This is a genomic window from Mycobacterium sp. E2733 (assembly GCF_001667585.1).
In the GTDB taxonomy this organism is placed as follows: domain Bacteria; phylum Actinomycetota; class Actinomycetes; order Mycobacteriales; family Mycobacteriaceae; genus Mycobacterium.
The window spans coordinates 1-56909 of sequence record NZ_LZJZ01000083.1 but is presented as its reverse complement, the minus strand read 5'-3'; the positions used below and the strand labels follow the sequence as shown (position 1 = coordinate 56909).

Below are 56909 nucleotides of genomic sequence, written 5' to 3'. Positions count from 1 at the left end.
CCGCGGTCCCGGCGCCTTCCACGCCGCGCTCAACACCGTCAACGTCTGCAAGTACAACCTGGGCTGGGGCGCGGTCGGCATGTGCACCCACGCCATGTACGAGGCGGTCACCCACGCCTCCAACCGCGTCCTGTACGGCACTGTCGTCACCGACTTCAGCCACGTGCGGCGGCTGCTTACCGACGCGTACCTACGGCTGGTCGCGATGCGGCTGGTCGCCACCCGTGCCTGCGACTACATGCGCAGCGCGTCGGCGGATGACCGGCGCTACCTGCTCTACAGCCCGCTCACCAAGGCGAAGATCACCAGCGAAGGGGAGCGGGTCGTCATCGCCCTGTGGGACGTCATCGCCGCCAAGGGCGTGGAGAAGGACACCTTCTTCGAGGCCGTCACGCGCGAGATCGGTTTGCTGCCAAGGCTCGAGGGCACCGTGCACATCAACATCGGGCTGCTCGCCAAGTTCATGCCGAACTTCCTGTTCGCCCCCAACGGCGATCTGCCGATCATCGGCCGCCGCGACGACGCGGCCGACGACACGTTCCTGTTCGCGCAGGGACCGACCGGGGGCCTGGGCAAGGTGCGCTTCCACGACTGGCGCGCACCGTTCGACGGGTTCGGGCACCTGCCCAACGTGGCGTTGCTGCGCAAGCAGATCGACGTGCTCGCCGACATGCTCGCCAGCGCGACCCCCGACGCCGCGCAGCAGAGGGACATCGACTTCGCGTTCGCCGTAGGCCAGTTGTTCGCGACGGTGCCCTATGCGCAGCTAGTCCTCGAGGAGGCCGCGCTGTCGGACGTGGACGAGACGTTGATCGACGAGATCTTCGCCGTGCTGGTCCGCGACTTCAACGGCTACGCCGTCGAGCTGAGCGACAAGCCCGCGACCACCGACGAGCAGGCTCGCTTCGCCACGCGGATGATCCGCCGCCCGGTCCACGACCCCTCGCGCTACGCGCAGATCTGGAAGGAGCACATCCTTCCCCTCAACGGCGCGTACCAGATGCGGCCCTAGCGCGAGCGTCACGCCAGCGTGGCATTCGCTGTCGACCGTCGCGCCAGCGTGACGCTCGGCGGCAAAGCAGCCAGCCAGACCCCTTGACTGTGACGTAGCTCACCGTAATATGACCAGTGGTCATCGATGCTAGGAGGCGGTATTGCCAACGGTGACTTGGGGGCGGGTCGACTCCGCTCGTCGCGCGGCCATCATCGAGGCCGCGGAACAGGAGTTCGGGGCGCACGGGTTCTCCCGGGGCAGCCTCAACGTCATCGCGCGGCGGGCCGGCGTCGCGAAGGGCAGCCTGTTCCAGTACTTCGCGGACAAGCGTGACCTCTACGCGTTCATCGCCGACATCGGCAGCCAGCGGGTGCGTGCCTACATGGAGGACCGCATCCGCGAGCTGGACCCGAGCCGGCCGTTCTTCGACTTTCTGACGGACTGGCTCGACGCGTGGGTGGCCTACTTCGCCGACCATCCGCACGAGCGCGCGCTGCACGCCGCGGCGACTCTCGAGGTCGACACCGAAGCCCGCGTCAGCGTGCAGAACGTCATCCACCGTCACTACCTGGAAGTGATGCGGCCGCTGGTCCGCGACGCGAAGTTGCGCGGCGACCTGCGGGCCGATTCGGATACCGACGCGCTGTTGTCGTTGCTGCTCTTGATCTTTCCGCACCTGGCGCTGGCGCCTTACATGCGTGGTCTGGATCCGATCCTCGGGCTCGACGAACCCACCCCGGAGCAGCCGGCGCTGGCGGTGCGCCGCCTCGTGGCGGTGCTGGCGGCCGCCTTCTCGGCGTCACCGCGCCCGCCCGTCCACCCAGCCCCACAACAATCCGAGGAGGTCTCATGACACGCACACGTACGAATTCGATGGTTCGCGGAGGACTCAACTGGGACAGCTTGCCGCTGCGGCTGTTCGCCGGCGGCAACGCGAAGTTCTGGGACCCGGCCGACATCGACTTCTCCCGCGACTGCGCCGACTGGGAGCAGCTCTCGGACGACGAACGTCACTACGCCATCCGGCTGTGCGCGGAGTTCATCGCCGGCGAGGAGGCGGTGACGGAAGACATTCAGCCGTTCATGTCCGCGATGCGGGTCGAGGGCCGGCTGGGCGACGAGATGTACCTGACGCAGTTCGCGTTCGAGGAAGCCAAGCACGTCCAGGTGTTCCGCATGTGGCTCGACGCCGTCGGCGTCACCGACGACCTGCACGAGTACCTCGACGACATCCCCACCTACCGGACGATCTTCTACGAGGAATTGCCGGACTGCCTCAACGCGTTGTCGGTCGACCCGTCGCCGGCGGCCCAGGTGCGGGCGTCGGTCACCTACAACCACATGGTCGAAGGCATGCTGGCGCTCACGGGGTACTTCGGCTGGCACAAGATCTGCGTGGAGCGCGGCATCCTGCCGGGCATGCAGGAATTGGTCCGGCGCATCGGCGACGACGAGCGCCGCCACATGGCGTGGGGCACGTTCACCTGCCGCCGCCACGTCGCCGCCGACGACGCCAACTGGGGCGTCTTCGAAACGCGGATGAACGAGCTCATGCCGTTGGGGCTGCGCCTCATCGAGGAGGGCTTCGCCCTGTACGACCCGATGCCGTTCGGCCTGTCCGTGGACGAGTTCATGGCCTACGCGTCCGACAAGGGCATGCGCCGCTTCGGCACGATCTCTAGCGCCCGCGGGCGGCCGCTCGAGGAGATCGACCTCGACTACTCGCCGCTGCATTTGGAGGACACCTTCGCCGACGAGGACGAGAAGGCCCTGGCCGCCGCGTCGGCCTGAGCCGCTACTCGACCTTGCTGCTGCCGGGCGCCGAGCCGCTTTCGCCGGCCCCGATGGTGGTGACCCGTCCCCCGCAAGCGGGCGGCGCCCCCAGCGCCCGGCTATGCCGCGCTTGCGATCGCCACTACCCGATCCATACGGTCTTGGCGTTGCAGAACTCGCGGATCCCGTGGCCCGCGAGTTCGCGGCCGTAGCCGGACCGCTTGACGCCTCCGAAGCCCAGCTCCGGGTAGGACACCGTCATTCCGTTGATGAACACCTGGCCGGCCTCGATGTCGTCGATGAAGCGCTGCTGCTCCGCCTCGTCGCGGGTCCAGGCGTTGGAGCCCAACCCGAAGGTGGTGCCGTTGGCGATCTCGATGGCCTCGTCGATGGTCTCGGCACGGTACATCGACGCGACCGGGCCGAAGACCTCCTCGGTGTAGAGCGACATTTCCTTGGTGATGTCGGTGATTACCGTCGGGGGGTAAAACCAGCCCGGCCCGTCGAGCGGCTTGCCGCCGGTGCGGAGCTTCGCGCCGGCCGCCACGGCGTCGTCGACCTGCTTGGTGATGTCGTCGCGCCCCGACTCGGTGGCAAGCGGGCCGACGTCGGTGTCGGGGTCCGTCGGGTCGCCGACCTTGAGCGCCTGCATCCGCTCGACGAACTTGCCGACGAACGCGTCGTAGACGTCGGTGTGGATGATGAATCGCTTTGCGGCGATGCAGGACTGACCGTTGTTCTGCACCCGGGCGGTGACCGCGGTCTTGACGGCCTCGTCGAGGTCCGCCGACGGCATCACGATGAACGGGTCGCTGCCGCCGAGCTCGAGCACGGTGGGTTTGATCTCGTCGCCGGCGATGGCGGCGACCGACTGGCCGGCCGGCTCGCTGCCGGTCAGGGTGGCCGCGGCGACGCGGGGGTCACGCAGGATGCGCTCGACGGCGCTGGACGAGACGAGCAGCGTCTGGAAGCAGTCGTCCGGGAAGCCGGCCCGCGCGATGACGTCGGCGAGGTAGAGCGCGGTCTGCGGCACGTTCGAGGCGTGCTTGAGGATGCCGACGTTGCCGGCCATCAGCGCCGGCGCGGCGAACCGCACCGCCTGCCAAAGCGGGAAGTTCCACGGCATCACGGCCAGCACGACGCCCAGCGGCTGGTAGCGGATGTAGGCCTTGGAGGCGCCGACCTTGACCGCGTCGGCCGGCTCGTCGGCAAGCAGCTTCTCGGCGTTCTCGGCGTAGTAGCGAAAGCCCTTGGCGCACTTGAGTACTTCGGCCTTGGCTGACTTCAAGGTCTTGCCCATTTCCAGGGTCATCATCGCGGCGACGTCGTCGGCCTCTTTTTCCAAGAGGTCGGCGGTGGCGTTTGCCCACCCCGCGCGCTGGGCAAAGGTGGTGTTATGGCGGTAGTCCTGGAACCGGGCGTACGCGCGGGCGATGGCCGCGTCGACTTCTTCGTCGGTTGCCGGGGTGAAGGTTTTCACTGTCTCGCCGGTAGCCGGGTTGATGGTCGCGATGGGCACGCTGACATCCTTCGCTTCGGGGTTGGTAAGAGGTCCAACACCCAGCCTGCCACTATCGTTCCCCCAAGGGAGGTGCCGGATGAGTAAAGCCGCCGAACTGATGGTCAAGTGCCTGGAAAACGAGGGTGTTTCCGTGGTCTTCGGCCTGCCGGGGGAGGAGAACATCCGCTTCGTGCAGGCGCTGGCGTCGTCGAGCATCCGCTATGTGCTCACCCGGCACGAGCAGGGCGCGGCCTTCATGGCTGAGATGTACGGGCGGGTGACCGGCCGCGCGGCGGTGGTGTCGAGCACCTTGGGGCCGGGCGCGATCAACATGCAGCTCGGCGTGGCCGACGCCACCACCAACAGCACCCCGTTGGTTGCGATCTCCGCGCAGGTGGGCCACGACCGGGAATTCAAAGAGTCCCACCAGTACGTCGACCTGGTGTCGATGTTCGCGCCGATCACGCGATGGGCGGCCGGGGTGCCAACCGCGCGCGCCATCCCCGAGATGTTCCGCAAGGCCTTCAAGGTCGCCGAGACCGAACGCCCGGCGGCGGTCTATTTGGCCGTCCCCGAGCACATCGATGCCGACGAGACCGATTACGACCTGACGCCGTTGCCGCGCAACGTCGTTCGTCCGGATGCCCCCGCACCCGGTCAGGTGGAGCGCGCGGTCGACATCCTGCGCAAGGCGAAGCGGCCGGTGGTGCTGGCCGGGCACGGCGCCGCCCGCGGCAACGCCACCGCGGCCCTGGTCCGGTTCTCCGAGGAATTCGGCATCCCGGTGGCCAACACCTTCCACGGCAAGGGCGTGATGCCCGATGACCATCCCAACAGCATCGGGACCCTCGGGTTCATGCGGCACGACTACGTCAACTTCGGCTTCGACAACGCCGACGTGGTCATCGCGGTCGGGTACGAGCTGCAGGAGTTCGACCCGGTCCGGATCAACCCGCAGGCCGACAAGAAGATCATCCACATTCACCGGTTCCCGGCCGAGGTCGACGCGCACTATTCGGTGGGCGTCGGGATCATCGGCGACATCAGCGCCTCCTTGGACGCATTGACGGACGCGCTCGACGGTCACGCTTACGAGGCCGACCCCGAGGTGCCCGGCCACGGCCTGCTTGCCGAGGAATTCGCTCGTGGGCAAGAGGATTCGCGATATCCGCTCGCTCCGGCGCGGGTGGTGGCCGACACCCGCGCCGCGCTGAGCCGCAGCGACGTCGTCCTGGTCGACACCGGCGCCACCAAGATGTGGATGGCGCGGCTCTACCCGACGTACGAGTGCAACACCTGCCTGGTGTCAAACGGCTTGTCCACCATGGGGTTTGCGCTGCCCGGCGCGCTCGGTGTCAAGCTGGCGAGGCCCGACTCGAAGGTGTTGGCCGTCGTCGGGGACGGCGCCTTCCTGATGAACTCGCAGGAAATCGAGACCGCCGTCCGCGAGCGGATACCGCTGGTGGTGCTGATTTGGGACGACGGCGGTTACGGCCTCATCGAGTGGAAAATGGACCTCGAGCTCGGCGCGCACTACTACGTGAAGTTCAGCAACCCGGACGTGGTGACCTACGCGGAAAGCTTCGGCGCCAAGGGGTATCGCGTCAACAGCGCCGAGGAACTGTTGCCGACGCTGCGGGCCGCACTCGACGACGCCGGGGTGTCGGTGATCTCCTGCCCGGTCGACTACTCGGATAATCTGCGGCTGACCGACCGGCTCGGCGAGCTGGACGAGACGCTGTAATCCAAGGTCGGCCGGGCACCACACCTGTCTGCAGATATGTGCGGTGTAAAGCCCGGCTGGTCCCTCGGGCGGGGCACACTCGGGCGGCTGGTTACCGCCGTTCTTCGTGGCGCAGACGGCGTGCGCGGTACCTGAACTGAATACCAACCGGGGTCTGCTGCACATGGTCAACCAGCAGCCCAACCGTCAAGCAAAGCCGGTTGCGCGACATGGCCGTTAATGGTGACCATGGTGTAAAGACGAAGGGAACGCCCATGAGGAAGTACGTAATCGCCCCCATCGCCTGCTGTGCGGTCGCCATTTGCGTACCTGGCCACGCAAGCGCATCACCAAACGATGACAGCTTCCTCGTCGCCCTCCGTGGCAGCGACATCGTGGTGCCCGAGTCTGTAGACCCGATTCAGGCTGCGGGAGCCGTTTGCACGGACCGGAAGAATGGACAGCCGGCCGAAGCGATCGCCCGCACAGACCGGTTCGCGCGTTTCCCCAGCCCCGCTGCGTTCGTGGACCTGGCAATCGAGTACTACTGCCCGCAGTACGTCGCATGACGAAACTCCCGCGCGACGGCGAGGGTTACGCGGCATAGGTCAGCCGTGCTGTGACGTCGCTGCCGGCAGCGTCATCGGCCGGACGTACCCGCCGACCAGTGTCCGATGCCACCAGGCCCGCTCGCGGCGCAGCTCGGCGGGCGTCGTGAAGCGATACTCGTAGAGCCGCGCGCGCACATAACGCGGTGGCGAATCCGGAAATGGATTGTGCCGCAACAGGCGCAGCGTGTGCCGGTCGTTGCGCAGCAGCCGCTGCAGAAACGGTGTCAGCCATGGCTGCGCGTAGCCGGGCGAGATCGCGGCGAACCACATCAGCCAATCCAGCCGCAGATGGTAGGGCGCCCACTGCCGCGGAAGCCGACCCACGGCGCCGGGCTTCCCCTTGAATTCGTACTCTTTCCACACCGTCTGGTCGCTCAGGCGTGCGTCCTCGGTGCCTTCGATCACCACCTCGCGGCGGACACGCCCGATGCTGCCGAATGCGCCGTACGTGTTGACGAGGTGAAAAGAGTTGAACGACATGTTCATTCGCTGACGCGAAGACAGCATGTTGCGCACCGGCCAGTAACTCATGAACAACACCGCCGCCGCGAACGCGATCACCAACGCTGCGAACCACAGCGGCGGCCCCGGCAGAGCGGCGCGGGCATGCGGGCCGAACACCACGGAAACCGACGACTCGTCAATTGCGCTGCACGCCAGCAGGATCGTCACCCAATTGAGCCAGGCGAAGTTGCCCGACACCACCAGCCACAGCTGAGTGACGACGATGATCGCCGCGGCGATGCTCGCCACCGGTTGTGGCGCGAACAATCCGAACGGCACGACCAGTTGGGCGAAATGATTGCCCGCCACCTCGATTCGATGCAGCGGCTTGGGCAGGTGGTGGAAGAACCAGCTCAACGGCCCAGGCATGGGCTGCGTTTCGTGGTGGTAGTACAGACACGTCAGGTCGCGCCAGCATGGATCGCCCCGCATTTTGATCAACCCGGCACCGAATTCCACTCGGAACAACAGCAACCGGGCCATCCATAACGTCAGCACGGGCGGCGCCACCTGGTCGTTGCCCAGGAAGATCAGCACAAAGCCGGTCTCCAGCAACAGCGATTCCCACCCGAACGCATACCAGCTCTGCCCGACGTTGACGATCGAAAGGTAGAGCGCCCACAGCGTCAGCCACATGAGCATGGCCGCCCAGAGCGGCACCGCGTCGGCAGCGCCAACGACGATCGCCGCCGACAGTGCCGCGCCGAACCAGGAGACCGCCGAGAACAAGCGATCGGAGTAGCGCAGATGAAACAGACTGGGCGTCCGCCAAAACGATTGCCCGGCCAAGAACCGCGGAATCGGCTGCAGCCCGTGCTCCCCGATGAGCGCCCGGAACTGGGCCGCGGCTGCGACGAACGCGAGCAGGTAGACCACCGCGGCGCCCCGCTCGAGCACCAGTCTGCCGAGCCAATATTCGGGAGCGGAAAACCAGCCCATGGCCGTAACTCCTTGGACGGTGGCGGTCGTAGGGACCCGCATATCCAGTCAACCAGTCGGTAAACCGCCAGCCAATACCCTGGGGCGGCTATTCGTCGCGGGACCGGCGCGCCGTCACCACCGACGTCAATGGCGCGGTTCGCCCCCTCGCCGCTCCGCGGCTGGGGGTGCCCCCACCTCGGTCCGATCCTCGGACCGCATCGTCACCGCGCAAGCGGCAACCACCGCGAGCGAAATCAGCGCCAGCAGCTGAACATTCGCGGAATGACCCGCGTAGCCGTCGACCGACCGCCAGGGATGCCGTGACAACACCGCCCCGGCCAGGATGAGCCCGCCGGCGCTCAGGACAATCGCGGCACCGTCCAACCGGCGGCGGCGCAGCGCGTACCGCAAGCCCAGGCCGCCGCCGACCACGACCACCCCGACCACCCCGGCGATCACCGCCCCGCAGCCCAGCACCGCGATTCCCGCCCATGTCCCCGGCTGCCACGGTTGGGCGGGCGCGTCGTCGGACCGCCCGCCTCGGGTGCGCCACAGCGCGAGCATTGCCAGCAGCGGCAGCAAGGCCAGCCCCAGCCCCAGGCCCGCGCGGTAGGGCGCGTTGGACGGGAAGGTCAGCGTGATGGTGCCGGGGTCTCCGGGCGGCACCACCCAGCCCTGCTGCCAGCCGTTGACGGCGACCGGATTCAGCCGGGTCCCGTTGCCGGTGCGCGCCACCCAACCGGGGTTGATGCTCTCGGGGATCACCAGCACCCGCGACGTTGTCGACGGCTGAGCCTGCACCTCGCGACGGTCCGGACCCCACGCCCGCCACACGGGAACTCTGACGGGGCCGGGCGTGGCGGCGGCCACGTCCGGCGGCGACAGCTCAACGCCGTCGACGACGAACTGGGCGCCCGGGCTGACCAGCAGCTCCTGCTGACCCGCCGGCAGCGCGATCGGGTCGCGGTCGCACGCCCGTGCCGCAACGGGCTCGTCGTCGAGCAGTGCGCCGACGGTGGCGCGGATCGAGGTGTGCACGAACCGGCCCGCGACCGCGACCACCGGGCCGTGGTCGCAGTCGACGGTGATCTCGCGCGCGCGGTCACGAGCGGCGTTCGCGGGGGCGATCGGTTTGCCGTCGGCACCAAGCACCGCCAGCTCCGCCAGCCCGGGCGGCTTGAGCTGGTCGAAACCCAGCGCGTTGCGGTCGATGACGTCTTCCCAGTCCAGCAGGCTGACGGTGACGCTGTCGGTCACCCGGGGATGCAGCGGGAGGGTTTGCTGTTCGCCGCGCTTCAACGCACGCACCTGCGGGCCGTCGCCCAGGTTGACCGCCACCACCGTCGGATGGGCGGGTAACGCCGACCGGCTCGGCGTCAGCCGCAGCCCGGTGACTTCGCTGGGCCGCGGCAGGGTGAGCGTCAACGTTGGGGGCGCCTTGTGTTGCACCACCCGCTGCGATGCCGTCCACGCGGTGGCCGGATCGCCGTCGGTCGCCGCATACGCCGAGCCGAGGACGTCGACCAGATCGGAGTCGCCCCGCGCCCGGGTGGTGTTCGGCTCGGCGATCAGGTCGGCCAGCTTGGGTCCCTGCCGTGGCCGCACCCACACCAGCGGGGTCACCGACATCGGCGCCGGGACGGTCAGCGTCCGGCTGAGATTCACCGGCTCCTCGGGCGCCAGCGCCATGGACGGCGCGCAGCGCACGCCGTCCGGCGTCGACGCGCAGCCCGGCCTGCCGAGCAGTTCTGAACCCAGGTCCCAGCCCGCGACCGCCGAGCCGGGCGGCGGCCCGGGGACCCGCACGGTGTGCCGCAGGTCGAGCTGGTGGGCGAATCCGGACGCGTCGTACTGGGTGATCGACAGGTCGGTGATGCCGAATTGCACGCCGGGCGACCCGTCGTCGGTGCCCGCGGCGGTGATCCGCACCCACGGCGTCTCGCCGTAGGGCAATGCGGCGGCGAGTGGCTTGCCTGGCTCGTCGAACCGCAGCGTCGTGCTGCCGGTCGCGGTTTCGATCAGGATGCGGCGCACCTGCGCGCCGACGGCCGTCGCGCTGGGGGTCAGGGTGATCGCCGCGTTGGTCACCGGGTGGTCGAAATCGACCTGCAGCCACTGGCCGACGGCCGATTGCAGGGAGTTGGACACCCAGGCGGTCGCCGGATCCCCGTCGATGGCGGCGATGGGGGAGGTCGCCGGCGCGACGTCGGGCATCGCGGTGGAGTCCGACGACGAGCTCGACACGGTGATCCGCCCGCCGGTCCAGGCGCCGAGCACCGGGTCGGCCCCCGGGACGGGGTAGTCGGGCACTCGGTTGTAGGTATGCCGGGCGTCGCCCGCGGCCCGGATGGCCGACGAATGGTGGTCCACCCGCCCGTAATCGGTCTCGCGCGCCACGGGGGTGTCGGTGACGGTCGCCACCGGCACCGGCAAACCGGCGCCGCGCGCGTCGGCGGTCATCAGCACCGGGCCCAGCGGCGCCCCGCCTTGCAGCCGGCGCCGTTCGTCGAGGCGCAGCAGCACCTCCGGCCCGCCGGCCACCCGGGGCAACCGGTCGACGTCGGCGAAGTACGGCGCGCCCGGATCGCCGGCGACCCCCACCCGGTAAATCTCTATGGCCGGGTATCGCGGGCGCAGCCCGCTGTCGGCGACGAAGCCCGCCAGGTTGCCGGGCCCCACCGGATCGCCGAACTGCGCCACCTTCTGCAGGCCAGGCGACCCGTCGATGGCCCGGTGCACCAGGATGGGGCGCGCCGAGCGCGACGTGTCGGGGTCCAGATCGTTGCGCAGCACCACATACGAAATGCCTTGGCGGGCCAGGGTATCGGCGAGGCCGGCCGAGGGGCGCCCGGCGGCGAACAGGCGTTGCACCGAGTCCAGCGCCCGGATGGTTTGCGGCGGGGTCAACGGGATGGAGTCGCGCACGCCCCACGGGCTGCCGCCGAGCACCTGCAGCGGTTCGTCATGGCTGGTGCCCCACACCTGCGTGGCGAACGGTGCCCCCGGAGCCACCAGCACCCGGCCGGGGACCGGCGTCCCCGTATTGTGCCGGTCGAGCCAGTCGGCGGTCTCCTGCCAGTAGCGGGGGATCGCGCTGAAAGTTCCGGGCGGTGTCAGCCGGCCGGTCCAGGCCAGCGAGGTGCTCACCATCAGCGCCGTCAGCACCACGATCGCGACCGCCACCCGGCGGTCGCGTTCCGGGTGGGCGAACGCGTGCAGCCACGCCGAGACGGGCCCCCGACCGGGCAGCGGTATGCGGCCCAACACCTGTGCGATGCCCAGCGCGATCGGGATCCGAATCACCGACCCCAGCTTGTGCACGTTGCGCAGCGGCGCCCCGCCAGCGTCCAGGAATGCCTGCACGGCGTGCGCCACCGGCGAGCCCAGCCCACCGCTGTAACCGGCGGCCATCAGCACCACGCCGGCCAGCAGCATCGCCACCAACCGTCCACGCGCCGGCATTCGCGGACTGGCCAGCCCGGCCAGCCCGGCCGCCGCGACCAGGCAGGTGGCCAGGACGGCCGCCGAGCCGGTCACCAGCGGCGCGCCCGCGGTGGCGGTCGGCGCCACGTACGGGGTCCAGCTGTCGGTGCCGCGCAGTATCTCGGTCAGCGACGACCATTGCGTTGTCACACCGGAGGATTCGATGAAGTCCAGGAAGGGCGGGCTGATGGCGCGCAGCATCACCAGCGCCACCACCCACCACAGCGTCGCCAAAAACAGCGCCATGAGCCACCACCCGGTGTAGCGCCACCACAGCCGGTTCGGGCGGTGGCACGCCCACCAGATCACCGCGGGCAGGCAGCCGGCCAACGTGGCGATCGCGTTGACCGCGCCCATCAACGCGACGGCCAGACCGGCCCGCGCGGCGAGCGCTCGCACCGACCGGTTGGCGGAGCCCCGCAGGGCCATGATCGTGGGCAGCAACACCCACGGCGCCAACATCATCGGCAGGGTTTCCGACGAGATGGACCCCAGGGTGGTCAGCACCCGCGGCGACAGCGCGAACGCGGCGGCGCCGATCATCCGCGACGCAGGGCTGCCGATGCCCAGCGCCTCCGCGACGCGCAACAGGCCCCAGAAGCCGATGGTGAGCAGCAGCGCCCACCACAGCCGTTGGGCGATCCACCCGGGCACGGAGAGCAGATGGCCGATCGCGAAAAAGGTGCCGTGCGGGAACAGATAGCCGTAGGCCTGGTTCTGCGCCTGCCCGAATGGGAGTTCGCTGTTCCACAGGTTGGTGGCCCGTGCCAGGAAGCGCAGCGGGTTGGCGGTGAGGTCGAGTTTGGTGTCGGGGGAGACCCGCCCGGGGGACTGGCCGAACGTCAGCACGCAGGCGAGCGCACCGACCAGCCACAGCCATCGGCGCGAAACGGGCGCGGCCGGAAAGCCAGGGGCCGGCGGGCCGGCCGCCGCTACGGCCGCTGAGTCCGCAGGCGGCGACCCAGTGTGCCCGGCTTCGCCGCTAGCTACGGTTGCCGTACTCGACCCGGTTGAGCACTGACGACTGCGGATCGCCCCCGGGGAGTGGCGGTTTCGTGTCCTGCTGCACCATCAAGGTGATCCCGAAGATCGCTGCCGCGCCGAGCAACAGACCGACCACCACGCTCGCGGCGGCGGGCGCAATGATCCGGTTCATCAACGGCTCCTTAACAGCATCGGGAAAACGTAGTCGGCCTAGCGCCAACCTAGCAGAAGCGGGTCGGCGCCCCGGAGCGCTCGTCAGGGCAGACAGTGTCCGTGAAAGCACCGGTCGCCGTACTGGACCTGATGGGGCCCGAGCGGGCTGAGCGGAGCCGGATGGCCCCGCACCGGCGCCATCCCGTGGTCGGCAACGGACAGCGTCACGCCGACCGTCGTCGCGACACCCACCGACAGACCCACCGCGATGCTGGCCGCCGCGGCCAGAGTGAAACCGGTCAACGCTGGCATCTTGCCCCCTAGCCCCGCTGGCACCAGCCCAGGAGTGCCCCCGCAGCCGAAGAAGAAAACCCCCGACGAAAACCTCGTCGCTCCCCAGATCCGGAGGCCCGGATAGCGCCATGAAAGCATGGCCCGATGTCATTTTCGCGCACCTTGGCCGTGCTCGTCTCCGTGTCGGCGTTGCTGGCAGGCTGCGCCCACCACGCCGGCCGGCCACCCGGCCCGTCGACCTCGGCCGGCAAGCCGGCGGCCGCACCAGCGCCACCGGCGTGCGGCGACGTCACCGCGCTGCCGGTCCGCGACAAGCTGGCCCAGCTGCTGATGGTGGGTGTGAAGAACGCCGATGACGCCCGATCGGTGGTCAACGGCTACCACGTCGGCGGCATCTTCATCGGCAGCTGGACGGACCTGTCCATCTTCAAGGGCCCGCTGGCCGACATCGCGGCCAAGGCGGGACCGCTGCCGTTGGCGGTCAGCGTCGACGAGGAGGGCGGCCGGGTCTCCCGGTTGCGGTCGCTGATCGGCGCGGCACCGTCGCCCCGGGAGCTGGCCCAGACCCAGACCGCCGCCCAGGTCCACGACCTGGCGGCCGAGCGCGGCAAGAAGATGCGCGACCTCGGCATCACCATCGACTTCGCCCCCGTCGTCGACGTCACCGACGCCACCAGCGGCGTGATCGGGGACCGCTCGTTCGGGGGTGATCCCAACACGGTCATCGCCTACGCCGGGGCGTACGCCCAAGGCCTGCGGGACGCGGGACTGCTGCCGGTCCTCAAGCACTTCCCCGGACACGGGCACGGCTCGGGCGACTCGCACACCGGCGGCGTGGTGACGCCGCCGCTGAGTGACCTGCAGAACCTCGACCTGGTGCCGTACCGGACGCTCATCACCGCCGCCCCGGTCGCGGTGATGCTGGGCCACTTGCAGGTCCCCGGGTTGACCGGCGACGACCCCGCGAGCCTGAGCCCCGCGGCGGTGCAGCTGCTGCGCAACGGCGTCGGCTACGGCGCCCCGCCGTTCAACGGACCGGTGTTCACCGACGACCTGTCCAGCATGGGCGCGATCTCCGACCGGTACGGCGTCGCCGAGGCGGTCCTGCGCGCTCTGCGGGCCGGCACCGACGTCGCGCTCTGGGTCACCACCGACGAGGTGCCCGCGGTCTTGGACCGGCTGCAGAAGGCGGTGGCGGCAGGCGAGTTGCCCGCGCAGCGGGTCGACGACGCGCTGGGGCGGGTGGCGACGATGAAGGGCCGCAGCCCCGCCTGCGGCCACTAAAGCGTGTGCGGGACCCGGCGCGTTGCTTACTCTAGAGTCAGATAGACGGGCTAGAGAGGCAATCGATGGCGGGTGGTACCAAGCGGTTACCGCGTGCTGTCCGCGAGCAGCAAATGCTCGACGCCGCGGTGCAGATGTTCTCGGTCAACGGCTACCACGAGACCTCGATGGATGCCATCGCCGCCCAGGCGCAGATCTCCAAGCCGATGCTGTACCTGTACTACGGCTCCAAGGAGGATCTGTTCGGCGCCTGCCTGAACCGGGAGATGGGCCGGTTCATCGACGCGGTCCGCGCCGACATCGACTTCACGCAGAGCCCGAAAGACCTGCTGCGCAACACGATCGTGGCGTTCATGCGCTACATCGACGCCAACCGGGCGTCGTGGATCGTGATGTACACCCAGGCCACCAGCTCGCAGGCGTTCGCGCACATGGTGCGCGAGGGGCGCGAACAGATCATCGAGCTGGTCGCCGGGCTGGTGCGGGCCGGCAGTCGCACGCCGCGGACCGAGCGCGAGAACGAGATGATGGCCGTGGCGCTGGTGGGGGCGGGCGAGGCGATGGCCAACCAGCTCAGCACCGGCGATATCGACGCCGATGAAGCGGCCGCGCTGATGATCAACCTGTTCTGGCACGGGCTGCGGGGCGCGCCGGAGGAGCGTGGGGCCGCCGCGGGGCGGCGCGAGAAGGGCGGCCCCAGCGCAGCCCGGCGCTAGCCCCTACATTCATCATGTGGCTCGACCGCCCGCCCGCAATGTCGACTTCTTCTGTGCTGTAGTCATCGTCGGATTGTTGGCCGGGGTCGCCGGATTGACGACGACGTTCGTGCTGCGCTTCGTCGAGCACGTGACCTATCACTACACCTTTGGCGCGCTGCTGGTCGGCGTCGCGGGTAGCAGTCCGGTGCGCCGCGTGGTGGGCCCGATGGTCGGCGCTGCCTTGGCGGCAGTCGGGTGGTGGATCTTGCGGAGCAGGTCGCGCGTGCCGCCCATGGCAGAGACCATCGCGCGTCGCGAGCGGATACCGCGGCTTTCCTGGAGCATCGACGCGCTGCTGCAGGTGCTGCTCGTCGGGGCCGGCGCATCCCTCGGCCGAGAGGGGGCCCCGCGTCAATTCGCCGCCTCGCTAAGCGATTTCGGGACGGCCTGGCTCAAGCGGCTATCGCCCCGCGATCGTGAGGTGTTATTGGCCTGCGCGGCCGGCGCCGGGCTTGGCGCCGTGTACGCCGTCCCGCTGGCCGGTGCGCTGTTCTCGGTGCGGATCATGCTCAACACCTGGCAGCCGCGGGCGGTCGGCGCGGCGTTCATTTCCTCCAGCCTCGCGGTCGCGGTCGGTTCGGCCATCACGCGCGACGAACCCAACCTGCAATGGCCGCTCGGGGAGTCGACGTACCTGCTGACCGCGCACGGGCTGTTGCTGGCACCCGTGAGCCTCGCGGTGGGACTGGCCTTCAACCGGTTGATGGCGGCGGCGCGGCCGGCCAAGCAGATGCGGACCTGGGTGCTGATTCCCGCGCTCGCCGGCGCCGGGCTGGTGATGGGCATCTGTTCGCATTGGTGGCCCGAATTGCCCGGCAACGGCCGCAGCATCCTGACGGTCAGCTTGGCCAGCGGCATGACGCTGTTGTCGGCGCTCGCGATCCTGGCCTTGAAACCATTGCTGACCGCGTTGTTTTTGCGTGCCGGCGGGGCCGGCGGCATGCTGACTCCCTCGCTGGCCACCGGCGCGGCCGCCGGGGCCGCGCCGGTGCTGGCGATCAACTGGGCGGTCGGGACCCACCTGCACGTGCCGGCGGTGTCGCTGGCGGGCGCCGCCGGCGTGCTCGCGGTGACGCAGGGCTCACCGATCTGGGCGGCCATCTTCGTCTGGGAACTCGCCCGGCCGCCGCTGTGGCTGTTTCTGCTCTTCCTGCTGACCGCGACCAGCGCCCACGGGCTGAAAGTCATTGCCAAGGGCCGCGGCCCGGCGCACTCGGACTAGAGCGTTCGGACCGTGCCGGTCAGATACGGGTAATTCTTGGCGACGTTGCGCAGCGAGATGTCCCAGCCGTCATGGCCTTCGTCGATGTAGAGCCCGGCGGTGCCGGGCAGCACTAGCGGCTTGCCGAACCGCACCGAATACTTCACCGCGTCCGGCAGCCGCGCTTCAATGTTGGCCAATACCGCCGCGGCGCTGAACATTCCGTGCGCGATGACGGTGGGGAAGCCGAACAGCTTGGCCGCGATCGGGTTGGTGTGGATCGGATTGTGATCGCCGCTGACCGCGGCGTAGCGCCGGATCAGGCCGGGGCTGACGCGCACGACGGTGCTGGGAGGGGGCAGCTTGGGTTGCTTCTGCGGCGGTGGCTTCGGCTCGTCGGACAGGCTGGTGCGTTGCTGATGCAGGAAGGTCGTCACCTGATGCCATGCGATGTCGTTGCCGACGCTCACGTCGGTCACCAAGTCGACGAGCAAACCTTTGCGGTGCTCACGCAGGTTTTCCGCATGCACATGCACGCCGACGGTGTCGGTGACCGCGATCGGCCGGTGCTGCGTGATGTGGTTCTCCATGTGCACCGAACCCATTGCGGCGAAAGGAAAGTCGAATCCGGTCACCAGCGACATCATCGTGGGGAACGTCAGCGCGAACGGATAGGTGAGCGGCACGTTGTTGCCGTAGCGCAGGCCGGTGACCGCGGCGTACTCGGCCACGTTCGCCTGGTCGATGGGCAATTCCTCGATCGACACCGTGCGCGTGGGCAGCTGGTTGCCGCGGGACACCAGCGGCAGTGCCCCGGCCGCCGCGCGCAGCATGTTCTTCAGGCCGCTTGGCTGGTTCATTGCGTTCTCCTCATCGCAGCTATGCGCCCAGCATGGCCTGGCCGCAGACGCGGATAACGTTGCCCGTCACCGCGTTTGACGCCGGGCTGGCGAAGTAGGCGATGGTCTCTGCAACATCGACGGGTTGGCCGCCCTGCAGCAGCGAGTTCATCCGGCGACCCACCTCGCGGGTGGCCAGCGGAATGGCTGCCGTCATCTGGGTTTCGATGAATCCCGGTGCGACGGCGTTGATCGTGATGCCCTTGCCGTACAGCTCCGGAGCCAGCGCCTGGGTGAGGCCGATCATCCCGGCCTTGGTGGTGGCGTAGTTGGTCTGCCCACGGTTGCCCGCGATGCCGGCCATCGAGGACAGCCCGATCACCCGGCCTCCCTCGCCGATGCTGCCGTTGCCCACCAGTCCCTCGGTAAGCCGAAGCGGGGCAAGGAGATTGACGGCCAGCACCGCGTCCCACCGGGCGTCGTCCATGTTGGCCAGCAACTTGTCGCGGGTGATGCCGGCGTTGTTGACCAGCACATCGGCGTGCCCGCCGTGGTGCTCGCGCAGGTGCTCGGTGATCTTGTCGACGGCGTCCTCGGCGGTGACGTCGAGCCACAACGCGGTGCCCCCGACCCGGCTCGCCGTCTCGGCCAGCGTCTCGGCGGCCGACTCGACGTCGATCGCGACGACGCGGGCTCCGTCGCGGGCGAACACCTCCGCGATGGTCGCGCCGATCCCGCGGGCCGCGCCCGTCACGATCGCGACCTTGCCGTCCAGCGGCCGCTCCCAGTCGGCCGGCGGTGTGGAGTCGGCCTCGCCGATGTAGAACACCTGGCCGTCGACGTAGGCCGACTTGGCCGACAGGATGAACCGCATGGTCGATTCCAGGCCCGTGGCAGCGGGTTTGGCGTCGGGCGACACGTAGACCAGCGCCGCCGTGGTGCCGTTGCGCAGCTCCTTGCCCAGCGAGCGGGTGAACCCCTCCAGCGCGCGCTGCGCGATCCGCTCGTGCGGGCTGGCGGCGGCGTCGGGCGTGGTCCCGACCACCACGACGCGGGCCGAATGGCCCAGATTGCGCAGCAGCGGCGTGAAGAACTCGTACAGCCCCCTGAGCCCCTCCGGCGTCGTGATGCCGGTGGCGTCGAACACCAGTCCGCCGAACTGGTCGGCCCAGCGGCCACCCAGGTTGTTGCCCACCAGGTCGTAGTCCTTGGCCAGCGCGGCACGCAGCGGCTCGACCACTCGCCCCTCACCGCCGATCAGCAGGGACCCGGCCAGGGGCGGATCGCCGGGCCGGTAGCGGCGCAGTGTCTCGGGTTGCGGGACACCGAGCTGCTTGGCGAGGAACGATCCAGGACCAGAGTTGACAATCTGAGAGAACAGATCGGACGAGACCTTGGGAGCCACCGGAGCTACCTTCCATGTGCTTTCTAAGTTGGGCTGTGCCTACAGCACAACCGTATCGAGGACGAACTTACTTCAGAGTAAGAACAGTGGGTAGTATGGCCCCAGACGGGCGATCCCAAAACCAATAGACCGCAGATACACGGAGAAGACAGTGGCCCCTGCAAGTTCTGAGGCAAGCAACCAGCGCAGTTCGCAGCGGCGACGTGTCGCCGTGCTGGGCGGCAATCGCATCCCGTTCGCCCGGTCCGACGGCGCCTACGCCGAGGCGTCCAACCAGGACATGCTCACTGCCGCGCTGGGTGGGCTGGTCGACCGCTTCGGCCTGGCCGGCGAGCGACTGGGCGCGGTGATCGGCGGAGCCGTGCTCAAGCACAGCCGGGACTTCAACCTGACGCGCGAATGCGTGCTGGGCTCCGAGCTGTCGTCGTACACGCCGGCGTTCGACCTGCAACAGGCGTGCGGCACCGGCCTGCAGGCGGCCATCGCTGCGGCCGACGGCATCGCGTCCGGGCGCTACGAGGTCGCCGCCGCCGGTGGGGTGGACACCACCTCCGACCCGCCGATCGCCCTGGGCGTTAACCTGCGCCGGACCCTGCTCAAGCTGCGCCGGTCCAAGTCCAATGTTCAGCGGCTGAGGCTGGTGGGCACGCTGCCCGCGACCCTGGGGATCGAGATCCCGGTAAACAGCGAGCCCCGCACCGGGCTGTCGATGGGTGAGCACCAGGCGATCACCGCCAAGGAAATGGGCATCAAACGCGTCGACCAGGACGAGCTGGCCGCCGCAAGCCACCGCAACATGGCCGCCGCCTACGACCGGGGTTTCTTCGACGACCTGGTCACCCCCTTCCTCGGGCTGTACCGCGACGACAACCTGCGCCCTGACTCGTCGGCGGAGAAGCTGGCGAAGCTCAAGCCGGTGTTCGGCGTGAAGTCCGGCGACGCGACAATGACGGCCGGCAACTCGACCCCGCTGACCGACGGGGCTTCCGTCGCGCTGCTGGCCAGTGAGGAGTGGGCGGCCGCCCATTCGCTGACGCCGCTGGCCTTCCTGGTAGACGCGGAGACCGCGGCGGTGGACTACGTCAACGGCCGCGACGGCTTGCTGATGGCGCCCACCTACGCTGTGCCGCGGCTGCTGGCCCGGAACGGCCTGAGCTTGCAGGACTTCGACTTCTACGAGATCCACGAGGCCTTCGCCTCGGTGGTGCTGGCGCACCTGCAGGCGTTTGAGTCCGAGGACTACTGCAAGGAGCGGCTGGGCCTCGACGCCGCGCTGGGATCGATCGACCGGTCCAAGCTCAACGTCAACGGCTCGTCCCTGGCCGCAGGACACCCGTTTGCCGCCACCGGTGGGCGGATCCTTGCCCAGGCGGCCAAGCAGCTCGCCCAGAAGAGGGCCGAGCGGAAGGGTGGCGCCGGCAAGCCGCTGCGGGCCCTCGTTTCCATCTGCGCCGCCGGTGGCCAGGGGGTGGCCGCCATCCTGGAGGCCTGACCGACCGTTGACTCGGGCCTGCCCACCGTGGCGGTTCATGAAATGGGTCACAGCCGGTTAGTAAATCGGGGGGAGGGGTATCCGAATGCCCGGATGACCCCGTGTTGTGGTCTGACCCCCCGACCCCGACGGCAATACGGGGCATCCCTGAAACGGCCGCCGGTCAGCGCGGACGGGCGTGCGAAAAGGGCCGCCGCTGGAGTGAGGGGATCCAGCGGCGGCCTTTTTGTACCGGGCGTTACAAAAACCCCGCTCCCATGCGGAAGCGGGGTTTTTGTTCTTGTGCCTGTCAGAAGGCGGCTTCGTCGAGCTCCATGATGTCGTTGTCCAGCGTCTCGATCACCTCACGGGTGCTGGCGAGCAGGGGCAGGAAGTTCTTCGCGAAGAACGACGCCACCGCGACCTTGCCCTCGTAGAAGGACCGCTCGTCGCCGCTGGCGCCGGCGTCCAGCGCCTGCACGGCCACCGCGGCCTGCTGCTGCAGCAACCAGCCGATGACCAGGTCGCCGACGCTCATCAGGAAGCGCACCGATCCCAGGCCGACCTTGTAGAGGCTGGTCACGTCCTCCTGCGCCGCCATCAGGTAGCCGGTCAGCGTGGCCGCCATCGCCTGGACGTCGGCCAGGGCCTTCGCCAGCAGTTCCCGCTCGGACTTCAGCCGGCCGTTGCCGGACTCGCTGTCCACGAACTTCTGGATCTCGCCCGACACGTGGGCCAGCGCCACACCCTTGTCGCGGATGATCTTCCGGAAGAAGAAGTCCTGCGCCTGGATGGCCGTGGTGCCCTCGTAAAGGGAGTCGATCTTGGCGTCCCGGATGTACTGCTCGATCGGGTAGTCCTGCAGGAAGCCGGACCCACCGAAGGTCTGCAGGCTCTCGGTGAGCTTGGCGTAGGCCTGCTCGGAACCGACACCCTTGACCACCGGCAACATCAGGTCGTTGACCTTGACGGCCAGTTCGGCGTCCACACCGTGCACCGCCTCGGCAACCGCCGCGTCCTGGTAGGTCGCGGTGTACAGGTACAGCGCACGCAGACCCTCGGCGTAGGCCTTCTGGGTCATCAGCGACCGGCGCACGTCGGGGTGGTGCGTGATGGTCACCCGCGGAGCGGTCTTGTCGGTCATCTGCGTCATGTCGGCGCCCTGCACGCGGGACTTGGCATACTCCAGCGCGTTCAGGTAGCCGGTCGACAGGGTGGCGATCGCCTTGGTGCCCACCATCATGCGGGCCTGCTCGATGACCTCGAACATCTGCGCGATGCCGTTGTGCACCTCGCCGACCAGCCAGCCCTTGGCGGGCACGTCGTGCTGGCCGAAGGACAGCTCACAAGTGGCCGAAACCTTCAGGCCCATCTTGTGCTCGACGTTGGTCACGAAGACGCCGTTGCGCTCGCCCAGCTCGCCCGTCTCGAAGTCGAACAGGAACTTGGGCACGAAGAACAGCGACAGGCCCTTGGTGCCCGGACCCGCGCCCTCGGGGCGGGCCAGCACCAGGTGGAAGATGTTCTCGAACAGGTCGCCAGAGTCGGCCGAGGTGATGAATCGCTTCACGCCCTCGATGTGCCAGGAGCCGTCGTCCTGCTTGATGGCCTTGGTCCGTCCGGCGCCCACGTCCGAACCGGCGTCCGGCTCGGTGAGCACCATGGTTGAGCCCCAACCGCGCTCGGCGCAGATCACGGCCCACTTCTTCTGCTCCTCGGTACCGAGGTGGTAGAGGATGTTGGCGAAGCCGGCGCCGCCGCCGTACATCCACACGGCCGGGTTGGCACCCAGCAGGTGCTCGTGCAGCGCCCACACCAGCGCGCGGGGCATCGGCATGCCGCCGAGGACCTCGTCGATGCCGACCTTGTCCCAACCGGCCTCGGTGACCGCGCGGACCGACTTCTTGAACGACTCCGGCAGCGTCACCGAGTGGGTCTTGGGGTCGAAGACCGGCGGATTGCGGTCACCCTCGACGAACGACTCGGCGATGGGCCCCTCGGCCAGCCGGCTGATCTCTGACAACATTTCGCGGGCCGTGTCGACGTCCAGATCGCTGTAGTCGCCGGCGCCCAAAGCCTTGTCAACGCCCAGCACCTCGAACAGGTTGAACACCTGGTCACGGACGTTGCTCTTATAGTGGCTCACTACGGTTCCTCCTCGTTGAGAATGCCACTCGTGGTTGGGTACTAGGTCTAAGTTACCCACCAGTAACACCGTTAAAATATCGCTCCGAGTCAGTTCAACGCAAGTCAATGTGAGCTAGATTTCATCGTCTAATTAACCAACCGGTTGGGATGCTGCCGCGGTGCCTCTGACCTGCGGCGATAACGAAACGGATCGCAAACTATGGGATGCATCACCACCCTGCCCGTAGTGGATCTGCGCACGTCGGCGCCCCAATTGCGGCGGGGTTTGCGCGAGGCCGCGCACGAGGTGGGTTTCTTCTACCTGACCGGCCACGGCGTGCCAGACGGGCTTTCCAGCCGGGTGCTGGCGGCGGCCCGCCGGCTGTTCGAGCTACCGCAGGCCGAGAAGGACGCGGTCGCCATGGTGCGCAGTCCGCATTTCCGCGGTTATACGCGGATGGGCGGCGAGCTGACCCGCGGCCAGGTGGACTGGCGGGAGCAGATCGACATCGGACCGGAACTCGCCCCGGTCGGGGGGCCCGGCAAGCCCGACTATCTGTGGCTGCAGGGCCCCAACCAGTGGCCGGCCGCGCTGCCCGAACTGCCCGGGATCGTCGCCGAGTGGGCCACCGCGCTGTCCGCGGTGGCCCGCACCCTGCTTCGGCACTGGGCGGCGTCCCTGGGCAGCCCGCCGGACGTCTTCGAACCCGCCTTCGCCGAGACGCCCGCCACCCTGATCAAGATCGTGCGTTACCCGCGGAGCGCGGCCTCGCCGCAGGGTGTCGGCCCGCACAAAGACTCCGGCGTGCTCACGCTGCTGTTGGTCGAGCCGGGGAGCCGCGGCCTGCAGGTGCGCCGGTCCGGCACTCAGGAGTGGATCGACGTGCCAGCCGTCGACGGCGCCTTCGTCGTCAACATCGGCGAGCTGCTGGAGGTGGCGACGGGAGGGTACCTGCGCGCCACCGAGCACCGGGTGAACCTGGAGGGTCAGCCCGCGGACCGGATCTCGGTGCCGTACTTCTTCAACCCGCGGCTGGACGCGCGGATCCCCGTGCTGACACTGCCCCCTGACCTGCGGGCGCGCACCGGCCGGGTGACCGACCGCGCGGATCCGATCTTCCACGTCTACGGCCGCAATGCCTGGAAGAGTAGGTTGCGCGCACACCCCGATGTGGCTTCGGCGCACGGATATTCGGCAGGTAGGGTCGGGACCGAGAATCCCGTTCTCGGCTCAAGGGGCGAATGAATTCCGGTGAACTCGAACAAGAACCTGACACCGTCCACGCTGCGTGAGGCCTTCGGCCACTTCCCCTCGGGGGTGGTCGCCATCGCCGCCGAAGTCCAGGGAACCCGGGAAGGCCTGGCGGCCAGCACCTTTGTCCCCGTCTCCCTGGATCCGCCGCTCGTGTCGTTCTGCGTGCAGAACACGTCGACGACGTGGCCCAAGCTCAAAGACCTGCCCATGCTGGGCATCAGCGTGCTCGGCGAGGCCCACGACGAGGCCGCCCGCGCCCTGGCCGCCAAGACCGGGGACAGGTTCGCCGGGCTGGAGACGGAGTCCAGGGAGAGCGGTGCGGTGTTCATCAAGGGCACCGGCCTCTGGCTGGAGAGCGCTATCGAACAGCTCATCCCGGCCGGGGACCACACCATCGTGGTGCTGCGGGTCAACGAGGTGACGGTGGACTCAGAGGTCGCACCGATCGTGTTTCACCGCAGCGTGTTCCGGCGCCTTGGCGTCTGACGCGATTATGGGCGGCGGCTGAGTTCCGCCCGGAAGCCCGCTATCCGCTGCTCGATCTCGGCGGCGTCGTCGGGGCGGCCTTCCTTGCGCGCAAGATCGGCGCGCGCGGACAACTCCCGGATAGCCGTTCGAATTTCGTTGATGCTGGTGGTGTCTCGCATATCTCCCACGCTGCCTTTCGGAGTTTGGGTTGATTATGCGAGTACCCGGCGCGCCGGGTGGGCTAACGCCTGGGTCAGCGCCGGAACAGCTTGTTGCCCAGCCACACCACGGGGTCGTAGCGGCGACCGGCGACCCGCTCTTTCATCGGGATGATGGCGTTGTCGGTGATCTTGATGTTTTCCGGGCAGACCTCGGTGCAGCACTTGGTGATGTTGCAATATCCCAGGCCCGCCTCGTCCTGCGCCAGATCCCGCCGGTCCGCGGTGTCGAGCGGATGCATCTCCAGTTCGGCGAGCCGGATGAAAAGACGGGGCCCGGAGAACGCCTTCTTGTTTTCCTCGTGATCGCGGATCACGTGGCAGACGTTCTGACACAGGAAGCACTCGATGCACTTGCGGAACTCCTGCGAGCGCTCGACATCGGCCTGCGCCATCCGGTACTCGCCCGGCTGCAGGTCTTTGGGCGGCGCGAAGGCGGGCATCTCGCGCGCCTTCTCGTAGTTGAAGGAGACGTCGGTGACCAGATCGCGGATCACCGGGAACGTCCGCAGCGGCGTGACGGTCACCACCTCGTCCTCGGCGAACGTGGACATCCGCGTCATGCACATCAGCCGCGGGACCCCGTTGATCTCCGCCGAGCAGGAGCCGCACTTGCCCGCCTTACAGTTCCACCGCACGGCGAGGTCCGGCGTCTGGGTCTGCTGCAGACGATGGATGATGTCGAGCACCACCTCGCCCTCGTTGACTTCCACCGTGAAATCCTGCAGCGCGCCGCTGGCATCGTCACCGCGCCACACACGCATGGTCGCGTCGTAGGTCATCAGCCTCTCCGTCCTGGATGCTCGGCCAGCTCGTCGTCGGTGTAGTACTTCTCCAGCTCGGAGATCTCGAAGAGCTCCAGCAGATCGGGTCGCATCGGCACCTGGTCCTTGCGGGTGATGCTGATGTCCGGAATGACCTCGTCGCCGCCGGCGGCCCGGCAGACCAGCAGCACATTGCGCCACCCCGAATCCATCGACGGGTGGTCGTCGCGGGTGTGTCCGCCGCGGCTTTCGGTGCGTTCCAGAGCGGCCCTGGCGACGCACTCGCTGACCAGCAGCATGCTGCGCAGATCGATGGCCAGGTTCCAGCCCGGGTTGTACTCGCGACCGCCCTCCACGCGAATGTTCTTGAACCGCTCGCGCAGCCTGTCGAGCCGTCCGAGCGCCTCGGCGATCTCGTCGGCCTTGCGGATGATGCCGACCAGGTCGTTCATCGACTGCTGCAGCTCGAGCTGCAGCGCGTAGGGGTTCTCCGCCGGGGCGCCGTTGGTCGGCCCCTCGAAGGGGGCCAGCGCCCTCTTCGAGGCGGTCTCGACGGCCTCCGCCGAGATCGTCGGGCGGCTGCTCAGCGCCCGCACGTAGTCGGCCGCGCCCAGGCCGGCCCGGCGGCCGAACACCAGCAGATCCGAAAGCGAGTTGCCGCCCAGCCGGTTGGAGCCGTGCATGCCGCCGGAGCACTCGCCCGCGGCGAACAGGCCCGGGACCGTCGCCGCCCCGGTGTCGGCGTCCACCTCGACGCCGCCCATCACGTAGTGACAGGTGGGACCGACTTCCATCGGCTCCTTGGTGATGTCGACCCCGGCCAGCTCCTTGAACTGGTGGTACATCGACGGCAGGCGTCGCTTGATCTCCTCGGGCGTCAACCTCGACGCGATGTCGAGGAACACGCCGCCGTGTGGGCTGCCCCGGCCGGCCTTGACCTCCGAATTGATCGCGCGCGCGACCTCATCGCGGGGCAGCAGGTCGGGGGTGCGGCGGGCCGAGTCGTTGTCCTTGAGCCACTGGTCGGCCTCTTGTTCGGTCTCCGCGTACTGACCCTTGAAGACCGGCGGGATGTAGTCGAACATGAACCGCTTGTCGTCGGAGTTCTTCAGGACACCGCCGTCGCCGCGGACACCCTCGGTGACGAGGATCCCCTTCACGCTGGGCGGCCACACCATGCCGGTCGGGTGGAACTGGACAAACTCCATGTTGATCAGCGACGCGCCCGCCCGCAGCGCGAGCGCGTGCCCGTCGCCGGTGTACTCCCAGGAGTTCGAGGTGACCTTGAACGACTTGCCGATGCCGCCGGTGGCGAGCACCACCGCGGGCGCCTCGAAGAGGACGAACTGGCCCGTCTCGCGCCAGTAGCCGAACGCCCCGGCGATCGCGTCCCCGTCCTTGAGCAACTCGGTGATGGTGCACTCGGCGAACACCTTGATCCGCGCGTCGTAATCGCCGAGTTCGGCGTGATCTTCCTGCTGCAGCGAGACGATCTTCTGCTGCAACGTACGGATCAACTCCAGGCCGGTGCGGTCGCCGACGTGCGCCAGTCGCGGGTAGGTGTGCCCGCCGAAGTTGCGCTGGCTGATCTTGCCGTCCTTCGTGCGATCGAACAGCGCGCCGTACGTCTCCAGCTCCCAGACCCGGTCCGGCGCCTCCTTGGCGTGCAACTCGGCCATCCGCCAGTTGTTCAGGAACTTCCCGCCGCGCATGGTGTCGCCGAAGTGGGTCTTCCAGTTGTCCTTCGGGTTGGCATTACCCATCGAGGCCGCGGCGCCGCCCTCGGCCATCACCGTGTGGGCCTTGCCGAACAGGGACTTGCACACCACCGCGACCTTGAGGCCACGTTCCCGCGCCTCGATGACCGCCCGCAGTCCCGCGCCGCCGGCACCGATGACGACTACGTCGTAGGCATGCCGCTCGACCTCAACCATGAAAACCCTCGCTAAATTCTGGTTATCCTCAAATGGCCTGTCAGCCAACAAATCTCAAATCGGGGATGGCGCCACCGGCCACCAGCGCGATGTAGAAATCGGTGAGCATCAGGGTCCCCAGCGTTATCCACGCATACTGCTTGTGCCGGGTGTTGATGTGGCTGACCTGGGTCCAGATCCAGTACCGCACAGGGTGCTTGGAGAAGTGCTTGAGCCGCCCGCCGGTCACGTGCCGGCACGAGTGGCAGGACAGGGTGTAAATCCACAGCATGACGACGTTGCCCACCATGATCAGGTTGCCCAGGCCGAAGCCGAAGCCATGCGGGCCGGAGTCGGAGTGGAAACCGATGATCGCGTCGTAAGTGTTGATCACCGAGATGATGCCGGCGATATAGAAGAAGTACCGGTGGCTGTTCTGGATGATCAGCGGGAGCCTGGTCTCGCCGGTGTAGTGGACGCGGGGCTCGGCCACCGCGCAGGAGACGGGCGACTGCCAGACCGTGCGGTAGTAGGCGCCGCGGTAGTAATAACAGGTCAGCCGGAACAGCAACAGGAACGGCAACGTCAGCGCCGCGTACGGCAGCCACCACACGTCCGGCAGGATCTGCGGCCAGAAGTCGCCGGCCTCACCGCACGCCTTGCTCACGCACGGCGAGTAGAACGGCGTCAGGTAGTGGTACTTCGGGACGAAGAAGTAATCCTGTTGAAACGCGCGCGCCGTCGCGTAGATGAGGAACGCGGCGAAACCCAGGTCGATCCGCAGCGGCGACATCCACCACCGGTCGGTGCGTAGGGTCCGTTGCGAGATCTGGGCGCGTGTGGGTGAAAAGACACCGGACGCAGGACGGTTCGCCGTGGGTGCGCTCATCTAGTGTTCCTCTTCGAACGGGCTGTTGGTCGAAGGGTACACAGAGAGCACCCCCTCATTTCCGGGGGGCTTGGGTTGTCAGGACCTGCTGTGACCCCCGACACCCTCGTCGTCGACATCGCGCCAGAATTCGCTGTCGTACTGGGTGTCGGGAATGACGATCTTCTCGCTTGACTGCTGCACGGTGGCGCGCGTCAGGTCCAACTCGGACACGTCGGTGTCGAGCAGTTCGACGTCCGACAGGATCCGGTCGGCGTCGATGACGATGCGCCGCATCGCCGGGTTGTCACCGTAGCGACTCTTCAGGGAGCCCACGCACCGCCGCAGGCCGCCGATGAGGTCGTGCAGTTCGGCGAGTTCGGTAGTCGTGCTCAACGGATCTCCTTGCGCGGGCGGTGTTACGGATCACAGTACGCCCCCGATACTATCCACGGCACAGCCTGACGTCAGGCGACTTGCGTCCCCGCAAAACACGGAGCAAACACGCCCATGCCAGGTCAGACCGCCGCCGAACGTGCCACCACGCTGCTCGACCTGCACCGACCGGGTGACCCCGTTGTCCTGCCGACCGTGTGGGACGCCTGGTCGGCCCGGCTCGCCACCGACGCCGGGTTCGCCGCGCTCACCGTCGGCAGCCATCCGCTGGCCGACTCGATCGGCAAAGCCGACGGTGAGGGCATGTCTTTCGACGACGTGCTGGCCCGGGTCGCCCAGATCACGGCCGCGGTCGACGTTCCGGTGTCGGTGGACATCGAATCCGGCTACGGGTTGGCGGCCGAGCGCGTGATCGAGGGCCTGCTGAGCGTGGGGGCCGTCGGGCTGAACATCGAAGACACCGTGCACTCGGACGGAAAGCGGCTGCGGTCCGCCGGTGAGCACGCCGAGTTGGTGGGCGCGCTGCGGGCGGCCGGCGATGCGGCCGGGGTGCACGTCGTGATCAACGCCCGCACCGATCTGTTTCTGCGTAAGGACGGGGACGATGCGGACCGGGTCGAGCGGGCCGTGGCGCGGCTGACCGAGGCCGCGGCGGCCGGCGCCGACGTGCTCTACCCGGTGGGCCGCCACGACCCGGAGGCGTTGCGCCGCTTGGCCGCAGAGCTGCCGTTACCGGTCAACGCGATCGCGCTGCCCGATCAGGACGACCCGGCGTCGTTCGGGCCGCTGGGCGTCGCCCGCATCAGCTTCGGCCCCTTCTTCCAGGCCGCGCTGGCGGCCCGGGGCAAGGAGCTGCTTGCGCGCTGGGGCTGACCCGACGTGGAAACGCTTGCGCGGCAAACGAATCCTGCGGAGCCGGTGGCCCCGCAGGATTCGTTGTTCACCTCTTATTTGGTGATTTCGATGCGCTGCGCCTGGTTTCCCGCATAGGCGCCGGTGACCCGCACGGTCAGCAGGCCGGCGTCGTACGAGGCCGTGATGGCGTCGCCGGTGACATGGGCCGGCAGCTGGAACGACCGGCGGAAGGATCCGTAGCGGACCTCGCGCAGGGTGCGCCCCTCTTTTTCTTCGGCGTGCTCGTCGCGGCGTTCGCCGTGGATCACGAGCCGGCCGCGGTCGACCTCTACGTTGACGTCCTTCTCGACGTCAACGCCGGGGAGCTCCACCCGTACGATCGCGTCGTCGCCGTCCTTGACGATCTCGCACGCCGGATTGAAACCGCTGGTCAGCGGCTTGTACCAGTCGGAGGCGGCGGCGGGGCCGAAGAAGTCGCGCAACCACCGGTCGGTGTCCCAGGCCGGTCGCGACCACAAGGCGAGGTTACTCATGGGGATCTCCTTGTACTTCCTTGAGCTTTGTTGTGGATTTGCTGTGTCCGGCGCCCTTCCGGCCGGCTATAAGGAAAAACATGAGTCGACCACGCTTAAGTTCCACCTAGGCGTTCGCCCTGGGCGAACGAATATTCACAGGGCTCCCTGTGAGTTGTGAGATCCTCGTCATAGGACCGTCACATTGGGCGAAATCGCGGTAATTTCTGGCCGCTAGCCTCAAAGCCATGGCTGCAGACGGGATTTCGCGCGCTCAGTGTGCGGGCGGTCACATCGTCGTAGTCGGGCACGGCATGGTGGGGCACCGCCTCGTCGAGGCGCTCCGGGCGCGTGACACCGAGGGACTTTGGCGCATCACGGTTTTCGCCGAGGAGGCTGAAGCGGCTTACGACCGCGTCGGCCTGACCTCCTACACCGAGAGCTGGGATCGCAAGCTGCTGGCACTGCCGGGCAACGACTACGCGGGTGACGAACGCGTCCGATTGGTGTTGAACACCCGCGTCACCGAGATCGACCGGGAAACGAAGTCGGTTGTTACGGCCGACGGGCAACGGCACGGCTACGACACGTTGGTGTTGGCCACCGGGTCCTACGCGTTCGTTCCGCCGGTGCCCGGCCACGACCTGGCGGCGTGCCACGTGTACCGCACGCTCGACGACCTCGACGCCATCCGGGCCGACGCGCGGCGCACGGTGGAAGCCGGCCGCGCTCCGGCAGGTGTCGTTATCGGCGGTGGACTGCTGGGCCTCGAGGCCGCTAATGCCCTGCGCCAGTTCGGGTTACAGACCCACGTGGTCGAGATGATGCCGCGCCTGATGGCCCAGCAGATCGACGAGGGCGGCGGCGCCCTGCTGGCCAAGATGGTCGGCGACTTGGGCATCGCGGTGCATGTCGGCACGGGCACGGAGTCGATCGAATCGATCGATCATGGCGACGGTGTGTCGTCGGTGCGGGTGCGCCTGACCGACGGCGAGGTCATCGACGCCGGGCTGGTCATCTTCGCGGCCGGCATCAGGCCGCGTGACGAGCTGGCCAGGGCCGCGGGTCTGGAACTCGCCGAGCGCGGTGGTGTGCTGACCGACTTGGCGTGCCGCACAAGCGATCCGGACATCTACGCGGTCGGTGAGGTCGCCGCGATCGGTGGCCGGTGCTACGGCCTGGTGGGGCCGGGGTACACCTCCGCCGAGGTGGTGGCCGACCGCCTGCTGGACGGCGCCGCGGAATTCGGCGAAGCGGACCTGTCGACCAAGCTCAAGCTGCTCGGGGTCGACGTGGCCAGCTTCGGCGATGCGATGGGTCGCACCGAGAACTGCCTCGAGGTCGCCATCAACGACGCGGTCAAGAAGACCTACGCCAAGCTGGTGCTGTCCGACGACGCGAAGACCCTGCTCGGCGGCGTCCTGGTGGGTGATGCCTCGTCGTATGGGGTGCTGCGCCCCATGGTCGGCAGCGAGCTGCCGGGGGATCCGCTCGCACTGATCGCGCCCGCCTCGGGCGAGGCTCCGGCGTTGGGAGTCGGCGCGCTGCCGGATTCCGCGCAGATCTGCTCGTGCAACAACGTCAGCAAGGGCGATTTGAAGTGCGCCATCGCCGACGGCTGCGCCGACGTGCCCTCGCTCAAGTCGTGCACCGCGGCCGGCACGTCCTGCGGCTCGTGCGTGCCACTGCTCAAGCAGCTGCTGGAAGCCGAGGGCGTCGAACAGTCCAAGGCGCTGTGCGAGCACTTCAGCCAGTCGCGGGCGGAGCTCTTCGAGATCATCTCGGCCACCGAGATCCGGACCTTCTCCGGGCTGCTGGAGCGCTTCGGCCGCGGAAAGGGTTGCGACATCTGCAAACCCGTGGTCGCCTCCATCCTGGCCTCCACCGGCTCGGACCACATCCTCGAAGGCGAACAAGCCTCGCTGCAGGATTCCAACGACCACTTCCTGGCCAACATCCAGAAGAACGGCAGCTACTCGGTGGTGCCGCGGGTGCCCGGCGGTGACATCAAGCCCGAGCACCTGATCCTGATCGGCCAGATCGCGCAGGACTTCGGGCTGTACACCAAGATCACCGGCGGCCAGCGGATCGACATGTTCGGCGCCCGGGTGGACCAGCTGCCGGAGATCTGGCGACGGCTGGTCGAGGGCGGGATGGAATCCGGCCACGCCTACGGCAAGGCGCTGCGCACCGTGAAGAGCTGCGTCGGCACCGACTGGTGCCGCTACGGCCAGCAGGATTCGGTGCAGCTGGCCATCGACCTGGAGCTGCGCTACCGGGGGCTGCGGGCTCCCCACAAGATCAAGATGGGCGTCTCGGGTTGCGCGCGGGAGTGCGCCGAAGCGCGCTCCAAGGACGTCGGCGTCATCGCCACCGAAAAGGGCTGGAACCTCTACGTCGGTGGCAACGGCGGCATGACGCCCAAGCACGCCCAGCTGTTGGCCGGCGACCTGGACACCGAGACGCTGGTCCGCTACGTCGACCGGTTCGTCATGTACTACATCCGGACCGCCGACCGGCTGCAGCGCACGGCGCCCTGGGTGGACTCGCTCGAAGGCGGTCTCGACCACGTGCGCGAGGTCGTGTGCGAGGACTCGCTGGGCCTGGCCGAAGAATTCGAGGCCGCAATGGAGCGGCATGTGCAGAACTACAAGTGTGAATGGAAGGGCGTGCTCGACGACCCGGACAAGATGTCGCGGTTTGTCTCGTTCGTCAACGCCCCGGACGCCGTCGACTCGACGGTCGAATTCACCGAGCACGCCGGGCGCAAAATCCCGGTGTCCATTGGCATGCCGAAGATCCGTACGGGAGCTGGAGAGGAATCATGACACTTCTCAACGACATTCAGGTGTGGACGACGGCCTGCGAGTACCACCGCCTCATCCCGGGCCGGGGGGTCGGCGTGCTGCTCGACGACGGTTCCCAGGCGGCGTTGTTCCGGCTGGACGACGGCTCGGTCTACGCGGTGGGCAACGTCGACCCGTTCTCAGGCGCGGCGGTGCTCTCGCGCGGGATCGTGGGGGACCGCGGGGGTCGGGTGACGGTTCAGTCGCCGATCCTCAAGCAGGCCTTCTCGCTGGAAGACGGTGAATGCTTGGACGATCCGAACTTCTCGGTGCCGGTGTACCCGGCCCGTGTGACCGCCGACGGCTTCGTCCAGGTCGGCCGGATCGCCGCCTAGCGCGTGATGTCGCCGACGAGGTAGCGCTGCATCGTCGGGCCGATGGCGTCGACGATCGCGTCGACCGACATCGAGTGCAGCGGCTCGGAGCGAATGCCGTAGCGCATGATGCCCAGGCCCACCAGTTGCGAGGCGCACAGCGAGGCGCGGGTGGCGGCCTTGTCGGCTCCCAGCATCCTCAGTAGCGGGCCGAAAACCGGGCCGACGAACATGCTTTGCACGGTTTCGGCGGTCTTGGCCATCCCGGTGGAAGCTATCGCGCTCGCGGCGAAGGGTCCGCCGCCGGCGGCATCCCACGTGGTGATCAGCATGCGCAGCGTCTGACGGCCCACCTGGTTGACCCCGCCGGTGACGATCCGGTCGATGAATTCCGGTGTGCCGAACGGCAACCGCAGCACCTTGGCGACCGGGTCAAGAAGCCCGCGCGACGGCTCTTCGCGACGGGGCATGCTGCCAGGATCGCCCCTGTCGGACCAAAGAGCAAGCGTCGGGGCCGTCGGCGCGCCTCGCCGGCGAGCTCGTCAGGCCGCCGGATTCGGCCGCATGACCCGGTCATGGACCAACCGCTGCGCGCTCGATCGCCGCGAAGCGTGCCGGGCGGTGGGGGCGAGGACCGGTGGCATGGCCCGGCGGAATCGATTGGCGATCAGGCGCGCCAGGCCGGGATGGGTGCCCAGCGGCCGGCTGACCAGGTCGGCGCCGCACGCGTGCAGCCGTTCCTGGAACAGGCCGTCGGCCAGCAGGTAGGAGGCGATCACCACGCGCGCGTCGGGCGCATGGCGCCTCGCCTCGTCCACGGCCTCCGGCAGCTCTGGATCCCCGGTGGCCGCGAACGCCAGGCTCACTCGCGACCCGGTCAGCGCCGATACCAGTGTCGCCGTGGTGTGCAGGTCGGCGCGCGCCTTGAGATCTGATGTTCCCGCCGCCGCGAGGACCACCGAATCACCTGGACGCCAACCGCATTTGACCAACTGGTCGCCGACGATCCGGGCGACCTGGCCACTGGGGCCCAGGGCGGGCGTGACGATCGCGTTCGGGTGGCCGCTGAGCTCGACGTGGGCGGGCAGGTCGGCGCGAACGTGATAGCCGCGCGACAAGAACGCCGGCAGCACGATGGCGGGCCTGCCGGTGGCTTTCGCCCGCTTCAGCACCTCGCTGGGGGTGGGGCCCAGCACGTCGACGAACGCGACTTCCACCGGGCGGCCGGTCAGCGAACTCGCCTGCGCGGCAAGCTCTTCGACCATCGCCACGCCCTCCGGCCTGCGGGTGCCGTGCGCGACCAGGATCAGCGCCATGAGGAATCCGCCCGCTGTTGTTCGGTCGCGAGCCGGTATCCGCGCTTGACCACCGTCGCGATGATGTTCTTGTCGCCCAGAGCGGTTCGCAGCCGCAGCACGGCGGTGTCGACGGCGTGCGGGTCGTTGCTGTTGCCGGGCAGCGCCCGTAACAGGTCCCCGCGGGCAACGACGTCGCCGGGGCGTTTCGCCAGCGCGCGCAGTATCCCCATGCCGGACGGCGAGAGGACCTTGATCGAGCCGTCCACCAGCACGCACGTGCCGCGGATATCGACCGTGTGGCCGGCGGCGGTCACCGTGCACGAGCCCAGCAGCGGTAGCTCCTCGGCGACGTGACGGGCCAAGGCGCCCAACCGCATTCGTTCCGGTGACGACGTCGGCACGCCTTTGCGGATCAACGGCTTGGCGGTCACCGGGCCGACGCACATCGCGTGCACGTCGCTGCGCAGCGCGCCCAGCACCTGGTCTTCGACGTCTAGCTCGCGGCTGCGCTCCAGCACCGCCGCGGCCGCGGGCGCCGACGTGAAGGTGACCGCGTCGAATTGCCGTCCCGCGATCCCGGTCACCAGCTGATCGAACATGCCGCCCAAAGGCGTTGGCTTCCAGCGGTACACCCGGACGGGCACCACCTCGGCGCCCGCCAGGCGCAACCCGCCGAGGAATTCCGGGAAGGGATCCCAGGCGTCGGCGGCGCCGTGCAGCTGGACCGCCACCCGCAGTCCGGCCACTCCCGAGTGGAGCAGGTATTCCAGCACCTCCTGCGAGGACTCGGACTCGGGCGACCACTCCTCGTGCAGGCCGGCGGCGCGCAGGGCGCCGGTGGCTTTCGGCCCGCGCGAGACGATGCGGGTCGACGACAGCGCGGTGATGAGCGGGTTGACCAGCCCCCAACCCTCCGCCGCGGCCAGCCAGCCGCGGAAACCGATGCCCGTGTGCGCTACCAGGATGTCGGGTGGGTCGGCAATCAGTGCCTCGGTGTTACGGTGCAGTTCGTCGTCGTCGGGCAGCGCGATCATGTTGATCGCGGGTGCGCTGCACACCTCGGCCCCCTGTCGGCTGAGCAGCGCGCACAGCTCCTCGGATCGCCGGGCGGACGTCACCGCGATGCGGTAACCCGTCAGCGGCGGGGAGTCGGGCTGTCCCATATCACCTGTGTATGCCTATCAGATTTCGGTTGCGTTACCTGGCAATTGCTTACGCATTGCCCACAGTGAGGCCGCCCTCACACGCGCGCCAGCGCGTCTGCCGTCTCACTGCCCGCCTCGACGGGCGACATCGGTCGCCGCACGTACACCATCCAGGTGATGAGCGCCGCCACGACGTAGGAGGCGAGGAACGCCACGTATGCCGACGTTTCCGTCCCGGTGGCCAGGTAGGACTGGCGCAGCGCGAGGTTGATCCCCACGCCGCCGAGTGCGCCGACCGCGGAGCAGATGCCGATCAGCGATCCCGACTTGGCGCGCGCCCAGTGACGCCGATCGTCCTCGCTCATCGAGAGGGCGCGGCTGCGCGCCTCGTAGACCGACGGGATCAGCTTGAACACCGAACCGTTGCCCATCCCGGACAGAATGAACAGCACCATGAAGCCGACGACGTAGCCGATCATGCTGATCGTGCGCTCCCCGGCGTTGTGTTCGTCGAAGGTGCTGATGACGACCAGCAATCCGGCGCCCAGGGTCATGCCGGCGAGCACACCGAGCGTGACCCGACTGCCACCCTTGCGGTCGGCCAGCCGGCCACCGTAGATCCGGGCCAGCGAGCCGAGCAGGGGTCCGACGAACGCGACCTGCGCGGCGTGCAGCGCCGCATGCTTGGCGCTCTCGCCGTTGGCCAGGAAGTTGACCTGCATCACCTGGCCGAAGGCGAACGCGAACCCGATCCAGGAGCCGAAGGTGCAGATGTAGAGCAGTGAGATCACGTAGGTGTCGCGCTCGCCCAGGATCGAGCGCATCGTGTTCAGCTCGGTGCCGTGGGTGACGTTGTCCATGAACAGCGCCGCCGCGACGCCGACCACCGCCAGCACCACCAGATACACCGCGCACACCCAGTACGGCGCCTCGTGTCCGGCCGTGGCGAGCACCAGGAGCCCGACCAGCTGGATCACCGCCACCCCGAGGTTGCCGACGCCGGCGTTGACGGCCAGCGCCGAGCCCTTGAGCCGCTGGGGGTAGAAGGCGTTGACGTTGGCGAGCGAAGCCGCGTAGTTGCCGCCGCCCAGCCCCGTCAACGCGGCGCACACCACGAAGGGCCACAGCGGCAGGCCCGGGTTGGCGAGCAACACGATGGTGGCGGCCGTCGGGATCAGCAGGACGAACGCCGAGAAGCTGGTCCAGTTGCGACCGCCGAAAGTGGCGATGCCCAGGGTGTAGGGAATGCGGGCCAGACCGCCGACCAGGGTGGCGACGGCGCCGAGTAGCAACTTGTCGCCTGCGGAGAAGCCGTAGACGTGCGCCGGCATGAACAGCGCCATGACGGGCCACAGCGTCCAGATCGAGAAGGCGACATGGTCGCCCGCGATGGTGCACAACAGATTGCGGCGGGCGATCTTGGAGTTGCCGGCCTCCCAGGCCGCTGTGTCTTCTGGATTCCAGTCCGCGATGCGGTGATTGCGGGCCATCCGATCGTCACCTTTCGTCGACTGCGATGTTTTCCGAGAGCGGAACGACACGGTACTCATCTTCGGCCGACTCTCGGTGAATCCGATTGCGCGCCTTGGGATGGCGGGAGAGCATCAACCGCGGGCGTGCACCTGACGCTTCGCAGGTTGGCATGCATAGAACTCCCTCTCCTCAGGCCCCATTCACCCGCGCAACGGGAGAAAATGTGGGCGCCCCGAATGAAGAGGCATGCCCCGCCGCGTATTTCGATGCTCACACTCGCGACCGGAATGGGTCAACTCAATCCGGCCCGAATCGCCTGTAAGTTGATTACCAGTTATCTGGTAAATGCCTGTAGGCCGTAAACGCCGAAATGACGGATCAATACAAGTGATTCGACCCGGGCCTCGAAATTATGTGTGAGCTGGGATACATTCCGGTTTAGGAAAATGGCCACTCCGCGACGCCGGAATGCGATTGGGCGCCGACCAAAATCCTCGGGCGTGACCAATGCAGGCGCACGGGCTGGCCGGGGCGCACCTGGGCGATTTTGTCGATGTCCTCGTCGACCACCACACCCACCACCGGGTAGCCGCCGGTCACCGGATGGTCGGGTCCAAGTATCACCGGTAAACCGTTGGGCGGCACCTGAATTGCGCCACGGGTGGTGCCTTCGCTGGGCAGTTGGCGGTCCGGGTAGCAGTGCTGCAGCGGGCGGCCGACCAATCGCATCCCCACGCGGTCGCTGCGGTCGCTTGCCACCCAATCGTTGTGCACCAGGACATCGGGGTCGACGAACCAATCGTCACGCGGCCCGGGCACCACCGCCAGCTCGACTGCGCTGCCGGTGATGGCGGCCACCGGGGCCTGATCGAGTTCGGGGTAGTCGGGGGTGTGCTCACCGACCGGGAGCTCATCTCCCGCCCGCAGCGGCGACGGGCCGATGGCCGACATCACGTCGTAGCTGCGCGAGCCGAGCACGGGCTCCACGGCGATGCCGCCCCGCACCGCCAGGTAGGTCCGCAGTCCCGCGCGGGGCATGCCCAATGCGATCGTTTGGCCGTTGCGAACGTGCTGAATGCTGTTGGTGCCGAATTCGATTCCGTCGACGGTCGGGTTGGCGTCGGCTCCGGTCACCGCGATGTCGATGTCGCCGCCCCGGACCCGGGCCGCGAAACCGCCGAACGTGACTTCGACGGTGGCGCGGTCATCGGGGTTGGCCACCAGCCGGTTCGCCAGTTGGTGTGCGCGGCGGTCGGCGGCGCCCGACCGGCTCACGCCGAGGTGGGCCAGCCCCGGGCGGCCCAAGTCCTGGATGACGGCGAGCGGTCCGGTGCGAAGAATCTCCAGGGTGCTCACGGCGATCTCCTTAGCTCAGACGGCCCGGAACTGAACCCACATGCCCTGCGCCAGCAGTGCCGGTTCCGGCCGTTCGAGGTCCCACAGGACAGCGTCGGTGCGGCCGATCAGTTGCCACCCGCCGGGCGACTGGCGCGGGTATATCGCGCTGAATTCGCCGGCCAGGCCGACCGAGCCGGCGGGCACCGAGGTGCGTGGCTCCGTACGGCGCGGCACCCGCAGGCGGGCGTCACCGTCGACCAGATACGCGAAACCCGGGGCGAACCCACTGAATCCGACCCGCCACAGTGAACCGGTGTGCGCGTCGATCACCTGCGGGATGGTCAGCCCGGTGAGGCCGGCGACCTCGGCGAGGTCCGGGCCGTCGTAGACGACGTCGATGACCACATCGGCACGGCGTGCCGGCGCGACGAACTCGTCGGCGGTGACCCGCATCTTGCGCAGTTGCTGGCGGATCACCCCTTGGAAGCGGGGGCCGGCAAGTTTCAGCAGAACCGTGCGGGCGGCCGGGACGACGTCGACCACGCCGGGCAACGCCGCGGCGCGCAAGTGTGCCGCCCACCCCAATACCTCGGCCGTGCTGCCGCATTGCAGCATCAGCGCGTTGTCGCCGAAGTCCAGAACCGTGTTGCCGACCAGTTGTGTCGGCAGGTCCTTGGACACATTGTCGGTAAGGTCCGTCACGCTCATTACTCGACGGTAACCTTCCGATCGCCGACCGGGCGAGGGGCGAGCGACGGATTTTCGAACACTGCCAGAGCTGCCTTAGCAAACGCTCAAACGCCGCGGGCGCGTCGGGGATCTAACCGAGGATTTTGGCCAGTTGCGGGGGCAGTTGATCGGCGACCAAGGGGTAGCTCAGCGGCGAGGAAAAGGCGATCGCGCCCGCCTGCTCCTTGGTGGTGAAGATGTGCCGGCCCTGTGCGGTGGCCTGAGATGCCGCCACCTCGGGGTCGGCGAGTAAGGCCTTTTGGTCGTCGGGGTTCTCGGTTGTCCAGATGACTACATCGGCGGAATCGAGCACCGCCTTGATGTGATCGCGGGGGATGACGGCGCGGTGATCGGTGCCGAAAGGCTTGACGCTGTCGGCGACCACCAACCCCATCTGGTTCAGGAAGTCCGTGCGCCAGCCGGCCATGGTCGCGACGACGGTGCCCTGCCAGAACGTGCCCTGCATCAGCAATGCCTTCTTGCCCGTCCAAGCCGGGTGTTCCTTGGCGACGGCGGCGAATTTCTGGTCGACGGCATCGATCAACGACTTCATCTGGTCGGCCTGGAACACCGCCCGGCCGATGGCGGTGGCCTGCTCCTTCCACGGCTCGAAGAAGGCGTCGCCGTCCGACTGCGGCAGGGTCGGTGCGATAGCGGAGAGCTTCTGATAGGTGTCGGCGTCCACGCCCGCATTGGTGGCCACGATCAGATCCGGTTTGAGGCGGGCGATCTGGTCGACCGGGATCCCGTTGTCGAGGTTGAGCACCACCGGCTGCGCTCCGCCGAGCCTGGGCTGGGCCCATGGCCACACCGCGAACGGCTGATCGCCGAACCAGTACGTCACGGCGATCGGCACCACGCCGACCGCGAGCAGGTCGTCCTGCTCGGTGTAGCCCGCGCTGACCACGCGCTTGGGTGGTTCCTTGACGACCGTCTGGCCGAACAGGTGGTCGATGGTCACCGATTTGCCGCCGGAGGTCTCCGACGACCGTTTGCCCGACGAGCACGCCGCCGGGGCCCCGGCGACCGCAGCGACCGCCGCAGCCCCTGCGAGCTGCAAGAATCCCCGTCGATTCCAACCGCTCATCGCGTGAGATTATCGCGTTCCGTGCGCGGCAGGACATCGCCGCGCGGTTGCGCCGCTCAGCCCAGCGGCATGCCGGCGTCCAGGAAGTCCAGGGCCCGATAGATGGTGTCGGCCGCTTTCGGCGCGCTGTCGAAGGCCGCCATCATGGCGCCGACCATCGCGCCGACGAACACCCGGACCTCGAAATCGGTTGCGGGACGGCCGATCCTGCGCCCGATGGCCTCCGCCATGACGTTCACGGTGCGGTAGTACTCGTCGTAGAGGGCGGCCTTGAGTTCGGGTATCGAGAAGATCAGCCGTTGCCGGGTGTTCTCGAACTCCAATTGCTCGGGCGACAGGCCGGCCATCGTGGTGGCGTAGGCGCGACGGATGGCTTGGCTCGGCGACAGTTCGGGCGGCTGGGCGTCGAACGCCGCCAAGATCAGCGGATCCAGGTCATCGGCCAGCAGCAGCGACTCCTTGGACGGGAAGTACCGGAAGAAGGTGCTGGGTGAGACGTCGGCGGCGTCGGCGATCTGTTCGACGGTGGTGGCGCCGTAGCCGTTGGCGTCGAACAGCCGGAACGCCTCGCGGCGGAGCGCATGGCGGGTCTTGATCTTCTTGCGTTCCCGCAGCCCCAGGGGCTGGTCAGTCGCCGGCATGGGGCGATTCTCCCGCATCCGGGGAGCAAAAACTTCTGACAGCGGCACGAATGCCGCTGCGAGATCCACGTATCTCCGGCGTAACTGTGGCCACGCGGCCCGGTAACAGTCCCTTCCTAACGTCGGGGGCGTGACTACGACGACTTCAACGGAGCCGATCGCTCCGGTCCTTGCGCCCGCGCCTCCGCGCCCGCCTCACCGGGGCGCGCACTGGATTGACGACTGGCGGCCCGAAGACCCCGCGTTCTGGGAGACGACGGGCAAGCCGATCGCCCGCCGCAACCTGATCTTCTCGATCTTCGCCGAGCACGTCGGGTTCAGCGTATGGATGTTGTGGAGCATCGTGGTGGTCCAGATGACCGCCGGTTCCCACGGGCATCCGTCCGCGTCCGGCTGGGCACTGACCGCGAGCCAGGCGCTGATCCTGGTCGCCGTCCCGAGCGGGGTCGGCGCCTTCCTGCGCCTGCCCTACACGTTCGCGGTCCCGCTGTTCGGCGGCCGCAACTGGACGGTCATCTCGGCGGCGTTGTTGCTGATCCCGTGCGTGTTGCTGGCCTGGGCGGTCAGCCATCCGGGCCTCTCGTTCACCGTACTGGTGGCGGTCGCCGCGACCGCCGGCTTCGGTGGCGGCAACTTCGCCTCGTCGATGGCCAACATCTCGTTCTTCTACCCGGAGAAGGACAAGGGCTGGGCGCTGGGACTCAACGCGGCCGGCGGCAACATCGGCGTCGCAGTGGTGCAAAAGATCATCCCGCCCATCGTCGTCGCCGGCGGCGGGGTGGCGCTGGCGCGCGCCGGCCTGTTCTACATGCCACTGGCCGTGGTGGCCGCGGTGTGCGCGTTCCTGTTCATGAACAACCTGTCCGAGGCCTCGCAAAAAGGGACGGCCCTGGAAACGCAAGTGAGACCGGTCTGGCAGTCACTGCGGCACCCCGACACCTGGGTCATGTCGCTGCTCTACATCGGCACGTTCGGATCGTTCATCGGCTACTCGGCGGCCTTCCCGACCCTGCTCAAAACGGTGTTCGGCCGCGGCGACATCGCGTTGACCTGGGCGTTCCTCGGGGCAGCGATCGGCTCGGTCATCCGGCCCCTCGGCGGCAAGCTGGCCGACCGCATGGGCGGCGCCCGGATCACCGCCGTCAGCTTCGTCATGCTCGCCGCGGGCGCCGCGGCGGCGCTGTGGTCGGTCAACGCCAAGAACCTGCCGCTGTTCTTCGCCAGCTTCATGTTCTTGTTCGTCGCGACCGGTATCGGCAACGGCTCGACCTACCGGATGATCTCGAGGATCTTCGTGATCAAGGGCCAACTCGCCGGCGGCGACCGCGACACCATGGCGCACATGCGGCGTCAGGCCGCGGGCGCGCTCGGCGTGATCTCGTCGATCGGCGCCTTCGGCGGATTCGTCGTGCCGCTGGCCTATGCCTGGTCGAAGTCGCACTTCGGCAGCATCGAACCCGCGCTGCGGTTCTACGTGGGATTCTTCCTGGCCCTGCTGGTGGTCACCTGGTACTGCTACCTGCGCACGGGCAACGCGCTGGCGCGGGTCGGGGTGTAGACGAGCCTCAGCTCGACGGCTTCTGCCTGCCCCCATAACCGTCCCAAGGGCTGTAGTCGGCGATCAGTTCCTCCTGCGGCGGTCGCTGGTCGACCGGCACATGCTGCAGGTTGATCCGGATCCGGTACCAGATCGAACTCGGCCCGCGCATGCCGTCGACCAGGACGTCGACCGGTTGCAGCAGGCGAGACGCGTCCGGGTGGCGGTCGCGCCAGGTGTCCAGCGCGGCCAGCGCCTCGTCCTTCGTCTTGGTGCGGGCGATCTCGATGAGCGGCATCACCGAGCGGCGCCGGCCGTCGGCCGTGCCCGATCCCTTCGGCGCACGCTCCGGGGGCCCCATCTCCTCGGCCAGCACCAGCAGCCGGTCGAGCTCACCGACAGCGTCGTCCATCCCCGCCCACGGATCACCGATGGCGGCGAACCGGCCAGGCACGGTGTCGATGGTGAACTCCTCGGGAAGGCGCTCGGTGACTTCCTCCCAGAGCAGCGGGGTCGACACCCGGGCGTCCGGCGTCGCCCGCACCGAGTACGCCGACGCGACCGTGCGGTCCTTGGCGTTCTGGTTGAAGTCGACGAACACCCCTTCGCGTTCTTCCTTCCACCATCGGCTGGTCGCCGCGTCGGGCACCCGCCGCTCGACCTCGCGGGCCACGGTCTGGGCGGCGAGCCGCACTTGCCGGAACTCCCAACGCGGTGCGATCCGCGCGTAGATGTGAAAACCGCGCGAACCCGAGGTCTTCGGCCACGGGGTCAGGCCGTAGTCCTCCAGCACCTCCCGGGCCACCAGCGCGACGTCGACGATCCGGCGCCAGGGAACACCGGGCATCGGATCCAGGTCGACCCGCAGTTCGTCGGGATGGTCGAGGTCGTCGGCCAGCACCGGATGCGGGTTGAGATCGACGCAGCCCAGGTTGACCGCCCAGGCCAGGCCGGCGGCGTCGTGGATGACGGCCTCCGCGGCCGAAGTGCCCCGCGCGTAGCGCAGTTCGGCAACATCCACCCAGTCGGGCCGGTTCTTCGGCGCGCGCTTCTGGAACACCGCCTCCTCGGAGATGCCCTTGACGAAGCGCTTCAGGATCATCGGCCGGCCGGCCACGCCGCGCAGCGCCCCCTCGGACACGGACAGGTAGTAGCGGACCAAGTCGAGTTTGGTGTGCGGCCCTGTGTCGCCGTGGGCGTCGAACACAACCTTGTCCGGGTGGGTGATCGTGATCCGGCGCCCGTCCACCTCCAGCGAAACCGGACCCATGTTCATCATCGTAAGTCGATGGGTACTTACCCCTCAGAATGCGACTGACGTCACATAGGGTGGGATGCATGCCTAATCTGATTGGCCTGCCTGGTCAGGCTGTCGCGAAAGTCCAGCAGTACCTGGAACGCGGCTCCGCGGAATTGCACTACGTGCGGAAGATCTTCGAAGCCGGCGCGTTCCGCCTGGAGCCTCCGCAGAACTACGCGGCGATGGCCAACGAGATCTACAAATGGGGCGAATTCGGCATGCTGCCGTCGCTCAACGCCCGCCGCCACCCCGACCGCGCGGCCTGCATCGACGAGGAGGGCGAGTTCACCTACCGAGAACTCGACGAGGCCTCCCACGCGGTCGCCAACGGCCTGCTCGACATGGGCGTCAAGGGCGGCGACGGCGTCGCGCTCCTGGCGCGCAACACCCGCTGGTTCCTGATCGCTTACTTCGGCGCCGCCCGGGTCGGCGCTCGCATCATCCTGCTCAACAGCGAATTCTCCGGCCCACAGATCTGTGAGGTCTCGGAGCGTGAGGGCGCCAAGGTGATCATCTACGACGACGAGTACACCAAGGCCGTCAGCAAAGCCCAGCCGGAGCTCGGCAAGCTGCGCGCGCTCGGCACCAACCCCGACGCCGACGAGCCGTCGGGCAGCAAGGACGAGACGCTGGCCGACCTGATCGAGCGCAGCAGCAAAGACCCCGCCCCGAAGGCGACCAAGCACGCGTCGATCATCATCCTCACCAGCGGCACCACCGGCACCCCGAAGGGGGCGAACCGCAGCACGCCGCCCACCCTGGCGCCGGTCGGCGGCATCCTGTCGCACGTCCCGTTCAAGGCCAACGAAGTCACCTCGCTGCCCGCCCCGATGTTCCACGCGCTCGGATTCCTGCACGGCACGCTGGCCATGTTCCTGGGCTCGACCCTGGTGCTGCGGCGCAAGTTCAAGCCGCCGCTGGTGCTCGAGGACATCGAGAAGCACAAGGTGACCGCCATGATCGTGGTCCCGGTGATGCTGTCCCGGATCCTCGACGCGGTCGAGAAGATGGACTCCAAGCCCGACCTGTCCTCGCTGAAGATCGTCTTCGTCTCCGGCTCGGCACTGGGGGCCGACCTGGCCGAACGGGCACTCAAGGATCTGGGCCCGGTCATCTACAACATGTACGGCTCGACCGAGATCGCCTTCGCCACCATCGCCGAACCCAAACACCTGCAACACAATTCGTCGACCGTCGGCCCGGTCGTCAAGGGCGTTAAGGTCAAGATCTTCGACGACAACGGCAAGGAGTTGCCGCAGGGCGAGATCGGGCGAATCTTCGTCGGCAACGCCTTCCCGTTCGAGGGCTACACCGGTGGCGGCAAGAAGCAGATCATCGACGGCCTGTTGTCGTCCGGCGACGTCGGCTACTTCGGCGACGACGGCCTGCTCTACATCAGCGGGCGCGACGACGAGATGATCGTCTCCGGCGGCGAGAACGTCTTCCCGGCCGAGGTCGAGGACCTCATCAACGGGCACCCGGACGTGGTGGAGGCCACGGCGATCGGCGTCGAGGACAAGGAATGGGGCCACCGGCTGCGTGCCTTCGTCGTGAAGAAGGACGGCTCCGACGTCGACGAGGACGCCATCAAGCACTACGTGCGCGACCACCTGGCCCGCTACAAGGTGCCGCGCGAGGTGGTCTTCCTCGACGAGCTGCCCCGCAACCCGACGGGCAAGATCCTCAAGCGCGAATTGCGTGAGATGGAGGTCGACTAGCCGCTGTCGCCCGTCAGCGCCGGTCTTTGATGGCCCGGGTGATCTGCGCCGCGAGTTTGGGGTCGACCAGAAGTTGGTCGATGAGCGCGGTGAGGACCTCTTGACCGGTCACCCGGGCGACCCCCAGGCGGTCCGCGGCCTCACGCTGCCAGATGTCCAGCGCTCGGTGGGTGGCCGCCGGGAGGTCGACGGTACGACGCGTCCGCGGACCCCGTCCCGCCTGGTTGGCCGCCGGCTGGCCGACGATCCGGTGAGCGCCCTGCTGCCCGAGCCCGATGCGCTCGGTCGGCGCGGCGTCTCCTGCCGGTGTGCCCGACGGCCCGGGGCCCCGGAACGTTCCGGCGCCGGGTCCGATGTGGCTGGGGTTGAAGTTCACTGCGGCGGTCGTCCTCCGGTGAGTGGCCAATCAGTAAATCAGCGCTCGAGTGTGTCAATACTGATTCTTCCACCGACGACGACGTAAGTCGCGTCGCCGGGCCGCGGTCCGACCACGTCGTCGACGGCAGGCGCCGCAGCAGCGGCTTCACTCAGCAAATTCAAGAAAGTAGCTGACCGACTCGCCAGTGGGGCGCGGGGATATGCGGCTTAATGGATAAGGCGCGGCGCTGTTCATTACGTAATTCAGTTAATCTGTTTATACGGAAATGCGTAAGCCAGTAAGTCAGTAAATGCCTTCGAACAGCGTGAACGCTACGAGTCCGTCACTCAGTACCCGTCCTTATCCGGATCTATGGAAATCATGAAATTCGACGGATATCAGTGGCCTGAAGCTCTTATAAGGCATTTGTTACATAATTCACAGGCACATTTCGGTGTAGCCGCGTTGTTTGCCGGGAAAGTTCTGGCTAACGTTTTATTTATCGACATCGGGACCGGTAAGGAGCTTGCGGTGACGATTTCTGCACGATCGTTACCCCGCGCGGCCGGCGACTCGGCGGTGGCAGGAGCGCTGCTGTTCGGCGCCAGCCCCGCCGCACAGGCGGCCCCGGCACCAGGTCCCGACACCAGCTTCACCACCGCCGGCCCGCACGGCATGCCCGGCGGACCCGGCATCATTCCGGACCGTCCAGGCGGGGGTCATGGCGGTCATGGATGGGGCGGCCACGGATGGGGCGGCGGAGGCCTCCCTGGTTCGGGTTCGGGCGACCGCGGATTCTGGGCCCCCGGGCACTGGTGGAACTGGTGGTGGTGAACCACCTCCCCGTGGTAACCGATCAGCCTCGACGTGCCGATCCACAGGAGGTTGACCGGCCCACGGGATGGGGGGGGAACCATGCCGGCCTGACCACCCCTCAGGTCGGCATGGCCCCCTCTCCCAAACAAACCGGTACTGGGAGCTAGGGATCGCGGGGGAGGCCGAGCAGCCGCTCGGCGATGATGTTCAGCTGCACCTCGGAGGTGCCACCGTAGATGGTGGTGGCCCGGCTCGCCAACAGGTATTCGCCCCATTTGCCGGGCAGTTCGTTGGTGTCGCCGATCGCGGCGTCGGTGCCGAACGAGGACACCGCGAACTCCGCATACCCCTGGCCGGTGCGCATCGAGAGCAGCTTGGAGATGGCCGCGGACGGCATGGCATCCCCGCCGGCGAGCGTCAACAGGGTGGAGCGCAGGTTCAGCACCTTGGCGGCGTGGCCCTCGGCGATCAGCTGACCCGCGCGGTGTTGGGCGACCGGATCGAACTGCCCGTCGCGAACGAACTCGATGAACTGGCCCAGAGTGGCCAGGAAGTTGGCCTCGCTGCTGCCGATGGAAACCCGTTCGGCGGTAAGGGTGTTGCGGCTGACCTCCCAACCCCGGTTCACTTCGCCCAGCACGCATTCATCCGGCACGAACACGTCGTCGATGTAGACGGTGTTGAACATCGCGTTACCCGTGAGCTCGCGCAGCGGCTTCACCTCGACGCCTTCGCTGCGCATGTCCAGGAGGAAGTAGGTGATCCCGTTGTGCTTTGGAGCGTTCGGCTCGGTTCTGGCCAGCAGCGCGCCCCACTGTGAGAGCTGCGCCGCCGTGGTCCAGATCTTCTGCCCGGTGATGCGCCAGCCGCCGTCCGTCCGGGTTGCCTTGGTGCTCAGCCCGGCCAGGTCCGATCCGGCGCCCGGTTCGGAGAACAGCTGACACCAGATCATGTCACCGCGGAAGGTCGGTGGCAGGAACCGTTGTTTCTGCTCTTCGGTCCCGAAGGCGACGATCGACGGGATGATCCACGTCGCGATGCCCATCTGTGGGCGCTTGACCCGGCCAGCGGTGAACTCCTGGGCGATGATGATCTGCTCGATCGGGCTGGCGGCGCGGCCCCACGGCTTCGGTAGGTGCGGCAGCGTCCAGCCGCCCTCGGCGATGGCGACCTTGCGCTCGGCGCGTTCCATCGCCTTGAGCGCGGCGACTTCGGCCCGGATCTCGTCGCGCAGCTTTTCGGTGTCGGGGTCTAGATCGATGTCGACCGCCCGCACCCCGGTGCTGGTCGCGGTGTGCACCACTTTCTGCGGGTACTCCGAACTTCGACCGAACGAGGCGGCCAGCATCAGCGCCCGGCGGTAGAAGACGTTCGTGTCGTGCTCCCAGGTGAAGCCGATCCCGCCGTGCACCTGGATGCAGTCCTGAGCGCACCGTTGCGCGGCCGCCGGAGCCAGCGTCGCCGCGACGGCGGCAGCGAACTCGACCTTGGAATCCGTTATGTTCCAACCATTTTCGCGCGCTTCATCGATGGCGCGGGCGGCGTCCCAGACCGCCGCGGTGGCCCGCTCGGTGTCGGCGATCATCTCCGCGCACTTGTGCTTGATGGCCTGGAACTGGCCGATCGGCCTGCCGAACTGCTCACGGATCTTGGCGTAGTGGGACGCGGTGTCGGTCGCCCAGCGCGCCACCCCGATCGCCTCGGCCGACAGCAGCGTGGTCATCAGCGCGTGCGCGGTCGCCATGCTCAGGTTGCACAATGCGGCGTCCGCGCCGACCTCGACGGCGTTGGCCCGAACGTGGGCGACGGGGCGAAGCGGGTCAAGGCTTTTCACGGGCTCGATCTCGAGCTCCTCCGCGCGCAGCACCACCCATTCCTCGCCGCTGTCGATCGCGACCGGGAGCACCAGCACGGAGGCCTGCGCCGCCGCGGGCACCGCGCGGACCTCGCCGCGGAGCACGAGCACGTCGTCATCGGGGCCCTGGCGGGTGGCGGTCAACCCGCAACAGTCCATCGCGTAGGCGGCGATGGCGGCGCCGGATGCCAGCTCGGAGAGCACCTTCGCGTTCGGGTCGTTGGTCGAAATCAGGGCGCTGGCGATCGCCGACGGCACGAACGGGCCGGGAACGGCGCCGTAGCCGAACTCGGCCAGCACGATGGCCAACTCGAGGATCCCGAAACCTTGCCCGCCCACGGACTCGGCCAGGTGCAGACCCTGCAGGCCTTGCTCGGCCGCCGCCCGCCAGTAAGGCGGGGGATTGTCGATCGGTGTTTCCATTGCCGCGTGCAACGCCTCGGACGGCGCGATGCGCGCCACCAGCGACCGCACCGAATCGGCCAGGTCTTGATGCTCAGGAGTGATAGCGATCGGCATTGGTCGCCTTCCCATGCTTTAGGGTTTCCGCCTTGGCCAGGCGCCTTCCAAACTAACAACCGGTCGGTTGGTTGACCACAGGGGTTACCGGGTGCGGCGGCGGCACAATGGTGTCCGCCGGTGAGCTCTTCAGTGAAACCGCTTGGCGATCCACTTGGCGATGACGTCGGCCTGCTCTCCGCGAGCGCCCGGGGTGGTGAAGTAGTGGTCGGTGTCGATCGACGCCTGCGTCTTGTCGGGGCTGCCCAGCGCGACGAAAATCCGTTGGGCGTCGGACGGAAAGACACCGGTATCGGCCTCGGCGTTGATCACCAGGGCGGGGCAGCTGATCCGGGCCAGATGCGGTTCGGCCCTGGTCTGCGCCACCCGCAGGCTCCACATGCCCAGCCAGTTGCGCAGGGTGCAGGCTGCGGCGATGCCGTGCGCGGACCGGTTCGCCTTGGCCGGAACTCCGGCATAACACATGTTCGGCTGACGCCTGGTCGGCTCGATGCTGGCGTCGACCATGCGGGGATCGGCCCACGTGCGCATGACGCTGAACGGACGGTCGGAAAACCCCGCCGCGCGAACGCGTTTGAGTTCCTGCTCAGCCCAGTCGGTGATGGCGTGGTTGCGTGCGGCCTGCGCACGGCGGTAACGGGCGAGGAACTCCGGTGGATAGGGCGGCCCGTTCCGTTCGTTGAACAGGTCGAGATCGGCATCGGTGGCGACGGGGTCGTTCTCGTCGACGACGGCGCCATCCATCCAGGCCGTCAACACGTCGGGTCGCCCGGGATGGGCGGCGGTGGCCACGTAGCCGTCGGCGGCCGGCAACTCGGTCAGGCCTGCGGCCGGACGCATCCCGTCCAGCGGGGTCACGTTCGGCTCCACGGCCTGCGACTGATATGCGGCCATCAACGAGCCACCGCCCGAGTTGCCGAGCAGCACAACGGTTTCCACTCCCTGCACTTCGCGCAGCCAGCGCACGCCGACGCCGATATCGACCAGCGCGTGATCGAGCAGGAAGCTGCTTTCGAAGCCGCGGAACCTGGTGTTCCAGCCGAGAAAGCCCACGCCGCGGGTGGCCATGTAGTCGGCGAGGTAATGCTCGGAAAAGTCGATCTGGTAATGGGTGGCGATCATGGCAACCTTGGGCTTGCGGCCCACCCCGCGGTGGTAAAGCCCCTGGCAAGGATGCCCGCCCGCACCGGCGCGCCCGGCGGTGGGCGACGGCAGGCCGACGAACTCGCGGATAACCCCCGCGGCGGCGGTGTGAAGAGTCATTTCAGCGGCCCTGGTGGCATTGGACATCTCGAAAGAAAACTGCAGCTGATGTTAGATTCAGAATTACAACTTGGCCAGGACTTCAAGCCGGGGACCGAGGGGAGCCGCGCGATGATCAAGCCGCACAACACCAACACGGAATTCGAACTCGGCGGGATCAACCACGTCGCGCTGGTCTGCGCGGACATGGCTCGCACCGTGGACTTCTACACCAACATCCTCGGCATGCCGTTGATCAAGTCGCTCGACCTGCCCGGCGGTGCGGGCCAGCACTTCTTCTTCGATGCCGGCAACGGCGACTGCGTCGCATTCTTCTGGTTCGCCGATGCGCCCGACCGGGTGCCGGGCATCTCGTCGCCGGGCGCCATCCCCGGCATCGGCGACATCACCAGCGCGGTGAGCACCATGAACCATCTCGCATTCCATGTACCGGTCGAGAAATTCGACGCCTACCGCCAGCGGCTCAAGGACAAAGGGGTGCGCGTCGGCCCGGTGCTCAACCATGACGAGAGCCCGATGCAGGTGTCCGCAACGGTGCATCCCGGGGTGTACGTGCGGTCGTTCTACTTCCAGGACCCCGATGGCATCACCCTTGAATTCGCATGCTGGGTCAAAGAATTCGATGCAACGGATGCTCAGGCCGTGCCCAAGACCGCGGCAGACCGCCGACCTCCGGTGGTCGCCGGTCGCCGATGACCGACGGCATCCTGACCGACGCGCAGATCGCGGCGCTCACGCCCCAGCAGCGACGGCAGCTCATTTCCCGGCTCGAGCAGCCGGTGGGCGACCTGATCGACCCGGCGCTGCTGGCGAGGGTGCGGCGTATCCGATTGAGTCTGATGGTCGGCGGCTCGATGGCGATGGTTCCCTGGCTGGGGTATCTGGCGGTCACGTTGCCGGAGAACTATGTTGCCCACAACTGGCCCGTGACGTGGGTGGGCTTCGACATTCTCTTGGTCGGATTTATGCTCGCGACGGCGGTGCTCGGGTATCTGCGCCGCCAGCTGCTGGTGCCGGCCGCGTTCACCACCGGGGTGTTGCTGATCTGCGACGCCTGGTTCGACCTGATGACGGCCGGGCCCAAGGACGTCTGGCTGTCGGTGACCACAGCGCTGCTGATCGAGGTGCCGCTGGCGGTGTTCCTGATCTTCAGCGCGCAACGGCTGATGCGGCTCACGATGATGCGGTTGTGGTTGCTGGATCCCGGCATGCGGCTGTGGCAGCTGCCGCTGTTCCCCTGAGGCGGCGGCTATTTGGCTTGGCGCCGGTGCAGAGCGGCGGCCCCGTAAGGCCGCCCGCTGAAGTCAAAGGAGGTTACCGACCCGGCGGTCAACCGCCCGGACGGCACCGACGCCGATCACTTCGCCATGAGGACCGTCTACCCGGGAGTGACCACCGCGACCATGTACCGCACCAACGGTGCGCTGGCGTTGTTGTCCGGACGGGCGCACGGCCGAGTGTTCATCTCTTTCCTTGCCTACGAGCTAGGCCGCCCCAACTCGAACGTCGACTTGTGGCAACACATCTCGGCCGCCCTGAGCGACCTCTCGCTCACCGCCACCATGGGATGGCGTACCGCCTGTCCGGTGCGACAGTCCGGCGACGGCAGCTGTCCGCTGGTCCGTCGATGAAGAAACAGCCCCAGCCGGTGGTAAACGTTGTCGCGAGTTTTTTCGGCGCGGACGCCCTTTTCGGCAAACGGCTCATCGGTCTAACGGCTTCCTAATATTTGTGCGTCACCCGGCGACGGCTCGGGCAAACACGGCTGCCGCCTCACGAACGGCGACGCGCACCAGTGCGGTCTATCACACGGCCGTGCAATTGTTGCCTTCATCGCATTCGTGCGCTACCGTCCACAGCGGCGACACAGGGGGTGCATAGGGACGCCGTAAGTGGGGGTCTCGATATCGGGAAGCCCGTCGCAAGATTTCAGCCTAGCGGGGATTCGTGCTGCGCGAAAAGCCATGCGCGAGAATCCTTTCTGCCTCCCTGGCCGTGCAAGGTACGTCGGCATCGGAAGAACGAGGACTTAAGAAAATGGTCTCGCTCGGCAACATCAACGAATGGCAACCGCCACACGGTCCGGTGACCGTGTGGATGGCCGCCCCCTCCGCGCATGATGCGGCGCGCACCGCGCCGCGAAGCGATCATGCTCCGAGTTATCAGCAGGCCCAGCATCTTTGGGCCGCCTACCACGGTAGGGCCCTGAGCAGGGAGCTACCCCGACTGATGATCGTGGCGTGGGACATCCCCGGCGCGTGCGACATTCCCGCGATGACGGCGGCGATCAATGCACACGTCCGCCGCCAAGACACCTACCACAGTTGGTTCGAATTCGAGAACGGCGTCATCGTGCGTCGGGTGATCGACGACCTCGATGCCGTCGAGCTCGCTCCGGCGGAGTTCGGACGCATGGCCGCCGACCAAGTGCGTACACATGTCTTGACGACGACGCCAGGGACACTCGAATGGGGTTGCTTCACCTTCGGGATCATCCAGCACGCCGACTATTTCACGTTCTACGCGAGCGTCGACCATCTCCACATCGATGGCCTGTCGGCCGGCGTGATCTTCGTCGATATCCACTTGGCCTATCAGGAGTTGGCGAAGGGACGCGAGTCCGCTGCCCTTCCCGAGGTCGGCAGTTACCGGGACTACTCCGCGCGACAGCGTGCGAAGGCGGCGCGCTTGACCCTGGCGTCTCCTGCAATCAAGGAATGGATCGCATTCGCCCGCGAGACCGATGGCAACTGGCCGAGTTTCCCTCTGCCCCTTGGAGACACGTGGGCCAGCAGCAAGGGGAACTTGTTGACCGTCGAGCTGCTGGACACCGCCGGCACCGAGTCCTTCGACGCCGTGTGCGGTGCGGGCGGTGCCCGGTTCATCGGGGGAGTGCTGGCGTGCACCGCCTTGACCGACCAGGAACTGACAGGCAGAGCGGCCTACCACGGGTTCACGGCCAGGGACACCCGGACAGCGGGTGTCGACACGATGACGGTGGGTTGGTTTGCCAGCCTGGTTCCCGTCACGGTGCCGACCGCCGGGACCACCTTTCCCGAGGCGGCGCGGGCGGCCCAGAAGTCGTTCGACGCGGCCAGGGAACTTGCCGACGTGCCGATCGAGCGGGTCTTGGAGTTGGCGGCGGCAGCAGATGGACTGCAGATCAAGCCACCCACAGGCCTGCCGATGATGTTGTCATTCCTGGATTTTCGGAAGATACCGCTGGCCGGGCTCTGGACGCAGACGAACTTCGGCACTTATGGTGACAACCTGTCCGCCGGCGGGATCAATATGTGGATCAACCGGCAGGCCGCGAATACCACCGTGACGATCTCATTCCCGGATAACGCGATCGCGCGCGAGTCGGTGGACCGCTACATCACGACGTTGATCGATGTGTTCGGGCGCGTCGCCGCCAGCGCCTCGCTCGAGCCAGATGATGTTGCGCATCAGCCGAATTCGAGTCGAGTGGGTGCCTCTGCGCCAGAGGAAGACGGCACCGAGGCGGCCTAGGAATGAGCAATGTGCTGGACCTGGCCGACCAGACCCTTTTCCTCGGGGAGCGAGCGACGGCCACCACCAGTGTGGTGCAGTGTATTTGGGTCTACGATCGTGCCGTCGACATCGGCGGTCTGCAACGGTTCCACGCCCATCTTGGGCGGGGGCGGCTATGCCGCCGCATCGAGCGTTCCCCGTTACCGTTCGGCCGGCATCGCTGGGTGGCGCCCACCATCCAGTCGCAACTAGAGATCGTCGCGACGCCCGGGCCCCGCGACGAGATCGATGCCTGGTGTGGCGAGCAGGCAAATGCGCGGCCCGATGCCGAGCACGGACCCGGATGGCACCTTGCCGTGCTCCCGCTCACCGATGGCGGCGCGGCGGTGAGCTTGGTGGTCACCCATTGCCTGACCGACGGCGTGGGACTGTGCGAGGCGCTGGCGGACGCGGCTTCCGGACGTGACGATCCGATCGGCTGGCCGGCCGCCGCGTCGCGGCGGCGGTGGCAGGCGCTGCGTGAGGATGCGCGCCAAACCCTCCGGGACGCACCGGGTATGGGCCGCGCCGTCGTCGCGGCGGCACGAATGGCCGGTCGCGGCCACCGCGACACCGCCCCGCCACCCGAGAAGCGGCGGTTCACCGGACGCGACGAAGCCGCCGCCCTCCCGACCACCACCGTCTTCATCAACGCCGACGAATGGGACGCCCGCGCGAACGCCCTCGGGGGTACCGGCGGCGCCCTGCTCGTCGGGCTGGCGGCTGACGTCGCCCAGCGAGTGGGCAGGGTCGCCGCCGACGGCACGGTGGCCGTGGGAATGCCGGTCAACGAGCGGGCCCCGGGCGATACCCGCGCTAACGCGGTCACCAATGTCGACCTCACGATCGACCCCGCGCCCGCACCGACGGACCTGCGTCGGATCCGCGCCACGATCAAGGAGGCGCTGGTGTGCCATCGGGATGTGCCCGACGATCGGTGGGCGTTGCTGCCGTTGGTTCCCCTGATTCCGAAACGCGTCTTCCGCCGGCTGATCAGTGTGGCCACCGGCGGTGGAAACGCTGTCGTGTCGTCCAACCTGGGTGCGGTTGACCCGGCCGCGAACCGGCCGGACGGCACGGACGCCGACTACTTCGCCATGAAGTCTCTGTACCCGGGCGTGACCACTGCGACCATGCACCGCACCAACGGAGTGTTGGCGTTGCTGTCGGGCAGGCTACACGGGCGAGTCTTCGTCTCGTTTCTTGCCTACGAGCCGGGCCGTCCCAACTCAAATATCGGCTTGCGGCAACACGTTTCGAGGGCGCTGAGCGACTTCTCGCTCACCGCCACCACGGGGTGGCACACCGCTTGCCCGGTGTGAGGCCATGCGTCACGATTCCGGCCCTGGATCCGCCACCGTCTCCGTGACCCGGTACAGGTCCGGCTCGGCAAGCTCGTCGAGCAGTGCCGCCAGGTGATCGACGAGCTGGTCCGGTTCGAGTCGGACGTCGCCGGCGAGCCAGGCGCTGATGGTTTGCCCGACGCCGCCGACCACGAAGTGGGCGGCGGCCTTGATGCGATCGTTTGCCGGCACCCGCAGCGCGGCTCCGGCGTGCTGGCCGGAAAGCATGGCGAACATTGCGCTGGATTCGGCGCGCTTGCGCGCGATCACCGGGTTGGCGAGTTGCGTGCTGAACAGCAGGCGTCCGACGCGGGCGTTGCCGGCGACGGTCCGCACGATGTTGGCGATTCCCGCGCGGGTCTGCTCGGCCGGAGGCACCGCCGCCACCGCGGCCTGGGTGGTGGCGGCCAGGTCGGCGACCGCCCAGTCGTAAACCGCGCCGACGAATTCGTCCTTGTCGGCGAAACTTTCGTAGAAATATCGGGCGGCCAGTCCGGATTGGCGGCACACTTCGCGCACTGTGACGCCGGAGATGTCCCGCTGCTCGGCGCCGAGCAGCTCCAAGCCGGCGGCGAGTAGTCGGTTGCGGCGGGTCGCCAGGCGCTGCGCGGCCTCGACGCCGCGGTACGGCCGCGCGCTCGAGGGCTCGTTCATAGGAACCATCTTGACACCAACGCGCAGCCGCGAAAGTATCAGGAAACAATCGTTCGCAGATTAGCGGGCGCGCTCGAGGGAGTCTGGCTATGGCAATTCCAATTCGCGAACCGGTCCGGCACGTCGAGCGCGCCGTCGCAGACGGGCCGTGGCGGTCCCCGGCACGCCGCCGACACCGCCGGCCGCTCGGAATCGACGAGGGGTTGATGGGCGTCGCGCTGTTGGCCGGCCCGGCGAACGTGATCATGCAGTTGGCGCGTCCCGGCGTTGGCTACGGCGTCATGGAGAGCCGCGTCGAAAGCGGCCGCGTGGACCTGCATCCGGTCAAGCGCGCCCGCACCACTTTCACTTACCTGGCGGTGGCGACCAAGGGCAGTGACGCCCAGAAGGACGCCTTCCGCCGCGCGGTGAACCGGGCTCACGCGCAGGTCTACTCCACGCCGGAAAGCCCGGTGCAGTACAACGCGTTCGACTCCGACTTGCAGCTGTGGGTGGGCGCCTGCCTGTACAAGGGTGGGGTGGACATCTACCGCATGTTCATCGGCGAGCTGGACGGGGAGGAGGCCGAGCGGCACTACCGCGAGGGCATGGCCCTGGCCACCACGCTGCAGGTGCCGCCGGAGATGTGGCCGCCGGACCGGGCGGCGTTCGACCGGTACTGGCAGGAGTCGCTGGCCAAGGTCCACATCGATGACGCCGTCCGTGACTATCTGTATCCGATCGCCGCTGCCCGGGTTCCGGGGCTTGCGCTGCCCGGATCACTGCAGCGCCTCGCCGACAGGCTTCCCCTGCTGATTACCACGGGCTTTCTGCCGCAGCGGTTCCGCGACGAGATGCGGCTGCCCTGGGACGCCGGCAGGCAACGGCGATTCGACCGCCTCATCGCGACATTGGCCGTGGTGAACCGGTGCTTGCCGGGCTTCGTCCGACGGTTCCCTTTCAACGTCCTGCTGGCCGACGTCGACCGCCGGATCAGGACCGGACGCCCGTTGGTCTAGCGCTCGGGGCGCATCGAGCCCGGGTGTTGATAACGATAATCATATTCATTAAACTTCTCCTCTGCCTGGTGACCCTTCAGTCCGAGGAGTACCTATGACGGCGCCAATCTGGATGGCCTCGCCGCCGGAGGTGCACTCCGCGTTGCTCAGTAGCGGCCCCGGTCCGGCCTCGCTGCTTGCGGCGGCGGAGGCATGGGCCGAATTGAGCACCGAGTACGCCTGGGCCGCAGCACAACTCAGCAGTGTCTTGGCCGCGGCGCAGGCGGGCTCATGGGAGGGGCCGAGCGCGGAGTCGTACGTGGCCGCCCACGCGCCGTACCTCGCGTGGCTGACGCGGGCCAGCGCGCACAGCGCTACCGCGGCCGCTCAACACGAGACCGCCGCTGTCGCCTACACCGCGGCGCTGGCGGCCATGCCGACGCTGTCCGAACTCGCCACCAACCATGCCGTGCACGGAGCGTTGGTGGCGACGAACTTTCTTGGCATCAACACGGTTCCGATCGCGCTCAACGAGGCGGATTACGCGCGGATGTGGGTGCAGGCGGCGGGCACGATGACCACCTACGAAGCGGTCTCCACCGCGGCCGTCGCGTCGACGCCGCAGCCAGACCCGGCACCGATGATAGTGAAATCCGTTGCCCCGAGACATGACTCGGGTGGCGATGTACACGACCCCACGATCGACAATCCGCTCGACGAGTTCATCGCGAACATCTTGAGGAACCTCGGGATCAACTGGGACCCCGCTCAGGGCACCGTCAACGGACTGCCCTACGACGCGTACACCAATGCGGGGGAACCGATCTTCTGGGTGGTTCGAGCCCTGGAACTGCTGGAGGATTTCCAGCAGTTCGGCTATTACCTGGTG

General features: G+C 67.8%; 51 protein-coding genes and 1 pseudogene (1 of these 52 running past the window's edge). 24 read left to right on the top strand and 28 right to left on the bottom strand.

What is annotated here, in order from left to right; all coding sequences use genetic code 11:
* The 3 genes from A5678_RS13730 to A5678_RS13720 all read left to right on the top strand — a co-directional run.
* Positions 1 to 1012 carry the 3' portion of an acyl-CoA dehydrogenase family protein gene (locus tag A5678_RS13730; protein WP_068043155.1) on the top strand. 686 nt of this gene lie to the left of the window's left edge, so 1012 of the gene's 1698 nt are visible here — the last part of the coding sequence; the start codon falls outside the window, past its left edge; it ends in the stop codon at positions 1010 to 1012.
* A 142-nt stretch (positions 1013 to 1154) separates the two neighbouring features.
* On the top strand, positions 1155 to 1847 hold the full coding sequence (locus A5678_RS13725) for a TetR/AcrR family transcriptional regulator (RefSeq protein WP_068043153.1): 693 nt from the start codon (positions 1155 to 1157) through the stop codon (positions 1845 to 1847).
* On the top strand, positions 1844 to 2785 hold the full coding sequence (locus A5678_RS13720; protein WP_068043151.1) for a R2-like ligand-binding oxidase: 942 nt from the start codon (positions 1844 to 1846) through the stop codon (positions 2783 to 2785). Before A5678_RS13725 ends, A5678_RS13720 begins: the two co-directional genes overlap by 4 nt.
* A gap of 124 nt (positions 2786 to 2909) precedes the next feature.
* On the opposite strand, the gene A5678_RS13715 is transcribed toward A5678_RS13720, so the two are convergent.
* Positions 2910 to 4286, bottom strand: coding sequence for an NADP-dependent succinic semialdehyde dehydrogenase (locus A5678_RS13715; protein WP_068043149.1), 1377 nt, complete (start codon positions 4284 to 4286; stop codon positions 2910 to 2912).
* Positions 4287 to 4365: 79 nt separating this feature from the next.
* On the opposite strand from A5678_RS13715, the gene A5678_RS13710 reads away from it, so the two are divergent.
* On the top strand, positions 4366 to 6012 hold the full coding sequence (locus A5678_RS13710) for an acetolactate synthase large subunit (protein ID WP_068043148.1): 1647 nt from the start codon (positions 4366 to 4368) through the stop codon (positions 6010 to 6012).
* A 91-nt stretch (positions 6013 to 6103) separates the two neighbouring features.
* Here the strand turns inward: A5678_RS13710 and A5678_RS27570 are convergent, their stop codons facing one another.
* Positions 6104 to 6313, bottom strand: coding sequence for a hypothetical protein (locus tag A5678_RS27570; protein WP_068043146.1), 210 nt, complete (start codon positions 6311 to 6313; stop codon positions 6104 to 6106).
* Between A5678_RS27570 and A5678_RS28335 the strand changes: the two genes are divergently transcribed.
* Positions 6222 to 6560, top strand: a complete 339-nt coding sequence (locus A5678_RS28335; protein ID WP_082945559.1) for a DUF732 domain-containing protein — start codon at positions 6222 to 6224, stop codon at positions 6558 to 6560. The two genes, A5678_RS27570 and A5678_RS28335, sit on opposite strands and share 92 nt — an antisense overlap.
* A 39-nt stretch (positions 6561 to 6599) precedes the next feature.
* Here A5678_RS28335 and A5678_RS13700 read toward each other — a convergent pair whose 3' ends face one another.
* From A5678_RS13700 to A5678_RS13685, 4 genes are all read right to left on the bottom strand, one after another.
* Complete coding sequence (locus tag A5678_RS13700) at positions 6600 to 8045, bottom strand: lipase maturation factor family protein (RefSeq protein WP_068043144.1); 1446 nt, start codon at positions 8043 to 8045, stop codon at positions 6600 to 6602.
* A 126-nt stretch (positions 8046 to 8171) separates the two neighbouring features.
* A complete protein-coding gene (locus A5678_RS13695) occupies positions 8172 to 12386 on the bottom strand; it encodes an alpha-(1->3)-arabinofuranosyltransferase (protein WP_068043142.1) in 4215 nt (1404 codons plus the stop codon).
* Between the two features lie 106 nt (positions 12387 to 12492).
* The gene (locus A5678_RS13690; RefSeq protein ID WP_065443914.1) at positions 12493 to 12666 is read right to left on the bottom strand and encodes a DUF2613 domain-containing protein; all 174 of its coding nucleotides are present in this window, start codon (positions 12664 to 12666) and stop codon (positions 12493 to 12495) included.
* Positions 12667 to 12749: 83 nt separating this feature from the next.
* The gene (locus A5678_RS13685) at positions 12750 to 12950 is read right to left on the bottom strand and encodes a DUF2613 family protein (RefSeq protein WP_068043585.1); all 201 of its coding nucleotides are present in this window, start codon (positions 12948 to 12950) and stop codon (positions 12750 to 12752) included.
* Positions 12951 to 13085: 135 nt separating this feature from the next.
* Here A5678_RS13685 and A5678_RS13680 point away from each other — a divergent pair, with 135 nt between their 5' ends.
* From A5678_RS13680 to A5678_RS13670, 3 genes are all read left to right on the top strand, one after another.
* Positions 13086 to 14225 carry a glycoside hydrolase family 3 N-terminal domain-containing protein gene (locus A5678_RS13680; RefSeq protein ID WP_068043140.1) on the top strand — a complete coding sequence of 380 codons (1140 nt, stop codon included), beginning with the start codon at positions 13086 to 13088 and terminating at the stop codon, positions 14223 to 14225.
* A gap of 65 nt (positions 14226 to 14290) precedes the next feature.
* Complete coding sequence (locus A5678_RS13675) at positions 14291 to 14941, top strand: TetR/AcrR family transcriptional regulator (RefSeq protein ID WP_068043138.1); 651 nt, start codon at positions 14291 to 14293, stop codon at positions 14939 to 14941.
* A gap of 16 nt (positions 14942 to 14957) precedes the next feature.
* Positions 14958 to 16205 (top strand): chloride channel protein, encoded by a 1248-nt coding sequence (locus tag A5678_RS13670; protein WP_068043136.1) that lies wholly within the window; start codon positions 14958 to 14960, stop codon positions 16203 to 16205.
* Here A5678_RS13670 and A5678_RS13665 read toward each other — a convergent pair.
* Positions 16202 to 17044 (bottom strand): MaoC/PaaZ C-terminal domain-containing protein, encoded by an 843-nt coding sequence (locus tag A5678_RS13665; protein ID WP_068043134.1) that lies wholly within the window; start codon positions 17042 to 17044, stop codon positions 16202 to 16204. The two genes, A5678_RS13670 and A5678_RS13665, sit on opposite strands and share 4 nt — an antisense overlap.
* 19 nt (positions 17045 to 17063) lie before the next feature.
* The gene (locus A5678_RS13660; protein ID WP_068043133.1) at positions 17064 to 18428 is read right to left on the bottom strand and encodes a 3-oxoacyl-ACP reductase; all 1365 of its coding nucleotides are present in this window, start codon (positions 18426 to 18428) and stop codon (positions 17064 to 17066) included.
* A gap of 151 nt (positions 18429 to 18579) precedes the next feature.
* On the opposite strand from A5678_RS13660, the gene A5678_RS13655 reads away from it, so the two are divergent.
* Complete coding sequence (locus A5678_RS13655) at positions 18580 to 19920, top strand: acetyl-CoA C-acetyltransferase (RefSeq protein WP_068043132.1); 1341 nt, start codon at positions 18580 to 18582, stop codon at positions 19918 to 19920.
* 289 nt (positions 19921 to 20209) lie between these two features.
* On the opposite strand, the gene A5678_RS13650 is transcribed toward A5678_RS13655, so the two are convergent.
* On the bottom strand, positions 20210 to 22045 hold the full coding sequence (locus tag A5678_RS13650) for an acyl-CoA dehydrogenase (protein ID WP_068043131.1): 1836 nt from the start codon (positions 22043 to 22045) through the stop codon (positions 20210 to 20212).
* A 201-nt stretch (positions 22046 to 22246) separates the two neighbouring features.
* On the opposite strand from A5678_RS13650, the gene A5678_RS13645 reads away from it, so the two are divergent.
* Both A5678_RS13645 and A5678_RS13640 read left to right on the top strand, forming a co-directional pair.
* A complete protein-coding gene (locus tag A5678_RS13645; protein ID WP_068043130.1) occupies positions 22247 to 23272 on the top strand; it encodes an isopenicillin N synthase family oxygenase in 1026 nt (341 codons plus the stop codon).
* 6 nt (positions 23273 to 23278) lie between these two features.
* Positions 23279 to 23767: a flavin reductase family protein gene (locus A5678_RS13640; protein WP_068043128.1), complete on the top strand. Its 489-nt coding sequence runs from the start codon at positions 23279 to 23281 to the stop codon at positions 23765 to 23767.
* Positions 23768 to 23772: 5 nt separating this feature from the next.
* Here the strand turns inward: A5678_RS13640 and A5678_RS27565 are convergent, their stop codons facing one another.
* The 5 genes from A5678_RS27565 to A5678_RS13620 all read right to left on the bottom strand — a co-directional run bounded on the left by A5678_RS27565 (position 23773) and on the right by A5678_RS13620 (position 27908).
* On the bottom strand, positions 23773 to 23928 hold the full coding sequence (locus tag A5678_RS27565) for a hypothetical protein (protein WP_197502149.1): 156 nt from the start codon (positions 23926 to 23928) through the stop codon (positions 23773 to 23775).
* A gap of 74 nt (positions 23929 to 24002) precedes the next feature.
* Positions 24003 to 24749, bottom strand: a complete 747-nt coding sequence (locus tag A5678_RS13635; RefSeq protein WP_068043127.1) for a succinate dehydrogenase/fumarate reductase iron-sulfur subunit — start codon at positions 24747 to 24749, stop codon at positions 24003 to 24005.
* A complete protein-coding gene (locus A5678_RS13630; protein WP_068043126.1) occupies positions 24749 to 26665 on the bottom strand; it encodes a fumarate reductase/succinate dehydrogenase flavoprotein subunit in 1917 nt (638 codons plus the stop codon). The genes A5678_RS13635 and A5678_RS13630 overlap by 1 nt, the downstream gene beginning before the upstream one ends.
* Before the next feature lie 40 nt (positions 26666 to 26705).
* The gene (locus A5678_RS13625) at positions 26706 to 27533 is read right to left on the bottom strand and encodes a hypothetical protein (protein WP_068043125.1); all 828 of its coding nucleotides are present in this window, start codon (positions 27531 to 27533) and stop codon (positions 26706 to 26708) included.
* Between the two features lie 78 nt (positions 27534 to 27611).
* A complete protein-coding gene (locus A5678_RS13620) occupies positions 27612 to 27908 on the bottom strand; it encodes a hypothetical protein (RefSeq protein ID WP_068043121.1) in 297 nt (98 codons plus the stop codon).
* A gap of 114 nt (positions 27909 to 28022) precedes the next feature.
* On the opposite strand from A5678_RS13620, the gene A5678_RS13615 reads away from it, so the two are divergent.
* Positions 28023 to 28781, top strand: coding sequence for an isocitrate lyase/phosphoenolpyruvate mutase family protein (locus A5678_RS13615; RefSeq protein ID WP_068043119.1), 759 nt, complete (start codon positions 28023 to 28025; stop codon positions 28779 to 28781).
* Positions 28782 to 28855: 74 nt separating this feature from the next.
* On the opposite strand, the gene A5678_RS13610 is transcribed toward A5678_RS13615, so the two are convergent.
* Positions 28856 to 29296 carry an Hsp20/alpha crystallin family protein gene (locus A5678_RS13610; RefSeq protein ID WP_068043117.1) on the bottom strand — a complete coding sequence of 147 codons (441 nt, stop codon included), beginning with the start codon at positions 29294 to 29296 and terminating at the stop codon, positions 28856 to 28858.
* 227 nt (positions 29297 to 29523) lie between these two features.
* Between A5678_RS13610 and nirB the strand changes: the two genes are divergently transcribed.
* Together nirB and nirD are read left to right on the top strand one after the other, a co-directional pair.
* A complete protein-coding gene (gene nirB / locus A5678_RS13605) occupies positions 29524 to 32103 on the top strand; it encodes a nitrite reductase large subunit NirB (RefSeq protein ID WP_082945558.1) in 2580 nt (859 codons plus the stop codon).
* The gene (gene nirD / locus A5678_RS13600; protein WP_068043115.1) at positions 32100 to 32456 is read left to right on the top strand and encodes a nitrite reductase small subunit NirD; all 357 of its coding nucleotides are present in this window, start codon (positions 32100 to 32102) and stop codon (positions 32454 to 32456) included. Before nirB ends, nirD begins: the two co-directional genes overlap by 4 nt.
* Here the strand turns inward: nirD and A5678_RS13595 are convergent.
* From A5678_RS13595 to A5678_RS13560, 8 genes are all read right to left on the bottom strand, one after another.
* Positions 32453 to 32905 (bottom strand): hypothetical protein, encoded by a 453-nt coding sequence (locus A5678_RS13595; RefSeq protein WP_068043113.1) that lies wholly within the window; start codon positions 32903 to 32905, stop codon positions 32453 to 32455. The two genes, nirD and A5678_RS13595, sit on opposite strands and share 4 nt — an antisense overlap.
* 72 nt (positions 32906 to 32977) lie before the next feature.
* On the bottom strand, positions 32978 to 33751 hold the full coding sequence (locus A5678_RS13590; RefSeq protein WP_068043111.1) for a sirohydrochlorin chelatase: 774 nt from the start codon (positions 33749 to 33751) through the stop codon (positions 32978 to 32980).
* Positions 33742 to 34896 (bottom strand): uroporphyrinogen-III synthase, encoded by a 1155-nt coding sequence (locus A5678_RS13585; protein ID WP_068043109.1) that lies wholly within the window; start codon positions 34894 to 34896, stop codon positions 33742 to 33744. Before A5678_RS13585 ends, A5678_RS13590 begins: the two co-directional genes overlap by 10 nt.
* 77 nt (positions 34897 to 34973) lie before the next feature.
* On the bottom strand, positions 34974 to 36368 hold the full coding sequence (locus tag A5678_RS13580; protein ID WP_068043107.1) for an MFS transporter: 1395 nt from the start codon (positions 36366 to 36368) through the stop codon (positions 34974 to 34976).
* Positions 36369 to 36789: 421 nt separating this feature from the next.
* Entirely contained in the window at positions 36790 to 37707 is a 918-nt protein-coding gene (locus A5678_RS13575; RefSeq protein WP_068043105.1) for a 5-oxoprolinase/urea amidolyase family protein, read from the bottom strand.
* A gap of 15 nt (positions 37708 to 37722) precedes the next feature.
* Entirely contained in the window at positions 37723 to 38397 is a 675-nt protein-coding gene (locus A5678_RS13570) for an allophanate hydrolase subunit 1 (RefSeq protein WP_068043103.1), read from the bottom strand.
* A gap of 112 nt (positions 38398 to 38509) precedes the next feature.
* Positions 38510 to 39505: an ABC transporter substrate-binding protein gene (locus tag A5678_RS13565; protein ID WP_068043101.1), complete on the bottom strand. Its 996-nt coding sequence runs from the start codon at positions 39503 to 39505 to the stop codon at positions 38510 to 38512.
* A gap of 56 nt (positions 39506 to 39561) precedes the next feature.
* Positions 39562 to 40146: a TetR family transcriptional regulator gene (locus tag A5678_RS13560; protein WP_068043099.1), complete on the bottom strand. Its 585-nt coding sequence runs from the start codon at positions 40144 to 40146 to the stop codon at positions 39562 to 39564.
* A 157-nt stretch (positions 40147 to 40303) separates the two neighbouring features.
* Between A5678_RS13560 and A5678_RS13555 the strand changes: the two genes are divergently transcribed.
* A complete protein-coding gene (locus A5678_RS13555; protein WP_082945569.1) occupies positions 40304 to 41704 on the top strand; it encodes a NarK family nitrate/nitrite MFS transporter in 1401 nt (466 codons plus the stop codon).
* A gap of 7 nt (positions 41705 to 41711) precedes the next feature.
* Here A5678_RS13555 and A5678_RS13550 read toward each other — a convergent pair whose 3' ends face one another.
* Positions 41712 to 42959, bottom strand: a complete 1248-nt coding sequence (locus A5678_RS13550) for a DNA polymerase domain-containing protein (protein ID WP_068043583.1) — start codon at positions 42957 to 42959, stop codon at positions 41712 to 41714.
* Positions 42960 to 43021: 62 nt separating this feature from the next.
* On the opposite strand from A5678_RS13550, the gene fadD2 reads away from it, so the two are divergent.
* Positions 43022 to 44701: a long-chain-fatty-acid--CoA ligase FadD2 gene (gene fadD2, locus A5678_RS13545; RefSeq protein WP_068043096.1), complete on the top strand. Its 1680-nt coding sequence runs from the start codon at positions 43022 to 43024 to the stop codon at positions 44699 to 44701.
* 13 nt (positions 44702 to 44714) lie between these two features.
* Here the strand turns inward: fadD2 and A5678_RS13540 are convergent, their stop codons facing one another.
* The gene (locus A5678_RS13540; protein WP_068043094.1) at positions 44715 to 45077 is read right to left on the bottom strand and encodes an ATPase; all 363 of its coding nucleotides are present in this window, start codon (positions 45075 to 45077) and stop codon (positions 44715 to 44717) included.
* Between the two features lie 513 nt (positions 45078 to 45590).
* Here A5678_RS13540 and A5678_RS26535 point away from each other — a divergent pair.
* Entirely contained in the window at positions 45591 to 45893 is a 303-nt protein-coding gene (locus tag A5678_RS26535) for a hypothetical protein (RefSeq protein WP_082945557.1), read from the top strand.
* A 145-nt stretch (positions 45894 to 46038) separates the two neighbouring features.
* Here A5678_RS26535 and A5678_RS13535 read toward each other — a convergent pair whose 3' ends face one another.
* Positions 46039 to 48249, bottom strand: a complete 2211-nt coding sequence (locus A5678_RS13535) for an acyl-CoA dehydrogenase (protein ID WP_068043093.1) — start codon at positions 48247 to 48249, stop codon at positions 46039 to 46041.
* A 129-nt stretch (positions 48250 to 48378) separates the two neighbouring features.
* Positions 48379 to 49512, bottom strand: coding sequence for an alpha/beta hydrolase (locus A5678_RS13530; protein WP_068043091.1), 1134 nt, complete (start codon positions 49510 to 49512; stop codon positions 48379 to 48381).
* Positions 49513 to 49623: 111 nt separating this feature from the next.
* Between A5678_RS13530 and A5678_RS13525 the strand changes: the two genes are divergently transcribed.
* From A5678_RS13525 to A5678_RS13505, 5 genes and pseudogenes are all read left to right on the top strand, one after another.
* Positions 49624 to 50208 carry a VOC family protein gene (locus tag A5678_RS13525; protein WP_068043089.1) on the top strand — a complete coding sequence of 195 codons (585 nt, stop codon included), beginning with the start codon at positions 49624 to 49626 and terminating at the stop codon, positions 50206 to 50208.
* Positions 50205 to 50753 carry a hypothetical protein gene (locus A5678_RS13520; RefSeq protein WP_068043087.1) on the top strand — a complete coding sequence of 183 codons (549 nt, stop codon included), beginning with the start codon at positions 50205 to 50207 and terminating at the stop codon, positions 50751 to 50753. Before A5678_RS13525 ends, A5678_RS13520 begins: the two co-directional genes overlap by 4 nt.
* Positions 50754 to 50831: 78 nt before the next feature.
* Positions 50832 to 51143, top strand: a pseudogene (locus tag A5678_RS13515) (hypothetical protein); the annotation flags it as partial.
* Between the two features lie 406 nt (positions 51144 to 51549).
* Complete coding sequence (locus A5678_RS13510) at positions 51550 to 53025, top strand: condensation domain-containing protein (protein ID WP_068043083.1); 1476 nt, start codon at positions 51550 to 51552, stop codon at positions 53023 to 53025.
* A gap of 2 nt (positions 53026 to 53027) precedes the next feature.
* On the top strand, positions 53028 to 54368 hold the full coding sequence (locus A5678_RS13505; protein ID WP_068043081.1) for a hypothetical protein: 1341 nt from the start codon (positions 53028 to 53030) through the stop codon (positions 54366 to 54368).
* 9 nt (positions 54369 to 54377) lie between these two features.
* Here A5678_RS13505 and A5678_RS13500 read toward each other — a convergent pair whose 3' ends face one another.
* Complete coding sequence (locus A5678_RS13500; RefSeq protein WP_068043079.1) at positions 54378 to 55052, bottom strand: TetR/AcrR family transcriptional regulator; 675 nt, start codon at positions 55050 to 55052, stop codon at positions 54378 to 54380.
* Positions 55053 to 55126: 74 nt separating this feature from the next.
* On the opposite strand from A5678_RS13500, the gene A5678_RS13495 reads away from it, so the two are divergent.
* Both A5678_RS13495 and A5678_RS13490 read left to right on the top strand, forming a co-directional pair.
* Positions 55127 to 56041, top strand: a complete 915-nt coding sequence (locus tag A5678_RS13495; RefSeq protein ID WP_068043078.1) for an oxygenase MpaB family protein — start codon at positions 55127 to 55129, stop codon at positions 56039 to 56041.
* 94 nt (positions 56042 to 56135) lie between these two features.
* Positions 56136 to 56909: PPE family protein (locus tag A5678_RS13490; protein ID WP_156746913.1), on the top strand; the 774-nt coding region annotated here is incomplete at its 3' end.

What these genes read in the sequence shown, in the direction of transcription:
- A5678_RS13720 (WP_068043151.1), top strand. Translation starts at nt 1,844, where the DNA reads ATGACACGCACACGTACGAATTCGATGGTTCGCGGAGGACTCAACTGG.
- A5678_RS13710 (WP_068043148.1), top strand. Translation starts at nt 4,366, where the DNA reads ATGAGTAAAGCCGCCGAACTGATGGTCAAGTGCCTGGAAAACGAGGGT.
- A5678_RS28335 (WP_082945559.1), top strand. Translation starts at nt 6,222, where the DNA reads ATGGCCGTTAATGGTGACCATGGTGTAAAGACGAAGGGAACGCCCATG.
- A5678_RS27570 (WP_068043146.1), bottom strand. Translation starts at nt 6,313, where the DNA reads ATGGCGACCGCACAGCAGGCGATGGGGGCGATTACGTACTTCCTCATG.
- A5678_RS13700 (WP_068043144.1), bottom strand. Translation starts at nt 8,045, where the DNA reads ATGGGCTGGTTTTCCGCTCCCGAATATTGGCTCGGCAGACTGGTGCTC.
- A5678_RS13690 (WP_065443914.1), bottom strand. Translation starts at nt 12,666, where the DNA reads ATGAACCGGATCATTGCGCCCGCCGCCGCGAGCGTGGTGGTCGGTCTG.
- A5678_RS13680 (WP_068043140.1), top strand. Translation starts at nt 13,086, where the DNA reads ATGTCATTTTCGCGCACCTTGGCCGTGCTCGTCTCCGTGTCGGCGTTG.
- A5678_RS13675 (WP_068043138.1), top strand. Translation starts at nt 14,291, where the DNA reads ATGGCGGGTGGTACCAAGCGGTTACCGCGTGCTGTCCGCGAGCAGCAA.
- A5678_RS13665 (WP_068043134.1), bottom strand. Translation starts at nt 17,044, where the DNA reads ATGAACCAGCCAAGCGGCCTGAAGAACATGCTGCGCGCGGCGGCCGGG.
- A5678_RS13645 (WP_068043130.1), top strand. Translation starts at nt 22,247, where the DNA reads ATGGGATGCATCACCACCCTGCCCGTAGTGGATCTGCGCACGTCGGCG.
- A5678_RS27565 (WP_197502149.1), bottom strand. Translation starts at nt 23,928, where the DNA reads ATGCGAGACACCACCAGCATCAACGAAATTCGAACGGCTATCCGGGAG.
- A5678_RS13635 (WP_068043127.1), bottom strand. Translation starts at nt 24,749, where the DNA reads ATGACCTACGACGCGACCATGCGTGTGTGGCGCGGTGACGATGCCAGC.
- A5678_RS13630 (WP_068043126.1), bottom strand. Translation starts at nt 26,665, where the DNA reads ATGGTTGAGGTCGAGCGGCATGCCTACGACGTAGTCGTCATCGGTGCC.
- A5678_RS13625 (WP_068043125.1), bottom strand. Translation starts at nt 27,533, where the DNA reads ATGAGCGCACCCACGGCGAACCGTCCTGCGTCCGGTGTCTTTTCACCC.
- A5678_RS13615 (WP_068043119.1), top strand. Translation starts at nt 28,023, where the DNA reads ATGCCAGGTCAGACCGCCGCCGAACGTGCCACCACGCTGCTCGACCTG.
- A5678_RS13610 (WP_068043117.1), bottom strand. Translation starts at nt 29,296, where the DNA reads ATGAGTAACCTCGCCTTGTGGTCGCGACCGGCCTGGGACACCGACCGG.
- nirB (WP_082945558.1), top strand. Translation starts at nt 29,524, where the DNA reads ATGGCTGCAGACGGGATTTCGCGCGCTCAGTGTGCGGGCGGTCACATC.
- nirD (WP_068043115.1), top strand. Translation starts at nt 32,100, where the DNA reads ATGACACTTCTCAACGACATTCAGGTGTGGACGACGGCCTGCGAGTAC.
- A5678_RS13595 (WP_068043113.1), bottom strand. Translation starts at nt 32,905, where the DNA reads ATGCCCCGTCGCGAAGAGCCGTCGCGCGGGCTTCTTGACCCGGTCGCC.
- A5678_RS13590 (WP_068043111.1), bottom strand. Translation starts at nt 33,751, where the DNA reads ATGGCGCTGATCCTGGTCGCGCACGGCACCCGCAGGCCGGAGGGCGTG.
- A5678_RS13585 (WP_068043109.1), bottom strand. Translation starts at nt 34,896, where the DNA reads ATGGGACAGCCCGACTCCCCGCCGCTGACGGGTTACCGCATCGCGGTG.
- A5678_RS13580 (WP_068043107.1), bottom strand. Translation starts at nt 36,368, where the DNA reads ATGGCCCGCAATCACCGCATCGCGGACTGGAATCCAGAAGACACAGCG.
- A5678_RS13570 (WP_068043103.1), bottom strand. Translation starts at nt 38,397, where the DNA reads ATGAGCGTGACGGACCTTACCGACAATGTGTCCAAGGACCTGCCGACA.
- A5678_RS13565 (WP_068043101.1), bottom strand. Translation starts at nt 39,505, where the DNA reads ATGAGCGGTTGGAATCGACGGGGATTCTTGCAGCTCGCAGGGGCTGCG.
- A5678_RS13560 (WP_068043099.1), bottom strand. Translation starts at nt 40,146, where the DNA reads ATGCCGGCGACTGACCAGCCCCTGGGGCTGCGGGAACGCAAGAAGATC.
- A5678_RS13550 (WP_068043583.1), bottom strand. Translation starts at nt 42,959, where the DNA reads ATGAACATGGGTCCGGTTTCGCTGGAGGTGGACGGGCGCCGGATCACG.
- fadD2 (WP_068043096.1), top strand. Translation starts at nt 43,022, where the DNA reads ATGCCTAATCTGATTGGCCTGCCTGGTCAGGCTGTCGCGAAAGTCCAG.
- A5678_RS13535 (WP_068043093.1), bottom strand. Translation starts at nt 48,249, where the DNA reads ATGCCGATCGCTATCACTCCTGAGCATCAAGACCTGGCCGATTCGGTG.
- A5678_RS13530 (WP_068043091.1), bottom strand. Translation starts at nt 49,512, where the DNA reads ATGACTCTTCACACCGCCGCCGCGGGGGTTATCCGCGAGTTCGTCGGC.
- A5678_RS13525 (WP_068043089.1), top strand. Translation starts at nt 49,624, where the DNA reads ATGATCAAGCCGCACAACACCAACACGGAATTCGAACTCGGCGGGATC.
- A5678_RS13520 (WP_068043087.1), top strand. Translation starts at nt 50,205, where the DNA reads ATGACCGACGGCATCCTGACCGACGCGCAGATCGCGGCGCTCACGCCC.
- A5678_RS13510 (WP_068043083.1), top strand. Translation starts at nt 51,550, where the DNA reads ATGGTCTCGCTCGGCAACATCAACGAATGGCAACCGCCACACGGTCCG.
- A5678_RS13505 (WP_068043081.1), top strand. Translation starts at nt 53,028, where the DNA reads ATGAGCAATGTGCTGGACCTGGCCGACCAGACCCTTTTCCTCGGGGAG.
- A5678_RS13500 (WP_068043079.1), bottom strand. Translation starts at nt 55,052, where the DNA reads ATGGTTCCTATGAACGAGCCCTCGAGCGCGCGGCCGTACCGCGGCGTC.